The 56,700-nt window shown below is 68.4% G+C and carries 51 protein-coding genes (1 of these 51 only partly in view); 31 read left to right on the forward strand and 20 right to left on the reverse strand.

Going from position 1 to position 56,700, the window contains the following annotated elements:
* A partial coding sequence (locus tag ACT6QK_RS01200) for a hypothetical protein (RefSeq protein ID WP_444596001.1) occupies positions 1–219 on the forward strand: 219 nt, incomplete at its 5' end.
* On the opposite strand, the gene ACT6QK_RS01205 is transcribed toward ACT6QK_RS01200, so the two are convergent.
* Both ACT6QK_RS01205 and ACT6QK_RS01210 read right to left on the reverse strand, forming a co-directional pair.
* The gene (locus tag ACT6QK_RS01205; protein ID WP_444596002.1) at positions 216–1,130 is read right to left on the reverse strand and encodes a hydroxymethylglutaryl-CoA lyase; all 915 of its coding nucleotides are present in this window, start codon (positions 1,128–1,130) and stop codon (positions 216–218) included. The two genes, ACT6QK_RS01200 and ACT6QK_RS01205, sit on opposite strands and share 4 nt — an antisense overlap.
* The gene (locus tag ACT6QK_RS01210; protein ID WP_444596003.1) at positions 1,127–2,839 is read right to left on the reverse strand and encodes an ArnT family glycosyltransferase; all 1,713 of its coding nucleotides are present in this window, start codon (positions 2,837–2,839) and stop codon (positions 1,127–1,129) included. Before ACT6QK_RS01210 ends, ACT6QK_RS01205 begins: the two co-directional genes overlap by 4 nt.
* 101 nt (positions 2,840–2,940) lie before the next feature.
* Between ACT6QK_RS01210 and ACT6QK_RS01215 the strand changes: the two genes are divergently transcribed.
* Entirely contained in the window at positions 2,941–3,672 is a 732-nt protein-coding gene (locus tag ACT6QK_RS01215) for a glycosyltransferase family 2 protein (RefSeq protein ID WP_444596004.1), read from the forward strand.
* An 85-nt stretch (positions 3,673–3,757) separates the two neighbouring features.
* Positions 3,758–4,189, forward strand: a complete 432-nt coding sequence (locus tag ACT6QK_RS01220) for a hypothetical protein (protein ID WP_444596005.1) — start codon at positions 3,758–3,760, stop codon at positions 4,187–4,189.
* Positions 4,190–4,251: 62 nt separating this feature from the next.
* Here ACT6QK_RS01220 and hslV read toward each other — a convergent pair whose 3' ends face one another.
* The gene (gene hslV, locus ACT6QK_RS01225) at positions 4,252–4,827 is read right to left on the reverse strand and encodes an ATP-dependent protease subunit HslV (RefSeq protein ID WP_444596006.1); all 576 of its coding nucleotides are present in this window, start codon (positions 4,825–4,827) and stop codon (positions 4,252–4,254) included.
* Between the two features lie 146 nt (positions 4,828–4,973).
* On the opposite strand from hslV, the gene ACT6QK_RS01230 reads away from it, so the two are divergent.
* Positions 4,974–5,378: a BLUF domain-containing protein gene (locus ACT6QK_RS01230; RefSeq protein WP_444596007.1), complete on the forward strand. Its 405-nt coding sequence runs from the start codon at positions 4,974–4,976 to the stop codon at positions 5,376–5,378.
* Between the two features lie 58 nt (positions 5,379–5,436).
* Positions 5,437–6,177 carry a HesA/MoeB/ThiF family protein gene (locus ACT6QK_RS01235; protein ID WP_444596008.1) on the forward strand — a complete coding sequence of 247 codons (741 nt, stop codon included), beginning with the start codon at positions 5,437–5,439 and terminating at the stop codon, positions 6,175–6,177.
* A gap of 19 nt (positions 6,178–6,196) precedes the next feature.
* Here the strand turns inward: ACT6QK_RS01235 and ACT6QK_RS01240 are convergent, their stop codons facing one another.
* Together ACT6QK_RS01240 and ACT6QK_RS01245 are read right to left on the reverse strand one after the other, a co-directional pair.
* Positions 6,197–7,006 (reverse strand): hypothetical protein, encoded by an 810-nt coding sequence (locus ACT6QK_RS01240; RefSeq protein ID WP_444596009.1) that lies wholly within the window; start codon positions 7,004–7,006, stop codon positions 6,197–6,199.
* 137 nt (positions 7,007–7,143) lie between these two features.
* Entirely contained in the window at positions 7,144–8,130 is a 987-nt protein-coding gene (locus tag ACT6QK_RS01245; RefSeq protein ID WP_444596010.1) for a 2-hydroxyacid dehydrogenase, read from the reverse strand.
* A 99-nt stretch (positions 8,131–8,229) separates the two neighbouring features.
* On the opposite strand from ACT6QK_RS01245, the gene ACT6QK_RS01250 reads away from it, so the two are divergent.
* From ACT6QK_RS01250 to fabB, 3 genes are all read left to right on the forward strand, one after another.
* Positions 8,230–8,790, forward strand: a complete 561-nt coding sequence (locus tag ACT6QK_RS01250; RefSeq protein ID WP_444596011.1) for an SH3 domain-containing protein — start codon at positions 8,230–8,232, stop codon at positions 8,788–8,790.
* 72 nt (positions 8,791–8,862) lie between these two features.
* Entirely contained in the window at positions 8,863–9,405 is a 543-nt protein-coding gene (fabA, locus tag ACT6QK_RS01255; RefSeq protein WP_444596012.1) for a 3-hydroxyacyl-[acyl-carrier-protein] dehydratase FabA, read from the forward strand.
* Between the two features lie 90 nt (positions 9,406–9,495).
* A complete protein-coding gene (gene fabB / locus ACT6QK_RS01260) occupies positions 9,496–10,725 on the forward strand; it encodes a beta-ketoacyl-ACP synthase I (RefSeq protein WP_444596013.1) in 1,230 nt (409 codons plus the stop codon).
* 334 nt (positions 10,726–11,059) lie between these two features.
* Here the strand turns inward: fabB and ACT6QK_RS01265 are convergent, their stop codons facing one another.
* Positions 11,060–12,649, reverse strand: coding sequence for an ATP-binding protein (locus ACT6QK_RS01265; protein WP_444596014.1), 1,590 nt, complete (start codon positions 12,647–12,649; stop codon positions 11,060–11,062).
* A 229-nt stretch (positions 12,650–12,878) separates the two neighbouring features.
* Between ACT6QK_RS01265 and ACT6QK_RS01270 the strand changes: the two genes are divergently transcribed.
* Together ACT6QK_RS01270 and ACT6QK_RS01275 are read left to right on the forward strand one after the other, a co-directional pair.
* On the forward strand, positions 12,879–13,676 hold the full coding sequence (locus tag ACT6QK_RS01270; RefSeq protein WP_444596097.1) for an enoyl-ACP reductase FabI: 798 nt from the start codon (positions 12,879–12,881) through the stop codon (positions 13,674–13,676).
* A gap of 143 nt (positions 13,677–13,819) precedes the next feature.
* The gene (locus ACT6QK_RS01275; RefSeq protein WP_444596015.1) at positions 13,820–14,995 is read left to right on the forward strand and encodes a benzoate/H(+) symporter BenE family transporter; all 1,176 of its coding nucleotides are present in this window, start codon (positions 13,820–13,822) and stop codon (positions 14,993–14,995) included.
* Here ACT6QK_RS01275 and ACT6QK_RS01280 read toward each other — a convergent pair.
* On the reverse strand, positions 14,992–15,705 hold the full coding sequence (locus ACT6QK_RS01280) for a glutathione S-transferase N-terminal domain-containing protein (protein ID WP_444596016.1): 714 nt from the start codon (positions 15,703–15,705) through the stop codon (positions 14,992–14,994). The two genes, ACT6QK_RS01275 and ACT6QK_RS01280, sit on opposite strands and share 4 nt — an antisense overlap.
* A 160-nt stretch (positions 15,706–15,865) precedes the next feature.
* On the opposite strand from ACT6QK_RS01280, the gene ACT6QK_RS01285 reads away from it, so the two are divergent.
* Positions 15,866–16,039, forward strand: coding sequence for a YegP family protein (locus ACT6QK_RS01285; protein ID WP_444596017.1), 174 nt, complete (start codon positions 15,866–15,868; stop codon positions 16,037–16,039).
* 33 nt (positions 16,040–16,072) lie between these two features.
* Here ACT6QK_RS01285 and rimM read toward each other — a convergent pair whose 3' ends face one another.
* From rimM to ACT6QK_RS01310, 5 genes are all read right to left on the reverse strand, one after another.
* Positions 16,073–16,603, reverse strand: coding sequence for a ribosome maturation factor RimM (gene rimM / locus ACT6QK_RS01290; RefSeq protein WP_444596018.1), 531 nt, complete (start codon positions 16,601–16,603; stop codon positions 16,073–16,075).
* Between the two features lie 100 nt (positions 16,604–16,703).
* Entirely contained in the window at positions 16,704–17,297 is a 594-nt protein-coding gene (gene rpsP / locus ACT6QK_RS01295; protein WP_444596019.1) for a 30S ribosomal protein S16, read from the reverse strand.
* 25 nt (positions 17,298–17,322) lie between these two features.
* The gene (ffh, locus tag ACT6QK_RS01300) at positions 17,323–18,858 is read right to left on the reverse strand and encodes a signal recognition particle protein (protein WP_444596020.1); all 1,536 of its coding nucleotides are present in this window, start codon (positions 18,856–18,858) and stop codon (positions 17,323–17,325) included.
* 279 nt (positions 18,859–19,137) lie between these two features.
* The gene (locus ACT6QK_RS01305) at positions 19,138–20,232 is read right to left on the reverse strand and encodes a hypothetical protein (RefSeq protein ID WP_444596021.1); all 1,095 of its coding nucleotides are present in this window, start codon (positions 20,230–20,232) and stop codon (positions 19,138–19,140) included.
* Positions 20,233–20,261: 29 nt separating this feature from the next.
* Positions 20,262–20,564, reverse strand: a complete 303-nt coding sequence (locus ACT6QK_RS01310) for a PadR family transcriptional regulator (RefSeq protein ID WP_444596022.1) — start codon at positions 20,562–20,564, stop codon at positions 20,262–20,264.
* 244 nt (positions 20,565–20,808) lie between these two features.
* Between ACT6QK_RS01310 and ppc the strand changes: the two genes are divergently transcribed.
* The 3 genes from ppc to ACT6QK_RS01325 all read left to right on the forward strand — a co-directional run bounded on the left by ppc (position 20,809) and on the right by ACT6QK_RS01325 (position 24,692).
* Positions 20,809–23,538 carry a phosphoenolpyruvate carboxylase gene (gene ppc / locus ACT6QK_RS01315; RefSeq protein ID WP_444596023.1) on the forward strand — a complete coding sequence of 910 codons (2,730 nt, stop codon included), beginning with the start codon at positions 20,809–20,811 and terminating at the stop codon, positions 23,536–23,538.
* 211 nt (positions 23,539–23,749) lie between these two features.
* The gene (locus tag ACT6QK_RS01320; protein ID WP_444596024.1) at positions 23,750–24,058 is read left to right on the forward strand and encodes a UrcA family protein; all 309 of its coding nucleotides are present in this window, start codon (positions 23,750–23,752) and stop codon (positions 24,056–24,058) included.
* 301 nt (positions 24,059–24,359) lie between these two features.
* Entirely contained in the window at positions 24,360–24,692 is a 333-nt protein-coding gene (locus ACT6QK_RS01325) for a UrcA family protein (protein WP_444596025.1), read from the forward strand.
* A gap of 63 nt (positions 24,693–24,755) precedes the next feature.
* Here ACT6QK_RS01325 and ACT6QK_RS01330 read toward each other — a convergent pair whose 3' ends face one another.
* Positions 24,756–26,948 (reverse strand): M3 family metallopeptidase, encoded by a 2,193-nt coding sequence (locus ACT6QK_RS01330; protein WP_444596026.1) that lies wholly within the window; start codon positions 26,946–26,948, stop codon positions 24,756–24,758.
* A 152-nt stretch (positions 26,949–27,100) separates the two neighbouring features.
* Here ACT6QK_RS01330 and ACT6QK_RS01335 point away from each other — a divergent pair, with 152 nt between their 5' ends.
* A complete protein-coding gene (locus tag ACT6QK_RS01335) occupies positions 27,101–27,958 on the forward strand; it encodes a glutamate racemase (protein ID WP_444596027.1) in 858 nt (285 codons plus the stop codon).
* A 6-nt stretch (positions 27,959–27,964) separates the two neighbouring features.
* Here the strand turns inward: ACT6QK_RS01335 and ACT6QK_RS01340 are convergent, their stop codons facing one another.
* The gene (locus ACT6QK_RS01340; protein ID WP_444596028.1) at positions 27,965–28,168 is read right to left on the reverse strand and encodes a hypothetical protein; all 204 of its coding nucleotides are present in this window, start codon (positions 28,166–28,168) and stop codon (positions 27,965–27,967) included.
* A gap of 121 nt (positions 28,169–28,289) precedes the next feature.
* Between ACT6QK_RS01340 and ACT6QK_RS01345 the strand changes: the two genes are divergently transcribed.
* A complete protein-coding gene (locus ACT6QK_RS01345) occupies positions 28,290–28,871 on the forward strand; it encodes a hypothetical protein (RefSeq protein WP_444596029.1) in 582 nt (193 codons plus the stop codon).
* Here ACT6QK_RS01345 and yihA read toward each other — a convergent pair.
* Genes yihA through rpmH form a run of 4 tightly spaced genes read right to left on the reverse strand, consistent with a single transcriptional unit; the run spans position 28,868 to position 31,978 of the window.
* Positions 28,868–29,533, reverse strand: a complete 666-nt coding sequence (yihA, locus tag ACT6QK_RS01350) for a ribosome biogenesis GTP-binding protein YihA/YsxC (protein WP_444596030.1) — start codon at positions 29,531–29,533, stop codon at positions 28,868–28,870. The two genes, ACT6QK_RS01345 and yihA, sit on opposite strands and share 4 nt — an antisense overlap.
* A gap of 1 nt (position 29,534) precedes the next feature.
* A complete protein-coding gene (gene yidC / locus ACT6QK_RS01355) occupies positions 29,535–31,358 on the reverse strand; it encodes a membrane protein insertase YidC (protein WP_444596031.1) in 1,824 nt (607 codons plus the stop codon).
* Positions 31,355–31,789 carry a ribonuclease P protein component gene (locus ACT6QK_RS01360; RefSeq protein WP_444596032.1) on the reverse strand — a complete coding sequence of 145 codons (435 nt, stop codon included), beginning with the start codon at positions 31,787–31,789 and terminating at the stop codon, positions 31,355–31,357. The genes yidC and ACT6QK_RS01360 overlap by 4 nt, the downstream gene beginning before the upstream one ends.
* A 54-nt stretch (positions 31,790–31,843) precedes the next feature.
* The gene (rpmH, locus tag ACT6QK_RS01365) at positions 31,844–31,978 is read right to left on the reverse strand and encodes a 50S ribosomal protein L34 (RefSeq protein WP_013268133.1); all 135 of its coding nucleotides are present in this window, start codon (positions 31,976–31,978) and stop codon (positions 31,844–31,846) included.
* Between the two features lie 104 nt (positions 31,979–32,082).
* Here rpmH and ACT6QK_RS01370 point away from each other — a divergent pair, with 104 nt between their 5' ends.
* On the forward strand, positions 32,083–32,820 hold the full coding sequence (locus ACT6QK_RS01370) for a TVP38/TMEM64 family protein (protein ID WP_444596033.1): 738 nt from the start codon (positions 32,083–32,085) through the stop codon (positions 32,818–32,820).
* A 48-nt stretch (positions 32,821–32,868) separates the two neighbouring features.
* A complete protein-coding gene (locus tag ACT6QK_RS01375) occupies positions 32,869–34,347 on the forward strand; it encodes a sensor histidine kinase (protein ID WP_444596034.1) in 1,479 nt (492 codons plus the stop codon).
* Positions 34,348–34,354: 7 nt separating this feature from the next.
* On the opposite strand, the gene ACT6QK_RS01380 is transcribed toward ACT6QK_RS01375, so the two are convergent.
* Complete coding sequence (locus tag ACT6QK_RS01380) at positions 34,355–36,103, reverse strand: gamma-glutamyltransferase family protein (protein WP_444596098.1); 1,749 nt, start codon at positions 36,101–36,103, stop codon at positions 34,355–34,357.
* 187 nt (positions 36,104–36,290) lie between these two features.
* Between ACT6QK_RS01380 and ACT6QK_RS01385 the strand changes: the two genes are divergently transcribed.
* The 3 genes from ACT6QK_RS01385 (at position 36,291) to ACT6QK_RS01395 (ending at position 39,357) form a co-directional block, all read left to right on the forward strand.
* The gene (locus tag ACT6QK_RS01385) at positions 36,291–37,451 is read left to right on the forward strand and encodes a polysaccharide biosynthesis/export family protein (protein WP_444596035.1); all 1,161 of its coding nucleotides are present in this window, start codon (positions 36,291–36,293) and stop codon (positions 37,449–37,451) included.
* A gap of 125 nt (positions 37,452–37,576) precedes the next feature.
* A complete protein-coding gene (locus tag ACT6QK_RS01390) occupies positions 37,577–38,047 on the forward strand; it encodes a hypothetical protein (RefSeq protein WP_444596036.1) in 471 nt (156 codons plus the stop codon).
* Positions 38,044–39,357, forward strand: a complete 1,314-nt coding sequence (locus ACT6QK_RS01395) for a glycosyltransferase family 4 protein (protein WP_444596037.1) — start codon at positions 38,044–38,046, stop codon at positions 39,355–39,357. The genes ACT6QK_RS01390 and ACT6QK_RS01395 overlap by 4 nt, the downstream gene beginning before the upstream one ends.
* Here the strand turns inward: ACT6QK_RS01395 and ACT6QK_RS01400 are convergent.
* Positions 39,327–41,069, reverse strand: a complete 1,743-nt coding sequence (locus tag ACT6QK_RS01400; RefSeq protein ID WP_444596038.1) for a glycosyltransferase — start codon at positions 41,067–41,069, stop codon at positions 39,327–39,329. The genes ACT6QK_RS01395 and ACT6QK_RS01400 overlap by 31 nt on opposite strands.
* 103 nt (positions 41,070–41,172) lie before the next feature.
* Here ACT6QK_RS01400 and rfbC point away from each other — a divergent pair, with 103 nt between their 5' ends.
* The 10 genes from rfbC to ACT6QK_RS01450 all read left to right on the forward strand — a co-directional run.
* A complete protein-coding gene (gene rfbC / locus ACT6QK_RS01405; protein WP_444596039.1) occupies positions 41,173–41,754 on the forward strand; it encodes a dTDP-4-dehydrorhamnose 3,5-epimerase in 582 nt (193 codons plus the stop codon).
* A 9-nt stretch (positions 41,755–41,763) separates the two neighbouring features.
* Positions 41,764–42,822, forward strand: coding sequence for a dTDP-glucose 4,6-dehydratase (gene rfbB / locus ACT6QK_RS01410; protein WP_444596040.1), 1,059 nt, complete (start codon positions 41,764–41,766; stop codon positions 42,820–42,822).
* Complete coding sequence (gene rfbD, locus ACT6QK_RS01415; protein ID WP_444596041.1) at positions 42,815–43,717, forward strand: dTDP-4-dehydrorhamnose reductase; 903 nt, start codon at positions 42,815–42,817, stop codon at positions 43,715–43,717. The genes rfbB and rfbD overlap by 8 nt, the downstream gene beginning before the upstream one ends.
* A complete protein-coding gene (gene rfbA / locus ACT6QK_RS01420) occupies positions 43,714–44,583 on the forward strand; it encodes a glucose-1-phosphate thymidylyltransferase RfbA (protein ID WP_444596042.1) in 870 nt (289 codons plus the stop codon). The genes rfbD and rfbA overlap by 4 nt, the downstream gene beginning before the upstream one ends.
* A 128-nt stretch (positions 44,584–44,711) precedes the next feature.
* Complete coding sequence (locus tag ACT6QK_RS01425) at positions 44,712–49,961, forward strand: glycosyltransferase (RefSeq protein ID WP_444596043.1); 5,250 nt, start codon at positions 44,712–44,714, stop codon at positions 49,959–49,961.
* A gap of 12 nt (positions 49,962–49,973) precedes the next feature.
* Positions 49,974–50,942, forward strand: a complete 969-nt coding sequence (locus ACT6QK_RS01430) for a GDP-mannose 4,6-dehydratase (RefSeq protein WP_444596099.1) — start codon at positions 49,974–49,976, stop codon at positions 50,940–50,942.
* Complete coding sequence (locus ACT6QK_RS01435) at positions 50,939–51,970, forward strand: GHMP family kinase ATP-binding protein (protein WP_444596044.1); 1,032 nt, start codon at positions 50,939–50,941, stop codon at positions 51,968–51,970. Before ACT6QK_RS01430 ends, ACT6QK_RS01435 begins: the two co-directional genes overlap by 4 nt.
* A gap of 7 nt (positions 51,971–51,977) precedes the next feature.
* On the forward strand, positions 51,978–53,213 hold the full coding sequence (locus ACT6QK_RS01440) for an HAD-IIIA family hydrolase (protein ID WP_444596045.1): 1,236 nt from the start codon (positions 51,978–51,980) through the stop codon (positions 53,211–53,213).
* Positions 53,210–54,376 carry an AGE family epimerase/isomerase gene (locus ACT6QK_RS01445; RefSeq protein ID WP_444596046.1) on the forward strand — a complete coding sequence of 389 codons (1,167 nt, stop codon included), beginning with the start codon at positions 53,210–53,212 and terminating at the stop codon, positions 54,374–54,376. Before ACT6QK_RS01440 ends, ACT6QK_RS01445 begins: the two co-directional genes overlap by 4 nt.
* 123 nt (positions 54,377–54,499) lie before the next feature.
* Positions 54,500–56,700: the 5' portion of a glycosyltransferase gene (locus tag ACT6QK_RS01450; protein ID WP_444596047.1), read on the forward strand. Its footprint extends 1,003 nt past the window's final position; 2,201 of the gene's 3,204 nt are visible here — the first part of the coding sequence; it begins with the start codon at positions 54,500–54,502; its stop codon lies off the right edge, out of view.

Genomic DNA, 56,700 nt, shown 5'->3' on the forward strand with positions numbered 1-56,700 from the left:
GTCCTGATGGGCGGACGGCTGATGGCCGGCAGCCTCGACCAGCTGGCCGCCCGTTTCCCGAACTCTCGGCTTGAGATGGACGCCTTCGGCGCCCTGTTCGGCGAGCCCGGCTTCGGCCCCGTCACCCGCATGGTCAGCGCCGGCCTGGAAGGCCTCCTCTTCGCCGCCTGCGTGGTCGGCGCCATGATCCTGGCGGGGCGGGGGCTGGAGAAGGGCTAGGCCTTGGGCCAGCCGCCCGAACGGCTGAGGGCGCTCGGCGCCGGACGGCCGATCCGCTCGCCGATCCAGCGCGCCGTCTCGATCAGGACGTCCAGAACATAGCCGGTCTCGAACCCGGCCCGTTCGAGCATATAGACCAGATCCTCCGTCGCGACATTGCCCGTGGCGCCGGGCGCGAAGGGGCAGCCGCCGATGCCGCCGACCGAGGCGTCCAGCACGTCGATCCCGGCCTGGACCCCCGCATAGGCGTTGGCCAGGCCCGTGTTGCGGGTGTCGTGGAAATGCAGGCGCAGGGTCGAGTCGGGCGCGGCCTTGCGCGCCGCCTCGACCTTTTTCGTCACGGCCCAGGGGTCGGCGACGCCGATGGTGTCGGCCAGGGCGATCTCCTCGACGCCGAGGGCCGCGATCCGGCCGACGAGACCCGCAACCTGGTCCACCGACACCTCGCCGTCGAACGGGCAGCCCCAGACGCAGCTGATCGTCACCGACAGTTTCGGCGCAGCCTCTCCGGCCTGCGCGTTGTGACGCCGGGCGACGATCTCCTCCAGCATGGCCTGCTGGCCGGCGAGGTCGAGGCCCTGGTTCTTCAGGCCGAAGCCGTCGGTGGCCGCGACCGAGACATTGACCTCGTCCACCGCCGTGGTCAGGGCCCGGTCATAACCTTTGGCGTTCAGCACCAGACCGATCCGGCTTCTGCCCGCCTGATGCGAGAGTTCGGCCATGACCGCTTCGGCGCCGGCCATCTGGGGCACATACTTCGGATGGACGAAGCTGACGGCTTCGATCCGTCTTGCCCCGGCCGCCTCCAGCCGCCGCACAAGCTCGACGCGGACGGCGGGGTCGAGGACGGCTTTTTCGTTCTGCAGCCCGTCGCGCGGCCCGACCTCGACGATCTGGATGGGACGGGTCATTCAGCCGACCCGGTGGTTGCAGGCGATGCCGCCCGGACCTCGGGGCCAGCACCGGGCCGGGCGGGCGGCGCATAGATCGTCAGGGCCACGTCGTCGCCGGTGGAGTAGTTATGGCCGCGCACGGTCTGGACCGCCCGCGCCTCGACCCCGGCCCGGGCGATCAGGGCGGCGAAGGCGTCGGCGTCGGCCCTTTCGACGATGGCGGGTCGCCCCTCGGACAGGGCCTTTACGGCCCCGGCCGCATCGGTCAGCTCGGTGTCCCGCCCCGTCAGGAAGACGAAGCTGGGTTCGTGGAAGCCGGTGATGGCGACAGGCCCGGGCGTCAGCCCCTGACGCGGCGACAGACCCGCACGATCCAGGGCCTTGGTCAGCTGCGGCGCGATCGACAGGGGTCTGAGTTGCCGGATCGTCCCGGCCAGGGCGCCGTGGGCCAGGACGCCGCAGACGATGGCGACCAGCAGCCCCGACACCGCGGCCCGGTTCAGCAGCAGGAAGGCCCCGCCCGCTCCGGCCACGGCGGCGAACACCACCGTCAGGGTCGCCCAGGTCTGGGCCGTCGAGCCGCCATAGGCCGTCAGCCCATAGACCGCGATGCCGCAGATCAGCACCGCCGCGAAGACCGACAGGGCCGACCCGGTCAGGCGCGAGATCTTGCCGATCGGCCGCACCACGGCGGCGGCGGCCAGGATGGCCAGCCCCCCGAAGGTCGGCAGGGTGTAGTGGGCCAGCTTGGTCGGGGCCAGTTCGAAGATCAGCCAGGCCGGAACCACCCAGCAGATCATGAAGCGGATCGCAGGCTCGGCCCGCCGGGTCCAGGCCGCCGCCACCGCCGCCGGCAGCAGCAGGGTCGACGGGAAGAAGAGCAGGGGCGAGATGACGGTGTAGAGCCCGATGAAGCCGCCGTGGCTTTCGTGGGCGCCGACGATCTTGTTGCCCAGATCCCCCATCACGGCCTCCTTCCAGAAGCCGCCGTCGGTGGCGATGGTGATGGCGATGGCCCAGGGGCCGACGATCAGGGCCGTCAGAGGCAGACCCCAGCCCCAGCCCAGCCGCTTCAGCCAGCGCACGTCCCGGTCCCAGACCGACAGGGCCAGCATGGCCGGGGCGACCACGATCAGGCCGATCGGCCCCTTGATGAGAATGGAGACGCCCAGCCCCAGCCAGAACATCAGCTTGTGCGGCCTGAGCGGCCGCTCGCCCGCCTTCGTCGCCATATAGATCCGCGCCAGCCCGGCCATGGCCAGGGTCACGGCGCCGCACAGCATGGCGTCCGTCTTGGCGATGCCTGCCTCGGTCGACAGCAGGAAGGTCGTCCCCAGGATGGCCCCGGCCAGAAAGCCCGCGCGATGGCCGAACAGGGCCGCCCCCGCCCAGGCCGCGCAGGCCGCCGCCAGCATGGCCCCGAGCAGGGAGGGCAGGCGGTAGGGGGCGATGTCGCGATTCTCGACCTGACTGGTCACGGACACCGCCGCCGCCTGCAGCCAGTAGATGCCGACGGGCTTCTTCCAGCGCGGCACGTCCTGGAACCGGATATCGACATAGTCGCCGCTCTCCAGCATCTGGGAGGTGGCCTGGGCGTAGCGGCTCTCGTCCCGATCCAGCGGCGGCAGCAGCAGCAGCCCGGGCAGGCCCGCGAACAGGGCCAGCAGGGCCGCCAAGGCCGGACCGCGCCAGCCGACGATATAGCGATCCAGATCAGGACGGTTCATGGGCGAGTGGTAGCACGGCTTTCACCGCCCCTGTCAGCCCCTTCGCATCGCCGTCCCACCCCCGTCTCGCACCCGGGCTGCGGCTGGGCTAGAAGTCGGGGATGAACGCTTCCGCTTCGCCCGAAATCTCCGTCGTCGTTCCCGTCCATGACGAGGCGGGCGCCGCCGTGCCCCTGGCGCGCGAGATCGCCCAGGCCTTCGCCGGCCGGTCCTACGAGATGATCTTCGTCGACGACGCCAGCCGCGATGCGACCCTGGCCGAACTGCGCGCCGCCATGGCCGACCTGCCGGCCCTGCGCGTCCTGGCCCACACGTCCAATGCGGGCCAGAGCCGGGCGGTGCGCACCGGCGTGATGGCGGCGCGCGGGTCTCTGGTGGTCACCCTGGACGGCGACGGCCAGAACCCGCCACACGAAGCGCCGCGCCTGATCGACGCCCTGGTCGCGGCCCCGGCCAATGTCGCCCTGGTCGGCGGGGTCCGGGCCAAACGTCAGGACACGGGCGCGAAGAAACAGGCGTCGCTCTGGGCCAACCGCATCCGCAAGCGCCTGCTGGGCGACGACGCCGACGACACGGGCTGCGGCCTCAAGGCCTTCCGCCGCGACGCCTTTCTGGCCCTGCCCTACTTCGATCACATCCACCGCTACCTGCCGGCCCTGATGATCCGCGAGGGGTATGAAAACCGCTACCTCGACGTAGACCACCGCCACCGCGAGACGGGCCGCTCGAAATACACCAACTGGGGACGGCTGATGGCGTCGTTTTCCGACCTGCTGGGCGTCATGTGGCTGAAGACCCGCTCACGCCGCCCGGGCGCGGTGAGCGAGTTTTAGGATGTTGTCGCCAGCGTAGCGGTCGCGCGGGAAGCGGGTTATCGTCAACGCGCTTCCGCCGGAAGCCGCCTGAAGGACCGCGCCCATGCTGATCGCCCTGCCGCTGCTGCTCATCCCGGTGGTGCTCTACAACATCGTCGTGCTGTGGGGCGCGTCGGGTCAGGGCGGACTGGCGGCGGCTGACGAAATTCTGCGCGATCCGGTCTTTTCCATGCCCATGACCTCGGGCGCGACCTGGAGCGTGGGGGTCGGCGACCTGATCCTGTTCCTGGCCCTGATCCTGCTCTTCTTCGAACTGCTGAAGTCGACCTCGAGCCAGAAGGTGGCGATCGTCAATCACGCCCTGTCGCTGGTGGTCTTCGTGGTCTGTCTGGTTGAGTTCCTGCTGATCCGGGGCTTCGCCACCTCGACCTTCTTCCTGATCCTGACCATGGTCATGCTGGACGTCCTGGCCGGTTTCATTGTGACGATCATCGCCGCGCGACGGGACATGGATTTCGGCGCGGGCGGGCACTGAGTGAACAGTGAGCAAGGGGTGCTAGTGAGCGCTTTCGCTCACGGCTCGCTCACTAGCACTTTTCACGGCTCAAGCGTCTCAACGGTCAGATTGCCGTTCGTATAAACGCAGATGCTGGCCGCGATCGCCATCGACTTCCGCGCGATGGCCTCGGCGTCGAGATCGGAATGCTCGATCAGGGCGAGCGCCGCCGACAAGGCGTAGTTGCCGCCTGAGCCCACGGCCGCCACGCCATGCTCCGGCTCGAGCACGTCGCCCACGCCCGTGACCGTGAAGATCGAGCTCGCGTCGGCCACCAGCAGCATGGCCTCCAGCCGACGCAAGTAGCGATCCGTCCGCCAGTCCTTGGCCAGATCGACGCAGGCCCTCGCCAGCTGGTCCGGATACTGCTCCAGCTTGGCCTCCAGTCGTTCGATCAGGGTGAAGGCGTCGGCCGTGGCGCCCGCGAAGCCGGCCAGCACCTTGCCGCCCGCCAGCACCCGCACCTTGCGCGCGGCGCCCTTGACGATGGTCGGGCCCATCGAGACCTGGCCGTCGCCGGCGATGACGGTGCGGCCGTTCTTTCGCACCGCCAGAATCGTCGTGCCGTGCCAGCCGGGAGAGGCCGCCGCATCGGCGGAAAGTCGGGAGTTGTCCATGGCTTGCAGATGGCGTCGGGAGCGCCGCGCATCAAGCTTTGCATTATGATTCCCTCAATTGGGGAGCTTTGCCATATTTTTACCCCATGTAACCGCTACCATTCACAATTGAATTCCCCGAAAACCGATGTGATTGGAGATTCGCTGTGCTTCAGCGCGCGATCTACGTCAGCGACGCGACCGGCGAGGCAGGCTCCAACCTCCTGTCCCTGGTCCAGATTCTGGGCGTGTCCGACGCCAACAACCGGCGGGACCACCTGACCGGCGTCCTGCTGTTTCATGGCGGCCAGTTCCTGCAGGCGATCGAGGGCAAGCGGACCGATCTGGATCGGCTGATCCGTCGCCTGAAGGCCGACCCGCGCCACTCCAACCTGCGCTTTCTCGTCGATGGCCCGGCCGAGGGCCGCAATCACGGCGAGGCGCCGATGGTGCGACTCCAGCTCAACACCGGGGCCCACGAAATCCTCGGCGACGACGCCCTGTCCGATCTGGACCTGCCGCGCGCGGAGGCCCTGTTGCGCGCCGCCGCAACCCACACCGCTGCGGCCTGATCCTCCCGGCCCGACCTTCACCGCCTGACTTCCGGCCGCCGACCGCCTAGATAGGCGGATGGCCCACTTCTCCGACGCCGAAGTCGAACGCTACGCCCGCCACCTGGTCCTGTCCGAGATCGGCGGCCCGGGCCAGCAGAGGCTGGGCGCCGCTCGCGTCCTGATCGTCGGCGCCGGCGGCGTCGGCGGACCCGCCGCCCTCTATCTGGCCGCCGCCGGGGTCGGGACGATCGGACTGGTCGACGATGACACGGTCGCCCTGTCCAATCTCCAGCGCCAGATCCTGTTCTCCGACGCCGACATCGGCGCACCCAAGGTCCAAGCCGCCGCCGCCCGCCTGACCCGGACCAACCCCCATGTCGCCGTCGAGCCGCACGCGGTCCGCCTGACCCCTGACAACGCCGCCGATCTGGTCGCCGCCCATGACGTGGTGATCGACGGCACGGACGACTTCGACACCCGGTTTGCGGTCAACGCCGCCTGCGTCGCCGCCGGCAAACCCCTCGTCTCCGGCGCCCTTGGCCGCTGGACGGGTCAGGTGGCGGTGTTCCAGGGCCGCCCCTGCTACCGGTGCCTGGTCCCGGAAAGCCCGCCCGACGCCGAGACCTGCGCCCGCGTCGGCGTCGTCGGCGCCCTGACCGGCGTCATGGGCTCCATGGCGGCGCTCGAAGCGATCAAGCTCGTCACCGGCGCAGGTCAGCCCCTGACCGGCCGGTTGATGCTCTACGACGGTCTTGCAGGGACGAGCAGGACAGTGAGGGTGGCGGCCGATCCAGAGTGCTCGGTGTGCGGAACCTGAAGCCGCCCCTGGACCTGGATCAGATCGGCTTCAGTCGGCCTGTTTCGATCCAGGCGTTCAGTCGGGCGGGCGCCAGACGGGCCACGCAGCTTTCCTTGCCGCAGGCGGACCTGGCGATCAGGAAGGTGTCCCCGTCCAACGGAACGATGCCCGTGCTCGCGTCGAAGTGGAGCCTCTGGAGGCTTGCGAAGGTGCGATCCGCCCGGATCAGCACCTCCGTGAAGTCCGGCTTGCCGTAGCATCCAAACCACCAGTGGTCGCCGTCGAAGGCGGCGGTCTGGATGCCCTTGAAGGTCTGGCCCGTCTTCAGAGCGATCCTTCGGCCGGAAGTGAAATCCATGTCGAACGCGTAGACGGCGTTCTCAACGGCGCCCTCGGGCAGGCCGCCGACGACGATGAAGCGACCGTCGCCGAACGCGACGCCCCCCGCGCCATAGACCAGGTCGGGAAGGGCGTGCCGGGCGAGCAGTGACAGGTCTTCGGCATCGTAGACGTAGATCCAGGAGTCCGCGCGCCGCTCCGCGTCGTTGAACAGGCCCAGGTTGACCGCGACATAGAGCCTGCCCCCGACGTGGCACAGGTCACCGTGATGCGTGGGCACGGCGACCTGACGGACGATGTTCCCGGCCGCGTCGGTCTTCACGAGATGGGTCGTCATCGACCAGTAGATGGCGTCCCGATCATTGGTGCAGACGCCCTGGAGGTGGCCGGGATAGGTTCCGCTCAGCGCCACGCCGGAGGCGGCGACGATCTGCAACGGGGTCAATCCGATCGACGGGCCGGCCGACAGGCTTGGAAAGCCGGCCAGGGCCAGAGGGAGAGCGCCCATCAGACCGCGACGCGAAAGCCTGTCGGCTGCCCGGTTCGATCCCTGCGGCCGATCTGAACGCGACGCCATCGATTCATCCTCCGATCCGGTCACCGGACGTAGGCGGAGAATGTGACAGCCGATCCGCCGCGCGCTCCCTACAACATCGCCGGGATCACCCGGTCCGGCGGGCGGTGCTGGTTCTGGAAGGTCATGACGTTGAGGATCACCCGGTCGCCCATGTCCTGACGCGCCTCAAGCGTCGCCGAGCCGAGGTGGGGCAGCAGAACCACATTCGGATGGCCGATCAGACCGGGATGGATGGCCGGCTCGTTCTCGAACACGTCCAGTCCGACGCCGGCCAGACCGCGCCGCGCCACCACCTCCGACAGGGCCGCCTCGTCAATCAGTTCGCCGCGCGCGGTGTTGATCAGGACGGCGTGGGGCTGAAGCCGGGCCAGACGGTCGGCGTTGAGCAGGTGGTGGGTGTCCTTCGTCGCCGGGCAGTTCAGCGACACCACGTCCATCCGCGCCAGCATCTCGTCCAGATCGTCCCACCAGGTCGCGCCCAGCTCCTCGGCGATCCGCTCGGAGACGGGTTTTCTGTTGTGATAGTGGACCTGCATGCCGAACGCCTTGGCGCGTCTGGCGAGGGCCTGGCCGATCCGGCCCATGCCGACGATGCCCAGCCGCTTGCCCCACAGCTTGCGCCCGCACATCCAGGTCGGGGTCCAGCCCTGGAACCGGCCCTCGGCGACCACATTGGCCCCCTCCACGATGCGGCGGCTGACGGCCAGGATCAGGGCCATGCCCAGATCGGCCGTGTCCTCGGTCAGGACGCCCGGCGTATTGGTGACGATGATCCCGCGCGCCACCGCCGCGTCGATGTCGATGTGATCGACCCCGGCCCCGAAGTTGGCGATCATCTTCAACTGCTCGCCCGCCCCGTTGATCAGGTCGGCGTCGATCTCGTCGGTGATGGTCGGGACCAGAACCTCGGCCCGCTGCACCGCCGCCTCCAGCGCCGCCCGGTTCATCGGCTGGTCCTTGAGGTTCAGTTCGGCGTCGAACAGCTCGCGCATCCGCGTCTCGACCGCGTCGGGCAGGCGTCTGGTTAATACGACCTTAAGCTTGCGGGTGGACATCTGGGCCTCGGGATTCACGCGGGCGTCTGGGGTGACAGACGGCCCGGTTGCGACAGGTCGTTACGGGTGTCTAGCAAGACTGCGTCCGGGTTCAAAAGGGTGAAGGGCCGCAGGCGGGTCGCGCCCCTGTTCGCCGGCGCCGTCGCCCTGCTGCTGGGCGCCGCCGCCGAGCCGACGGCGGTCATGCCCGACGGCCGCCCGACCCCGACCCGACAGCCGGTGCCGCGCTGGCTGTCGCTGAAGTCGTCCGAGGTCCGCGCCCGCACCGGCCCCGGTCTCGACTACCGAATCCTGTGGGAGTATCGCGCCGCCGGCCTGCCGGTTCAGGTCATCGCCGAGACCCGCGAATGGCGAAAGATCTGCGACCCGGAGGGCTCCGTCGCCTGGGTCCATCGCAGCGTCGTCTCCAGCCGCCGCACCGTCTTCAACCCCTCGACCCAGGAACTGCCCCTGCGCTCGGGCCGCAGCGAGACGGCCGCCGTCCGCGCCCGTCTTGCCCCCCGCGCCCTGATCGCCCTGGACAAGTGCGAGGACGGCTGGTGCGATCTGGGCGGACGCAAGGTGCATGGATGGGCGCCCGAGGCAGCCCTGTTCGGGGTCCAGCCCCGCGCCCTGTGCGACGCCTCGCGCCCTGCCGGCCCGGCCGGGCGGGGCGGCTAGGCCCATTCACGACGGTTGAGCCCGGACGGGCGCTGGTGTAACCCCGCCGCAACAGTGTTTGCGGAGCCCGCATTGAGCCAGTCCCAATACCCCTCGTCGTTCGATCACGCCGCCCTTCTGGCCTCGGGCCGGGGCGAGCTGTTCGGCCCCGGCAACCCCCAGCTTCCGGCCCCGCCGATGCTGATGTTCGACCGGATCGTCGAGATCAACTCCGACGGCGGCGCGCACGGCAAGGGCTATGTCGAGGCCGAGCTCGACATCAACCCGGACCTCTGGTTCTTCCAGTGCCACTTCATCGGCGACCCGGTGATGCCGGGCTGCCTGGGCCTGGACGCCATGTGGCAGCTGGTCGGCTTCTATCTGGGCTGGATCGGCGGCCAGGGCAGAGGCCGGGCGCTGGGCGTCGGCGAGGTCAAGTTCACCGGCCAGGTCACCCCCGACATCAAGAAGGTGGTCTACAAGATCCATCTGAAGCGGGTCATCAACCGCAAGCTGGTCATGGGCATCGCCGACGGCGTGCTGGAGGCCGACGGCGAGGTCATCTACACCTGCAACGACATGCGGGTGGGCTTGTTCGGTGCGACAACCTCGGTCGCCGAAACCCCTGCCGCATAGGCGGGAAACCCACTATCTGAACATCGCGGTCAACGCGGGACCAATGCGGGCGACGGCCAGATCGTCGCCAAAGGACAGAAGGAAACAGCCATGCGGCGTGTCGTCGTCACCGGCCTGGGCATCGTCTCTTCCATCGGCACGGGCGTGCAGGAGGTCCTGACCTCCCTGCGCGAGGCCCGTTCGGGCGTCGTCGCCGCCCCGGACCACATCAAGTACGGCTTCCGCTCCCAGGTCTGGGCCCCGCCGTCCCTGGGCGTCACGGCCGAGGACTGGGCCCCGCTGGTCGATCGCCGCGCCGCCCGCTTCCTGTCCAACGGCACGGCCTGGGCCCATATCGCCTTCGAGGAGGCGCTGAAGGATTCCGGCCTGACGGCCGAAGAGATCCAGGACGAGAAGATCGGCCTGATCGTCGGCGAGGGCGGCCCCTCGACCCAGGTCATCCTGCAGGCGGCCCAGACGACCATGGAGCGCGGCTCGCCCAAGCGCGTCGGCCCCTTCGCCGTGCCCAAGGCCATGTCGTCCGGCCCCTCGGCCGTCCTGTCGACCTGGTTCCAGATGAAGGGGATCAACTATTCGATCTCCTCGGCCTGCGCGACCTCGGCTCATTGCATCGGCGCGGGCGCCGAACAGATCGCCTGGGGCAAGCAGGACGTGGTCTTCGCCGGCGGCTGCGAGGACATCGACTGGTCCATGTCCAACATGTTCGACGCCATGGGCGCCATGTCGTCCAACTTCAACGACACCCCCTCGGTCGCCAGCCGGGCCTATGACCGCGACCGCGACGGCTTCGTCATCGCCGGCGGCGCCGGCATCGTGGTGCTGGAGGAATACGAGCGGGCCAAGGCGCGCGGCGCGACCATCTACGGCGAGGTCGTGGGCTATGGCGCCAACTCGGACGGCCACGACATGGTCGCCCCCTCGGGCGAGGGCGCCGAGCGCTGCATGAAGCTGGCGATGGACATGGCCGGCAACCGCCGCATCGATTACCTGAACCCGCACGGCACCTCGACCCCCGTGGGCGACGCCAAGGAGATGGCGGCGGTCCGCAACGTCTTCGGCGCCGACATGCCCCTGATCTCCTCGACCAAGTCCATGACCGGCCACTCCCTCGGCGGCGCGGGCGTCTGGGAGGCCATCTATTCCATCCTGATGCTCAACAACGGCTTCGCCGCCGAGAGCGCCCATATCGAGAACCTCGACCCCGAGTTCGAGGGCATGCCGATCCTGCGCGAACGCAAGGACGTCGAACTGACCACCGTCATGTCCAACTCCTTCGGCTTCGGCGGCACCAACGGGACGCTGGTGATCTCGAAGGTCTGAGATGCGCTACCTCGATCGAGCGCTTACGGCTTTGGGGGGGCTCGCACTAGGTATGGCTCTGTTCCTGCGTCTGCCGACCTGGGTCGGTGTGGTGGGAATCTTGATGATCGCCGTAGCCGTGTTCTTGCCGGATCGCTTTCGGCGATAGGGGCAGGGGTCATTTTATCCCGTCATCCTCGCCCTTGTGGCGAGGATCCAGAAACACCGAAGGCCAAGTCAGGCCCAAAGCCCTCTACCCGATCCAAGATCGCGAATTCCTGGAGCTGCCGGGAGTCTGGATCCTCGCCACAAGGGCGAGGATGACGACGTTGGGGTTGGGGATTGGGTACGGTCGCTACGCGGCCGCGCGGCCTTCGCTCTCGGTCAGGACCAACCGGATCGCCGTGAGCAGGGCCGCCGGGTCGATCGGCTTGCACACCACCGCATCCATCCCCGCCGCGCGATAGCGGCGGGCGTCGCGCTCGGAGGCATTGGCGGTCAGGGCGATGATCGGCATGCCCGGAACCCGCAGGGCGCGGATGCGGCGGGTGGCCTCCAGCCCGTCCATCCCGGGCATCTGGATGTCCATCAGGATCAGGTCGAACCGCGTCCGACCGACCGCCTCAATGGCCTCCGCCCCGCCGTCTACGCTCTCAGCGGTGGCCCCGAAGGTCTCCAGCAGTTTCGAGGCCACGAAGCGGTTGGTGGCGTTGTCGTCCACGACGAGGACATGGATCGTCTCATGCGGCGTCGGTTCCGGGGCCGCGGCCTTTTCGGCCGCGCGCTCGACAGCCTCGGGCAGGGTCAAGTCGAAGACGAAGCGCGCGCCGCCGCCGGGGGCGGTGGAGACGCCGATGGCGCCGCCCATGGCCTCGACGATCTGGCGACAGATGGTCAGGCCCAGCCCCGCGCCCGCGCCGTCGCGATGGGCGCCGCCGGTGTTGAAGGGCTCGAAAATGTGGGCGGCGATGTCGGGCGGGATCCCGGGCCCCGTGTCCTCGATCGCGCCGGACACCCTCACCTGCCCGCCTTCGGCGCGGGCCGAGACCCGCATGACGACCCCGCCCTCGGTCGTGAACTTCAGGGCGTTGCCGATCAGGTTGTTGAACAGCTGCTTGATCCGCACCCGGTCGCCCATGACCCAGCCGTCCTCCGGCAGGTCGCAATCCAGGGTCAGCCAAAGCCCCTTCTCCTCGGCCCGGGCGCGCCACAGGGCCTCGACGTCCTCGACAAGGGCCGACAGGCTCAGGGGCTCGGCGTCCAGATGGGTCACCCCCGCCTCGGCCCGCGACATGTCCAGGGCGTCGGTCAGCAGGCCCAGCAGGGATTCGCCGGAATCGAGGATGGCCCCGACATAGGGCCTGAGCTCCGTCTGGGTCAGCTTGCGCTCCAGCAACCGCGCCACGCCCAGCACCCCGTTCAAGGGCGTGCGGATCTCGTGGCTCATCACGGCCAGAAACTCGGACCGGGCGCGGCTGGAGGCGCGGGCCTCTGCCTCGGCGACGGCGAGACTGCGCGCCAGCTCGGCCATCTGGTCGGCGCGCTGCAGGTTGATGGCGCTGGCGGCGCGCAGGATCTCCAGCACGCTGCCGGCCCCGACATAACGCCCCTGACGCGTGGCGATGAAGCCGCCCAGCAGGGCGCCGGCGTCGGCCGAATCCGCCAGGCGGAAGAAGGCGTCGGCGGGCTCGTCCTCGTCGGCCACGACCGGATTGTGGTTCATCAGGCCCGAGATCGGACGACCGGCGTAGAGCTCGCGCCCGAAGGCGGCGGCCATCTTCAGAAACAGGGCGTTGCGCTCGATCAGGCCGACGGGCCGCCCCTCGGCGTCCACCACGGCGATGACCATCAGGTTCGGGTCGGCCTGGAACCGGTCGAACGCCAGGCCGCCGGGCGTGTCGCCGGTGATCGGTTCGCCGGGTTGTACATAGTCGCCGATACGCATGGCCGCTCCCACAAGCAGGCCGGCACATTCACCGGAAGCCCTTAACAGCCGGTGGGTCGAGTGTGAAATTTCGTCTATGTTTTCAATACAATCTATCCGGCCACGGAGCGATCTCCGGGCCCCGAAGCGAACCGGCGCGCGGGCCATGCTTCCTTGGACGCCGCCGCCCTGCTAACCCTCGGCGCAAATCATCTGGAGACATCTCATGGCATCCGAATCCGCCTGGAACATGCCGACCGGCCAACTGATGAAGGGCAAGAAGGGCCTCATCATGGGGGTGGCCAACGCCAATTCCATCGCCTGGGGCATCGCCTCCCAGCTGGCCGCCCAGGGTGCCGAACTGGCCTTCACCTACCTCGGCGAGGGTCTTGAGCGCCGGGTGCGCCCCCTGGCCGAGAGCGTCGGCGCCAGGCTGCTGATCCAGGCCGACGTCACCGACGACGCCTCCATGGACACCGCCTTCGCCGAGTTGGAGAAGGAATTCGGCACGATCGACTTCGTCATCCACGCCATCGCCTTCGCCAACAAGGACGAGCTGAAGGGCTCCTTCGTCGACAACACCTCGCGCGACAGCTTCCTGCTGGCCATGAACATCTCGGCCTTCAGCTTCGTGGACGTGTCACGCCGCGCGGCGAAACTGATGCCCAACGGCGGGTCTCTGGTCACCCTGACCTATCTGGGGTCCGAGCGGGCCATCCCCAACTACAACACCATGGGCGTGGCCAAGGCGGCGCTGGAGGCGGCGACCCGCTACATCGCCCGCGACCTGGGGCCCAAGGGTATCCGCGTCAACGCCATCTCGGCCGGAGCCATGCGCACCCTGTCCCTGGCCGGCATCTCGGGCGGCCGGGGCATGATCGCCCAGGGCCGCGCCATGTCGGCGATGAAGGAGGACACCTCCATGGAGGGCGTCGCCGGCGCCGCCCTGTGGCTGGTCTCCGACCTCGGCTTCTCGACCACCGGCGAGGTCGTCCACGTCGACGCCGGCTTCCATATGATGGGTCTGGCCGGCGACGAGGAAGGCTGAGGTTTTAGGGAATAGGGGCAAGGGAATAGGGAATAGGGGCGAGGGGATAGTTTTCCAGCAAGAACCAGCGGTTCCACCTGATCCCGCCTTTCTCCCAGAAACCTAGAACCTCAAACCTAGCCCCTCACCCCTCTCCAGCCTCTATGAAGCACTCCCGTCTCCCGCCCCCCTCCGCCTTCACCGCCGCCGCCGTCGGGGTGATCATCGGCTTCGGCGGGACGGTGGCCCTGGTGGTGCAGGCGGGTCAGGCGCTCGGGGCCAGTCCGGTGCAGATCGTCTCCATGGTCACAGGCCTCTGCCTGGGCATCGGCCTGCCGGGCCTGCTGCTCAGTCTCAGGCTGCGCATCCCCGTCATCCTGGCCTGGTCGACGCCGGGCGCGGCGCTTCTGGCGGCCTCTACCCTCGGCCACGACTGGTCCACCGCCGTCGGCGCCTTCGTCATCTCCGGCCTGCTGATGGTGCTGACGGGCCTGATCCCGGTGCTGGGTCGGCTGGCGGCGCGCATTCCCCCGGCCATCGCCTCGGCCATGCTGGCGGGGGTGCTGGCGCCCTTCGTCATCCGGCTGTTTCTGGTCTTCCCGACCGACATGGCGCTGGCCGCCGGACTGGTCGCGGTTTTCCTGATCGGGCGCAGACTGGCCCCGACCTGGGCCATGCCGATGGTGCTGGCCGGCGCTTTCGCCGCCCTCGCTCTCCGGGGCCAGATCGCCCTGCCGCCCGGGACCGGCCTGTTCGGGACCCTGGCGCCCGTGGTTCCCCATTTCGACCTGAAGGCGGCGATCAGTCTGGCCCTGCCGCTTTTCCTCGTCACCCTGGTGTCCCAGAACCTGCCCGGCCTCGTGGTGCTGAAGACTTCGGGCTATGAGCCCCGGCCCGGCCCCCTGCTGCTGGCCACGGGCGCGGCCACGACCGTGCTGGCGCCGTTCGGGGTGTTCGGCGTTAATCTGGCGGCCATCGTCGCGGCCATCTGCACCGGACCGGACGCCCATCCCGACAAGGACCGCCGCTGGGTGGTCGGGGTGATCTACGGCGGCCTCTATCTGGTCGTGGCCGTCTTCGCCGCCCCCGTCGCCGGCCTGTTCGCCGCCATGCCGGCGGGGGCCCTGGCCCTGATCACCGGCCTCGCCCTGATCGGCCCCCTGACCGGCGCCCTGACGACCATGCTGGCCCAGCCCGAGGACCGCGAGGCGGCGGTGCTGACCTTTGCCGCCACCGCCTCGGGTCTGGCCTTGCTCGGCATCGGCTCGGCCTTCTGGGGCCTGACCGTCGGCTTCCTGGCCCTGGCGGCCCGACGCCTGCCGGGGTTGCGTCGCGCCTAGCCCCGCGCCGGGATCTCCAGCCCGCGCTGCACCGCCGGCCGCGCCAGTCCGCGCTGCAGCCAGGCGTCCACGGCCTTGAAGTCGGCATAGCCGACGATCTCGCCCGCCTCATAGAAGCCGACCAGATTACGCACCCAGCCCAGCAGGGCGATGTCGGCGATGGAATAGTCGCCCCCATTCGGACCCATGATCCAGTCGCGGTCCTGAAGCCGGCCGTCCAGCACGCCCAGCAGACGGCGGCTCTCGGCGACGTAGCGGTCGCGCGGCCGCTTGTCCTCGAACTCCCGGCCCGCGAACTTGTGGAAGAAGCCCAGCTGGCCGAACATCGGGCCCACGGCGCCCATCTGCCACATCACCCACTGGATGGTCTCGTACCGGGTCGCCGGGTCGCTCGACAGCAGCTTGCCCGTCTTGTCGGCCAGATAGATCAGGATCGCGCCGGATTCCCACAGGGCCAGAGGCTTCCCGCCCGGACCGTCGGGATCGAGGATGGCCGGGATCTTGCCGTTCGGGTTCAGCGACAGATAGTCGGGCGTCCAGGTCTGGTTCTGCATGATGTCGACCAGATGCGGCTCATAGGCCAGGCCGATCTCCTCCAGCATGATGGAGGCCTTCACCCCGTTGGGCGTGTTCAGCGAATAGAGCTGCAGCCGGTCGGGATGCTGCGCCGGATACTGGCGGGTGATCGGAAAAGCGGACAGGTCGGTCATGGAACGGGCTCCGTTGAGGCCCGGATGTCGGAAGCCGCGCCGTTCCGCGCAAGGTCACGCGCCTTTGCGCGACGCCGGGCATTTCGCGGTTGACGCGAACGCCCGATGTGCCAGCTTCACCATTGTCCGATCCCCCCGGACCCAAATCTGGAGAGCCGTCATGGCGCACAAGTTCGAAGTCTATCAGGACAAGGCCGGCGAGTTCCGCGTCCGCTTCAAATACAACTCCGAAGTCATCTTCTCGACCGAGGGCTATTCCGACAAGTCGGGCGCCAAGCGCGCCATCGAGTCGATCAAAAAGCACGTCGGCGACGCCCCGGTCGAAGAGGTTTGAATACCTGTTCCTTCTCCCCTTGTGGGAGAAGGATCAGCCTTCCGGCTCCCGCTCGCCGACCTCCTCGGGCCGCACCACGCGCAGCCAGCCCTCGGCGACATGCAGCTCCGGCGCGGCCTCGCGCGTGAACGGCAGGTACCAGGTCCGGCCCCCCGCCGCCGGGGCGATTTCCAGCATGTCGTCGGCGCCGAAGTTCTGCACCGACTTGACGGTCCCCAGCACGACATCGGCCGGGTCGCGGGCCTCCAGACCGACCAGATCGGTCAGATAGAATTCGTCCTCCTCCGGCTCGGGCAGGGCGTCGCGCGGCACGAACAGCTTCAGCCCGCGCAGGGCGTCGGCCTCCTCCTTGGTCGCGATCTCCTTCGCCCGGCCGACGATCCCTTTCTTGTCCGGCCGTCCGGAGGTCAGGGTCAGACCGACCGACCCGTCGGCCCGCATCAGGACGCCATAGTCCAGCAGGCTCATCGGCTCGGCCGTATAGGCCGTCACCTTGACCTCGCCGCGCACCCCAAAGGCGCCGCCGATCTGGGCCACGAGAACGAGTCTGGCGTCTGTCGTCATTCGGCGATCCTCTTCATCCCGCCCCATAACAGAAAAGCAGCGCCCGTGAGGACGCTGCTTTCCCGTATCATTCCGGCCAAAGCCGGCGATGTCGAAAGCCTCAGCCCTCGGTCTTCTCTTCTTCGGCGGCGCCTTCGGCCGGAGCCTCTTCGACGCTGACCTCGGCCGAACCTTCGGCTTCAGCGGCGGGAGCTTCCTCAGCGGCCGGAGCCTCTTCAGCGGCCGGCTCTTCAGCCGGAGCGTTCTTGGCGGCTTCGGCGGCGGCGGCGGCTTCTTCCTTGGCGCGGGCGGCGGCTTCGGCGGCCTCGGCCTTGGCGGCGGCTTCAGCCTCGGCGCGGTCGGCTTCGCGCTGGGCGCGCTCAGCCAGACGTTCCTGGGCCTTCTTGCCCGGGGCGCCCTTGTTCGGGTTGTTGCCTTGCGTCCACTGGACCTTGCCGGCCAGGGCTTCGTCGGTGCTCTGCGAGATGAAACGGGCGACGCGGTCGGTCGGCTGGGCGCCCTTGCCGAGCCATTCGGCGATGCGATCGGCCTTCAGCTTGATGCGGGGTTCGGCGGCGTCCTTGGGCAGCATCGGGTTGTAGGAGCCGACCTTCTCGATGAACTTGCCGTCGCGCGGGGCGTGCGAGTCGGCGACGACGATGTGGTAGTCGGGGCGCTTCTTGGCACCGCCGCGGGACAGACGAATCTTCAGCATTTTCAGTCTCTTTCTTTAAGTCGGATCATTTCTTGGGAGGGAAGCCCGGCAGGCCGGGCAGGCCTCCCGGAAGTTGTCCGCCGCCCAGTCCCGCAAGACGGTCCTGGATGGCTTTCAGTTCGTCGGCCGAGGGTTCCGGCATCTTGCCGCCACCCATGGCCTGAAGGCGTTTCATGTCGGCGCCGCCGCCGCCCATTCCGGGCATGCCGCCACCCAGGCCGCCGAGCATGGCGGCCATCTGCTGCATCTTGCGCGGACCGCCCTTGGCCATCGACTTGACCATATCGGCCATCTGACGGTGCTGTTTCAGCAGGCGGTTGATCTCCTGGACCTCGACCCCGGCGCCGACGGCGACCCGCTTCTTGCGTGACGCATTCAACAGGTCGGGCTTCTTGCGCTCGGCCTTGGTCATGGAGGAGATGATGGCTTCCTGTCGCAGGATCATGCGGTCGTCGACGCCGCTCTCGGCCATCTGGTTCTTCATCTTGGCCACGCCGGGCAGCATGCCCATGATGCCCTGAAGACCGCCCATCTTCTTCATCTGCTGCAACTGGGCCATCAGGTCGTTCAGGTCGAACTGGCCCTTGGCCAGCTTCCTGGCCATGGCCTCGGCCTTGGACTGGTCCAGCTCCTGCGACGCCTTCTCGACCAGGGCGACGATGTCCCCCTGACCCAGGATGCGGCCGGCGACGCGGCGGGCGTCGAACACGTCCAGGGCGTCGACCTTCTCGCCCGCGCCCAGATATTTGATCGGCAGGCCGGTGACGGCCCGCATCGACAGCATGGCGCCGCCGCGCCCGTCGCCGTCGGCGCGGGTCAGGATCAGGCCGGTCAGGGGCAGACGCTCGTGGAAGGCCTTGGCGGTGCGCACCGCGTCCTGACCGGTCAGGCTGTCAGCGACCAGCAGGGTCTCGACGGGTTTGGCGATCTCGGCGACCTCGGCCACCTCGTTCATCAGGCCCTCGTCCAGGGTGATGCGGCCGGCGGTGTCGAGGATCAGGACGTCGAAGCCCTGGAGTTTCGCGGACGTGAGGGCCCGCTTGGCGATCTGCACCGCGCTCTCGCCCGCCACGATGGGCAGGGTCGCTACCTCGATCTGCTTGCCGAGAGTGGCCAGCTGCTCCATGGCGGCCGGACGACGGGTGTCCAGCGAGGCCATCATGACCTTCTTGCGATCGAACTTCGTCAGCCGCAGCGCCAGCTTGGCGGAGGTCGTCGTCTTGCCCGACCCCTGCAGACCGGCCATCAGCACCACGGCCGGCGGGGTCGCATTGGTGTTGAGCGGGACCGGCTCCTCGCCGCCCAGCATCTCGATCAGGCCGTCATAGACGATCTTGACCACCTGATCGGCCGGCTTGACCGAGCGAATGACTTCCTCGCCCGTGGCGCGCTCGGTGGCGAAGGCGATGAAGTCCTTGACCACCGGCAGGGCGACGTCGGCCTCCAGCAGGGCCACGCGCACCTCGCGCATCGCCTCCGCCACGTCCTTCTCGGACAGGGCGCCGCGGCCGGTGATCCGGTCGAAGACGCCTGTCAGCCGCTCGTTCAGAGCCTCGAACATTCACTACCTCGTCAGCCAGCAGGCCGTTCAACCCCGCCGCCTGAACCGATCTCCATAGCGAAACGGCCTCTGGCGACGCTCACGTCGGCAGAGGGTTCTCGCCTGCCTCGTTCATTCTCGTGGGCTATCGGCCGGTCGGCCTACTTGAGCCCGTGCTCAAGTAGCGCTCAGCGCGGTAGCACAACGAAAAATGCTGTCGTGCAGGTGGAGACGCAGGTTCAATTGCGTCGGAAGCGGCGGCTTATGAGGCAAAGACGGCCGTTTGTCGACTCCCGCCCGTCAGGCCGCGACGACACGCAGATCGCCGGCAGGCGCGTCCAGGGCCCGGGCGCCGTCCTGTTCACGCCCCTCGATCACGGGGTCGGTCCGGCGCGGTAGTCCGAGCACGGCCAGAAGGTAGCCGACGATGGCGCTGCCGCCATAGGCGACCAGCGGGGTCGGGTAGTCGGCAACGACCGCCGCGATGATGATCGCCAGCCAGGTTGCGCCGAACGCGGCATGGATCGCGCCGCCGCTTCTGTCACGCACCAGCCCCATGAGGGCCGGCACAAGCAGGATCATCGCGCCGCCCCACACCGCGATGGCGGACAGGAGGCCGCCGGAAAGGGCGGTGCGGAAGACGCGGTCGACGAATGGGGTGGGTGGAACCTCGTCCGGTTGCAGGGCGGTAAGAACCAAGGCCACAAGGGCGGCGGCCAGCACGACGACCGCCATGCGATCGCGTTTCATCAGGGCGACCGCGCCGACGCCCGCGACCACGGCGCCCGCCATCGCCCGGTCCGGCTGCCACGCCATGGCGACGGCCGCGAGCACCAAACCTGAGGCCGTCAGGATATTGCGCGACCGAGCGAAGCTGGTGATCAGCAGCGGCACAAGGATCAGGCTGGGCTGAAACACGACACCGCCCAGGGACACCCAGCGACGGACGCCCGACGCCGCGTCTCCGAATCCCGCCGTCGCCAACAGGGCCAGTCCCGCCACCAGGGCCAGGACGCCCGCGCCAGGTCGCGCCAGCGGATCCTTCCCCAGGAACGGCAGGATCACGATCAGGCCCGCAACGAGAGCCGACGCATTCATCACCAGCATCCGGGCGGGTGCGCCCGCCATGACCAGATAGGCCAGCCCCATCGACGTCGCCGCAACGGCGCAGGCGATCGCCACGCCGCGTCCCGGCCATTCGGTCATCATTGTCATCGCCCGTCCTTCTTCTGAATTTGTCAGCGCCTCATGCACGGCCTCGGCCGTCGCGGCCTTGAGCGCCCAGGTCGCGCAGCCAAAAGCGAAGATGAGGGCCTGATCCGGCCGTTCGATCTCGCCGGCCTCGCGCGCCATGGCCTCGGCCCAGCCGGACAGGCGCTCAGGCGCCAGCCTCATGCAGCACCGGACGATCCTCTCCGCCATCCTCATGCCGGTCTGGCCCTGGGTTGCGGATCGGGCGCAGGAATCGGCGGATTCGCTCGGGTGAGGGCGCGGCCCGGAGATGTCAGTCGGTAGGCGTGGCGCGGCGGTCGTCCCGACACGGCCTCCAGCCATGTAGCCTCGAGGAAGCCCTGGGCCTCCAGCCGGATCAGCAGGGGATAGAGGGTGCCCGACCTGACGCCGGTTCGGCGACAGAGATCGTAGCCGTGCGACCAGTCGCCCCCGGCCTCATCAAGGACGGCAAGCACCGATCGGGCGATGGGGGACAGGGCTCTGGCGCGGGTCACTTCCAATAAATCTACCTAGATAGATTTAATGTCAACCGCTGGGGTCGCGGGCTCGAATCATGGACCAGCCTCGGGCGCGATGGGACATGCGCCCCGCCCGCCATGACGGACGCCGCGCCCCCATCCCGGTTGTCACGCAAATTCATTCCCTGTTTCTGGCGTCCGGGGTCGCCTTGAAGGTCGTTTTGACCTCAAGATGAATCAGCTCCCCGACCGCCTCCTTGCACCAGAAGCGAGATGAACCATGTCGCCCGCCGCTACCGACGACCGCCTGCGCGAAGAGGTCCGCCTGCTCGGCGCCCAACTGGGGGAGGTCATTCGCGACGAGGGGGGTCAGGCCCTCTACGACAAGATCGAGGCGGTGCGTCAGGCCTCGGTCGCCTATCACCGCGACCCGGCCTCACATCCGGCGAAGCGGCTGGAGCGGCTGCTGACCGAACTGGATCTGGATGAGGCGGTCGGCCTGGCCCACGGCTTCGCGGTCTTTTCCCTGCTGGCCAATATCGCCGAGGACCGGGCGGGCAAGCGTCGGGCGCAGACGCAGACGCTCGCGGCCCTCAGCCCCGAACGCGCCCGGCCCGACACCATGGAGGGGGCGCTGGCCCGGCTGGCGGCGGCGGGCAAGACTCCGGCGGACGCCCGCGCCCTGCTGGCCGAGGCCCTGATCTCGCCGGTTCTGACGGCCCACCCGTCCGAGGTAAGGCGCAAGAGCGTCATCGACCGGATCGCCGCCGTCTCCGACCTGCTGGACGCCTGCGACGCGCCCGGGGCCGAAAGCTCGGTCCCCGCCTGTTCGCCCGAGGCCTTCCGCCGGGGCTTGCGTCGCCAGACGGTGATCCTCTGGTCCACGCGACTGGTGCGCGGCGCCGGTCTGGTGGTGCAGGACGAGATCGACACCGTCGTCTCCTTCCTCGAACGCATCTTCCTCAAGGTGGCGCCGGAACAGCTGGCCGACTGGCGCCGGCGGCTGGACGCGCCGGACCTCCAGCCCTTCATCCGCATCGGCGCCTGGGTCGGCGGCGACCGCGACGGCAATCCCAACGTCAATGGCGAGACCCTGTCGGCGGCTATGGCCACGGCGGCGCGGGCGGTATTGCGGTTCTATCTGGACGAGGTCAACGCCCTGGGCTCCGAGCTCAGCCTGTCGGCGAGCCTCGCCCAGGTGACGCCCGAACTGGCGGCCCTGGCCGGCGCCTCGGACGACGACAGCCCGCACCGCTCGGACGAGCCCTATCGCCGCGCCCTGACCGAGATCTACGCCCGTCTGGCCGAGACCCATCAGGCCCTGACCGGCATGCCGGCGCCCCGCCCGGCCCGGTTCGCCGCGACGCCCTATCCCGGCCCCGCCGAGTTCCGCGCTGAACTGGCCATCCTCCAGTCCAGCCTGATCGCCAGCCATGGCGAGGCCTTCGCCGACGACCGGCTGGCGCATCTGATCACCGCCGTGGACATCTTCGGCTTCCATATGGCGACCCTCGACCTGCGCCAGAACTCGGACGTCCATGAACGGGTCGTGGCCGACCTGTTCCGGGTGGCGGGGGTCGAGGCCGACTATTCGGCGCTGGACGAGGAGGCCCGCATCGCCCTGCTGTCCGGGGAGCTGGCCTCCGGACGGCTGCTGTTCAATCCGTATGGGACCTACGCGGAGGAGACGCTGAAGGAGCGGGCCATCCTTCAGGCCGCGGCCGTCGCCCTCGAACGCTTCGGCCCCCAGGCCATCCGCACCCATATCGTCTCCAAGACCGATGCGGCCTCGGACCTGCTGGAGGTCTATCTGCTGCTCAAGGAGGTCGGCCTCTACCGACCCGACGCCCCCGGCGAATGCCCGATCCAGGCCGCGCCCCTGTTCGAGACCATCGACGACCTCCGCGCCGCCAAGCCGACCTTGGAACGCCTGCTCCGGGAGCCCGCCGCCATGGCCGTGGCCCGGGCGCGCGGCGTGCAGGAGGTAATGATCGGCTATTCCGACTCCAACAAGGACGGCTCCTACCTGACCTCGACCTGGGAACTGCACGAGGCCTCCCGCGCCCTGCTGGACGTCACCGAGGCGGCCGGTCTGCGGCTCCAGCTGTTCCACGGCCGGGGCGGCGCCGTCGGACGCGGCGGGGGCTCCAGCTTCGCCGGCGTGGTGTCCCAGCCCACCGGCACCGTGGCTGGCCGCATCCGCATCACCGAACAGGGGGAGGTCATCGCCAACAAGTACGGCGAGCCCGACGTGGCCCGCCGCAACCTCGACGCCCTGACCGCCGGAACCCTGATCGCCTCCCTCGCGCCGCCGCCCGACGACGAGCTGACGGTCCGCCACGGCGCGACCGCGTCCGCCCTCAGCCAGGCCTCGATGAACGCCTATCGCAGGCTGGTCTATGAGACCGACGGCTTCGTCGACTATTTCCGCGCCGCCACCCCCATCGCCGAACTGTCGGAGCTGAAGATCGGTTCTCGCCCGGCGTCGCGCACCGCCTCCACCGCCATCGAGGACCTGCGCGCCATCCCCTGGGTGTTCAGCTGGTCCCAGAGCCGGGTCATGCTGCCCGGCTGGTTCGGTTTCGGCTCGGCGGTTCAGGGCGCCGACCTGGAGGAGCTGAGGGTCATGGCCCGCGACTGGCCCTTCTTCCGCACCCTGATCCAGAACATGGAGATGATCATGGCCAAGGCCGACATGACCATCGCCCGCCGCTACGCGACCCTGGTTCCCGATCCGGCCCTGGCCGTGCGCATCCACGGCGAGATCAAGGCCGAGTTCGAGCGCACCCGCGACGCCGTCTTGGCCATCACCGGTCAGGACCGGCTGCTGGGCGGCCAGCCCGAACTGGATCGGCTGATCCGGCTGCGCATGCCCTATGTCGAGCCGCTGAACCACGTCCAGATCGAGCTGATCCGCCGCCGCCGCGCCGGCGACGACGACCCCCGCGTGCGCGAGGGCATACTGCTGGCCGTCAACGGCGTGGCGGCGGGGCTGAGGAACAGCGGATAGAGCAGCGGCGGTCGATGACGAATCCGCGTCGCCTCTTCAGGGGACGGACGGGTTTGGCGGCTGAAGAAAATGTCATGACTTCAATGTCATGACCTCGAATTAAAGCTTGGCCATACCTTCGCCGCCGAAGGGTCGGCGTGCCGCTTCAGAGAGGGCCCAGAGATCTGTCCGTCGCCGACAAGAGCGACGCACTTCTCAGGAGACGCCCGCCATGAAACTGATCCTCGCCACCGCCCTCGCCCTTACCGCGCTTGCCGGCGCGGCCTCCGCCCAAACGTCCAATGGGTCGACCCGCATCCCGTTTGGTGATCTGAATCTGTCCACCCCCGCCGGCGCCGCCGCACTCGACACCCGCATCGACAAGGCGGCCCAGACGATGTGCCGCAACGCCACCCGCCCGGCCAGCCGCCTGAACGACACCGCCCATTGCGTCGCCGCCGTCCGCGCCGAAGCCGTGTCGAAACTCCCGACCCCGACCCGCGCCCGATACGTCGCCCATCGCCAATCGCTGACCCTGTAACGCCAACGCTTCCCGACCGCGGAAGGCCCCGCCGGACCGATCCGGCGGGCCTTTTCGCATGTCCGCGCCGGCCGCATCGAACTGTACAGCGGCCTCAAGGAGACGGTGCTATCGCCGGACCGGTCGCTGTCGCGCAAGAAGCAATCACCAGACCGCGTCTTCGGCGGTACAGATTTGCTGAGTATTGCCGGGCGTCAGCAAAGCTTGATCCAACCATCACAGGATGGCGGCGAGAGCGTCACCAACGCCGCCTAGTCACCGGCCGTCGCACCTCCCCGCGACGATCATCTGGAAGCCGGTCATGAAAACGATCGCCCTCGCCGCCTCTCTTTCCCTCGCCACCTGCCTCTCCCTCCTGGCCTGCGGTTCCGCGACCGCCCAGGACAGCCGCCACCGCGTCCGCATCAATGATCTGGACCTGGCCACGGCCGAGGGCGCCGACGCCTTCGACGCCCGTGTTCAGCGCGCCGCCCGCAGCGCCTGCCAGGGCCTGTCGCCCGTCGCCGGGCTACAGTGCCGCGCCGCCGTCGCCCGTGAGTTCGAGAACGCCCTGCCCGAGGCCCGTCGCGACAACTATGCCCGCGCCCGCTCGGGCGGCCGCATCCTGGCCTGGGTCCCGAACTTCCAGGCGTAAGCTGAAACGCAGGACGCCCGGGACCAGTGGTCCCGGGCGTCCTTTTCGCGTCTTCCCGCTGGGTCAGTTGACCGGGAAGCCCCGCACCCGCAGCAGCGCCGCCACGTCCGGGTCGCGGCCGCGGAAGGCGCGATAGGCCTCGCCGCGATCGGTAGTGTTGCCCGGCGCCAGAATCTGGCTCTTGAACCGGCCCGCGATGTCCGGATTGAAGACGTCGCCCGACTGCTCGAAATAGGCCCAGGTGTCGGCGTCCATCACCTCGGACCACAGGTAGCTGTAGTAGCCGGCCGAATAGGCGTCGGACGTGAACAGGTGATTGAACTGCGGCAGGCGGTGCCGCATCACGATCTCCTTGGGCATGCCGATCCGCGCCAGCGACGCCTTCTCGAAGGCGTCGATGTCGGTCGGCGGCACAGCCTGGGTGTGAAGGTCCATGTCGACGATGGCCGAGGACAGGTAGCTGACCGTCGCATAGCCCTGGTTGAAGGTGTTCGAGGCCTGGATCTTGTCGACCAGGGCCTGGGGCATGGCGGCGCCGGTCTGGTAGTGCTTCAGATAGCCGTCAAGGATCGGCCGGCTCAGCACCCAGTGCTCATGCACCTGCGACGGGTACTCCACGAAGTCGCGCGGCGTATTGCCGAACGACGGATAGGTCACCACCGACGACAGATAGTGCAGGGCGTGGCCGAACTCGTGGAACAGGGTCTCGGCGTCATCCAGCGAGATCAGCACCGGCTCGCCCGGCTCAGGCTTGGTGAAGTTGTTGTTGTTCGAGACCAGGATCGCCTTGGAGCCGTCCAGTTGCGAGAAGGACCTGTAGCTGGTCATCCAGGCGCCGGAGCGCTTGCCCGGGCGGGCGTAGTCGTCGGTGTAGTAGAGGCCGATCAGGCGGTTGGTCGCCTTGTCATGAACCTCATAGACCTCGACGTTGGGTTCGAAGACCGCGACGGCGCCCTTGGGCAGCTTCTTGAAGGTGAAGCCATACAGGCGCTCGGCCATGGCGAAGGAGCCGGCGCGGACGGCGTTGAGCTCGAAATAGGGCTTCAGCTCGTTCTGATCGAGGTCGTACTTCGCCTTCCTGACCTTCTCGGCGAAATAGAGATAGTCCCAGGGCTCGATGTCGAACCCGGCGATCGCCTTCATGTCGGCGACCTCCTCGGCGACGCGCGCCTTGGCCGGGGCCCAGACGCGGTCCATCAGGGCCTGGGCCGCCGCCGGGGTCTTAGCCATGGTGTCCTGCATGCGCAGTTCGGCATGGTTGCGATAGCCGAGCAGTTTGGCCCGCTGGTCACGCAGCTTCACGATCTCAGCGATCGTCGCATTGGTGTCGTTGGCGTCGCCGTTGTCGCCGCGGTTGACGAACTTCTTCCAGACCTGCTCGCGCAGGGCCCGGTCGTCGGCGAAGGTCAGGAAGGGATCGACCGCCGAACGGGTGTTCAGGATGGCCCAACCGGTCAGGTTGCGGCTGCGCGCGGCCGAGGCGGCGGCGGCCTTGTTCGACGCCGGCAGGCCGGCCGTCCCGGCCTCGTTGGCGATCAGGGTCCAGCTGTTCTCGTCGGCGACCACCTTTTGGCCGAAGAGGGTGAAGGCGTTGGAGAGGGCGGTGTTGATCCGGCCCAGCTCGGCCTTGCCGGCCGCGTCCAGATTGGCGCCCGAACGGATGAAGGCGTCGCGCGCCCGTTCCGCCAGACGCTTCTGCTGGGCGTTCAGACCCATGGCGTCGGCGTTGTCGGCGACCGTCTTGACCCGCTGGAACAGCTTCTCGTTGAAGCTGATCTCGTCGAAGAAGGCCGAGGTCAGGGGCGACAGTTCGGTGTCGAGCGCATCATATTCGTCGCCGCCGATATTGCCGGTCATGACGCTGTAGATGTTGAAGGCGCGGTCCAGCGGCTGGCCCCACAGTTCCTGGGCCGCCATGGTGTTGGCGAAGGTCGGCGCCTCGGGATTGTCAGCCACGGCGGCGACGTCGGCGCGCGCCAGCTGCATGGCCTCCAGCATGGCCTCGCGCAGCTTGGCGGGCGTCACCTTGTCCCACGGCGGGGTGCCGTCATAGGGGCCGGTCCAGGGCTGAAGCAGCTCGGCCTTCGGCGTCTGGGCCGGCAGCACGGCCAGGGCCAGACGGGCCTCCTCGGCCAGGGAGATGGGGCCGGTGGAGGCGGCGCCCGGCAGGCCCGGCGCGCCGGTCGCGCCCGTGGTCGAGCAGGCGGTGAGGGCCATCAGGCTGCCGCCCGCGATGAGAAGCTGGCGTCTGTGCATCGATTTCTCCCGATGAAGATCATGTTGGTCTATCCCCTAGGCCGATGTCGCGAGCCCGTCACATGAACGGACGGTAATATTTCACACAATCCCGGCGCCCGTCGCACGATTTCCGGCTCCAGCCGTCGCGTGAAATGCGCTAAGGCCCGCGCATGGCTATTGGCGTTTTCGACTCCGGCGTCGGCGGACTGACGGTCCACCGCGAACTCGTGGCCCGGTTCTCCGACCGGGACTTCGTCTATTTCGCCGATCAGGCCAATGCGCCGATCGGGGGCAAGACCGGCGAACAGATCGTCGATCTGACCCGCAAGGGCTGCGAGACCCTGTTCCAGGCCGGCGCCAGCATCGCGGTCCTCGCCTGCAACACCGCCTCGGCCGTCGCCCTGCGCCGGCTGCAGCAGACCTGGATCCCTTCGCAGCAGGCCCGCTACGGCCGACCGGTCAATGTGCTGGGCATCATCGTCCCGACCATCGAGGCGGCCACCGGCCTGCCCTGGACCTATGAGTCCGACATGACGGCCCGCGACGACAAGAAGCAGGCCATCGACATCCTCGGCGTCTTCTCGACCGCCGCCACGGCGCTCAGCCGCGTCTACGAGATCGAGATCGACAAGCGGCGCGAGGATCTGGCCGTCTTCTCCGAGCCCTGCCCCGGTCTGGCCGGACTGATCGAATTGGGCGCGACGCCCGAGGAGCTCAAGGTGGTGGTCGACGAGCATGTCGATTCCCTGCGCCGCCGGATCGGCCGCCACCCCGACACGGCCATCCTGGGCTGCACCCACTACGAGATCATCGCCGACCTGTTCGCCTCGGCCCTGCCGGACAAGACGCGGTTGATCCATCAGCCCACGGCGGTGGCCGATGCGCTTGAGCGGTATTTCGCGCGCCACCCCGAATACGATCTGGGCTCCAGCGGTCGCCGCACCTTCCTGACCTCGGGCAAGGCCGGCGCCCAGTCCGACATGGTGAGCCAGTTCTGGGGCGCGCCCCTGACCTTCGACGCGGCCTGATCGCGATCAGCCGTCGCCCAGAGCCTCGAACATCGCCTCGGCCTCGTCGAAGGTGTCGTATGTCAGGGTCTCGGGCGGATTGACGATCAGGAAGCGGCTGATCTCGCGGCCGGACGCATCCGTCTCGTCCTGCTGCCACATGGCGCGGTCGATGCGCTGCTGCAGCAGGGTCCAGACGCCGGGGCCCGGCGGGTGTGTCGGCTTGTCCATGAAATGCATCCCCTCGCGCCTTCACCATAGGCCAGACGCCCCCGTCGGCAAGCAGGCGTCGATCACAGGCCGTTGACCTACCGGAAGTTCCGGCGTTCCAATCAGACCGGAGGAGGCGCCGATGACACGATTTGCGACGATGCTGGCCGCGTTGGCGGTCCTGGCCCCTGTCGGCATCGGCGGCTCGGCCGCCGCAGAGGTGATCGAGCGGAGCGAGGACCATTTCGTTCTGCGCTACGCCTCGGCCATGGAGGCGCCGGCCGAGGATGTCTGGGGCGCCGTGGGCGACCTGCCCCTGTGGTGGAACCCGGACCACACCTATACCGGCGACATCGCCAACCTGACGCTCTCGCTCACGCCGGGCGGCTGTTTTTGCGAGAAACTGGCGGACGGGACGATCTTCGAGCACGGGATCGTCCGCGAGGCCGACCCCGAGTTGGGCGTCCTGTTCGAGGCCGCGCTCGGGCCGCTGAAGGGCAAGACCACCCTGGCCCGCTGGGAGTTCGGCTGGACCGGCAGCGGCGGCGAGGTCGTCATGTCCTATGTGGTTCGCGGTCCGGGCCTGGGCGCCTTCGCCGACGCCGTCGACGGCGTCATGCAGGACCAGTACAGCCGTCTGATCCACTTCATCCACTATGGCGAGCCGCCGTCGGACGAACCCTTCGCCTGGCCCTCGACGGAGGGACTGAAGCCGGGCGGCTAGAGCCCGACCCCGGTCGTGCGCATGATCTCGGCGCGCAGCTCGGCCATGCCGTCGCCCTTCTCGGCCGAGGTCAGGGCCACGGCGGGGAAGGCGGCAGGGCGTTTGGCGATGGCCTTGAGCGTCCTGTCGCGCATCTTCTCGCCTTCGCCCTTCTTGAGCTTGTCGGCCTTGGTCAGGACGATCTGATAAGAGACAGCGGCCAGATCCAGGGCGTCCAAGGCTTCGTCATCGACCTTCTTCAGCCCATGACGGCTGTCGATCAGCAAATAGACGCGCTTCAGCGTCACCCGCCCGCGCAGATAGTCGCGGCCCAGATCCTGGAACTTCTTGACCGTGGTCTTGGACGCCTTGGCCCAGCCGTAGCCGGGCAGATCGACCAGCCGCATCTTGCCGTCCAGGTCGAAGAAGTTGACCTCGCGCGTCCGGCCCGGCTCGTTGGAGGCGCGGGCCAGCTTGTTCATGCCGACCAGGCCGTTGATCAGGCTGGACTTGCCGACATTGGACCGCCCGGCGAAGGCGATCTCCGGCAGGTCCGGTTCGGGCAGCTGGTCGAGCTTGGCCGCCCCCATGACGAAGGTCGCCTGACGCTGAAACAGGACGCGCGCAGCCTCGATCGCCTCGTCGGTGAAGCCGAGTTCGGTTTCCGGGGCCGCGTCCGTCACCTCAGGCCTTCTTGCCGAAGCGGGCGAGGAAGTCGTCGATGGGGTTCTCGGCCTTGAAGCGGTGCATGATCACATACTGCTGGGCGATCGAGAGGATGTTGTTCCAGGCCCAGTAGACCAGAAGGCCGGCCGGGAAGGCGGCCATGATGAAGGTGAACAGGATCGGCATCAGCTGGAAGATCTGGCGTTGGACCGGATCGGGCGCCGGCGGGTTCATCGCCGTCTGCAGCCACATGGTGAAGCCGTAGACGATGGCGAGGACGCTGAGGCCCAGGGTGAAGCCGGTTCCATGTCCGCCGATCAGACCGCCGATCAGGGGCGCCGAGGCGGGATCCCAGGGGATCAGGCCGAACAGGTTCCAGATATTGGTCGGGTCGCGATCGGACAGGTCGCGGATCCACCCGAAGAAGGGTGCATGCCGCATCTCGATGGTGACGTAGAGTACCTTGTAGAGGGCGTAGAAGACCGGAATCTGGACCAGGATGGGCAGGCAGCCGGCCAGGGGATTGATCTTCTCCCGCTGGTAGAGCGCCATCGTCTCCTGCTGCTGCTTGGCCGGATCGTCCTTATGCGCCTTCTTGATCTCCTCCATCTTGGGCTGGAGCTTGCGCATCTTCGACAGGCTCTCGTAGCTCTTGTTCGCCAAGGGGAACATGACGAGCTTGATCGTCAGGGTCAGCAGCAGGATGGCCACGCCGAAGTTGCCGACCAGGCCATAGAAGAACTCGACCAGCAGGAAGATCGGCCGCGTCAGGAAGAACAGCATCCCCCAGTCGATGGCGTATATGAAGCGCGGCAGGTTCAGCGACTTCTCGTAGCCGGCCAGGATTTCGTTGCGCTTGGCGCCGGCGAACAGGCGCTGGGTCTCGGTCGCCGTGGCGCCGGGCTGGATCGTGTGGGTCTGGCCCATCAGCTGGGCAGAATGGATGTCGTAGCGGGCGGCGTCATCGACGCGGAACTCGGCCTGGACCTTTTCCGACTGGGTCGGGATCAGGGCGGCCATCCAGTATTTGTCGGTGATGCCCAGCCAGCCCCCGGTGGATTCGAACTTCTCCAGCGGCTTCTTGGCCCAGTCCTTGTATTTCAGCTGGGTGGTGGAGAAGCCGTCGCCCTTGGAGAAGGTGCCGATGCCGCCCTCATGCAGGATCTGGTTCTTGCCCAGGACCGTCGGCACGCCCTGACGCTCGACCCGGCCGTAAGGCGCCAGGGTGATGGCCTGGGTTCCCAGGTTGGCCACCGTGTCCTTGACCGTGAACAGATACTGGTCGTCGATGGAGACCACCCGCGTGAAGCGCAGGCCCTGACCGTTGTCCCAGGTCAGGGTCACGGGCGTCGCGGGGGTCAGGGTCGAGCCAGAGGTCAGGCTCCACACCGTATTGGGGCCAGGCACGCCGCCCGGGACGTTCTGGCCGATCCAGCCGAACTGGGCGAAGTAGGCGTGCTCCATGCCTTGAGGCCGGAACAGCTCGACGAAGGGCGAGTTCGGCTTGATCGTCTCGCGGTAGGTGGTCAGGTAGAGGTCGTCGATCCGTCCGCCCTGAAGCGACAGAGAGCCCTTCACCTTGGGGTTCTGGATCGGCACGCGGGCCGCCGAGCCCAAGGCGCGGGTGCGGTCGGTGACGAAGACGGCGGCGGGCGATCCGCCCGGGGCGATGGCGCCCGGGCCCTGAAGCTGACCGGACTGTTCGGCCAAGGCCTTCTGCGCGGCCAGTTCGGCCTTCCGCTTCTCGGCCTGCGGGCCCATGACGAAGAACTGGTAGGCGATCAGTAGCACCGCCATGCACACGACGAAGATGATCGTGTTGCGGGTGTTTTCGGTTTTCATGCGGGTCCGTCGTCCTGGGCAGGCGTTTCGCGGGCGGCCTTGATTTCGGCTTGGGGCTCGCTCCGAGGGTCGGAGGCCGCGCCCGGCGGGGTCGCGAGCCTTGTAAGGGCCGATTTGACATCGTCAAGCAGACGATCCCATTCGCGCCCCGCCGTGCCCATGCGGGCGATCAGCACATAGTCGCTGCCGGGCTGACCATGAAGGGGGATCAGGGCCCGCGCCGTCTCGCGCAGGCGGCGCTTGGCGCGGTTGCGGACCACCGCCCCCCCGACCTTGCGGGTGGCGGTGAAGCCGACGCCGATGTGCGGCAGGCCGTCGCGCCGGTCCAGCCGCTGGACGACCACCGCGCCGCGGGCCTGTGAAACGCCTTTCGCGGCCGCCAGAAACTGGGGCCGCGAAGTCAGACGTTCGATTTTTGGAAGGTCCGTCATGCGCCCGGCTCCGGACGCATCAGGCGACAAGAAGGACAGCGAAAGCCCGGGGGCTCAGGCCGTCAGCTTCTTGCGGCCCTTGGCGCGGCGGCGCGCAACGATCTTCTGACCGTTCTTGGTGGCCATCCGCGAACGGAAGCCGTGACGGCGCTTGCGCACTAAACGCGACGGCTGATAGGTCCGCTTCACGGTCGGCTCCTGAGATTGGTGGGTGCGCCAGACAAAAACACGTCCGTCGCAGGAAGGGCGGGCGTATAAGGGCGGCGGCCCGACCTGTCAACGCTGGAGCGCACATGAACCGCATCAGGCGCTTCGGCCCCCTGATCCTCCTCGCCGCCGTGATCGCCCTGATCTTCGGCATGGGCTGGACCCGTTATCTGTCGCTCGACGCCCTGCGCGAGCACGGGGGGGCGCTGCGGGCCTTCACGGCCGAGCACTATATAGTCTGCCTGCTCCTGCTGATGGCCGCCTTCGCCATCCTGACCGCCAGCGTGGTGCCGGGCGTCTTCTTCGTGACCATCACCGCCGGCTATCTGTTCGGTCCATGGGTCGGCGGGGTCTCGACCTCCGTCGCCGCCACGCTCGGCGCCCTGATCGTCTATGGGGTGGCGCGCTCGGCGCTCGGACGGTCCATGCGCGACGCGGCCGATCGCAAGGGGGGCATGATGGCCCGGGTCTGCGCCGCCATCGACCGGGACACCTTCTGGTATGTGCTGGCCTCGCGCCTGGCGGTCGTGGTGCCCTTCCACATGATCAACATCGCCGCCGGGGTCATGGGCGTGCGGCTCCTGCCCTATTCCGTCGCCACCGTGATCGGCCTCTTGCCCGCCCACATCATCTACTGCTGGATCGGGGCGCGGCTGAACGCCCTTCTGGTCACGGACCCCGATCCCGACATCCAGTCCCTGTTCAACCAGTTCTGGGCGCCCATGGCCGGGGTCTTCGTCCTGGCCGTCCTCCTGCCCTTCGCCCTGAAGTCGGGTCAGGCGGCCTGGGCGCGGCGCAAGTCCGCCCCCGCGACAGGTGATTGATAAGCGGATGTCATTGATCCCGGCTCCGAACCTTGCGATGCGAAGGGCATGACGTCCGCCCCGGCCCGTATCGATGCGATCCGCCGCCGCCTGCCGCGCCTCGTGGGCGAGACGCTCCGCTTTCGCCCCCATGCGCCGGATGGGCTGTCGTCGCGCCTGCTGATCCTGACGGTGGTCTTCACCGTGGCGGTCTGGGCCCTCATCATGGCCCCCAGCGCCGCTTCGTTCCATGAGCGCTGGCTGTCTGACCGGCTGCAGGCGGCGGAGCTGGCCTCGGTCGGGGTCGAGGCCCTGCCCTACAACGCCGTCGACGACGACACGGCCGAACAGCTGCTGCGCATCGGCGGGGTGTCGGCCGTGGCCATCAGCGACCAGGGGGTGCTGCGCCAGCTGCTGCGCGCGCCGGTCCTGCCCCGCGCGCCCGACTTCATCGACCTTAGGCGTTCCAGCCTCGCCGCCCGGCTGTGGGATCCGGTGCGGACCCTGACGGGGGCCCCGGACCGATCGATCCGGGTCCGGGCCAAGCCCCGCTATCGCTCCGGCGACTTCATCGACGTGGTGGCGCCCGCCCAGCCGCTGAAGCTGGAGTTGCGCGCCTTCCTGCTGAACGGCCTGCTGGTCTCGGCCCTGATCTCGATGGCGGCGGGGGCCCTGCTCTACGCCGGCCTGTCCTTCCTGGTGCTGCAGCCGCTGCGGCGGGTGACCCGTTCCATCGAGGGCTTCGCCGCCGACCCGGAGACCGTCGCCCCGACCCCCTCGGACCGCCACGACGAGATCGGCCGGGTCGAGCGCGAACTCGCCCGGATGCAGGACGAGGTGCGTCAGTCCCTGCGCGCCCGCGCCCGTCTGGTGGCCCTGGGCGAGGCCGTGGCCAAGATCAACCACGACCTCAGGAACATGCTGACCTCGGCCCAGATGGCGTCCGAACGCCTGGCCGATTCCGCCGACCCCCAGGTCGCCAAGGCCATGCCCCGGCTGGAGCGGGCCCTGGGTCGCGCCGCCGCCCTGACCCGAAACGTCCTCGACTACGGCAAGTCCGAGGAGCCCGCGCCGGTCCTGACCCGCATCCCCCTGTCCACCGCCGCGGCCAACGCCGCCGAGGATGCGGGGCTGGACGCGGGCGGGGTCCGGCTGATCCGGTCCATCCCGCCCCGCTTCACCGTCACGGCCGACAGCGACCAGTTGCACCGCATCCTGGTCAACCTGATGCGCAACGCCCGCCAGGCCATCGAGGCCGACGCCACTCGCGGCGACCGCACGGGCAAGGGAACGGTCCGCATCACGGCGGCGGCCGACGGCGCCCATGTCGCCATCCAGATCGCCGACGACGGCCCGGGCATCCCGTCCCGCCTGTCCGAGCGCCTGTTCGAACCCTTCGTCAGCGGCAAGGCTTCCGACGGCACGGGCCTGGGCCTCACCATCTCCCGCGAGCTGGCGGCCAATCATGGCGGCGAACTGCGGCTGGTCGAGACCGGGCCGGGCGGAACCACGTTCGAGCTGAAACTGCCGGCCGCGGCTTCGGAGTGACGCCGGGTCAGCGCGTGCGCGCCTGGCCCTCGCGCCGGTCGTCGGCCCCGCCGTCCCAGCCCCAGCGACCGTCCGCGCCCCGCCGCCACAGGGCGCCGTGCAGGCCGGAGTTCTCCGACGCATTGGGCTGGATGACGATGCCCGCCGCCGCCATGCCGTCGCGCAGGGCCGGGCTGAACCGCTCCGTATCGGCGCCGAAGCCCGGACCCTTGGCCACCAGATTGGGCAGATCGAACGCCGCCTGGACCGGCAGGCCCCAGATCAGGGTCCCGATCAGCCCCTTGGCGTTGTAGGCCAAGATCGAGGATCCGCCGGGGGATCCCATGGCCCCGACCAGCCGCTCATCGGTCGCATCGAGGATGATGAGCGGCGACATGGAACTGCGCGGCCGCTTGCCCGCCGCCACCGCATTGGCCGCCGGGCCGCCGTCAGGCCGGGTCGGGGTGAAGGAGAAATCCGTCAGTTGGTTGTTGAGGAAGAAGCCCCCCGCCATCCGGCCGGAGCCGAAAAGGCTTTCGACCGTCGTGGTCATGGAGACGGCGTTGCCCTCGGCGTCGACGATGACGAAATGGCTGGTTCCCGCCGGCTCCCGCGTGGCGTCGGGCCCCATGAAGACCCCGCCCGGAGGCGAGCCCGCTGTCGCGGCCCCGGTCAGACCCGGCGCCAGGGCCGCCCGCTCGGCCGTATAGGTCTCGTCCAGCAGACCCTGGACCGGAACGCCGACGAAGGCCGGGTCGCCGACATAGCGGTCGCGGTCGGCGTACATCAGCCGCTGAAGCTGGGCGAAGGCGACCCACGCGGCGGCGCTGTTCGGCCCCTCGGCCAGGTCCGGCGCATGCTCGGCCATCTCCATCAGCTGCAGCACGGCCACCCCGCTGGACGGCGGCGGGGGCACGCACAGGACATAGACCCGGAAGGGCCGACACAGGGCGCCCCGCTCGATGGGTTTGTAGGCCGCCAGATCGGCGAGGGTCAGGGCGCCCGGGCGAGGGCCTTCATGCACGGCCTCGACGATGGCCTCGGCGATCGGGCCGGAATAGAGGGCGCCGGCGCCGTCCCGCGCCAAGGTGGCGACCGTGTCGGCATAGGCCGGGTTCTTCAACACGTCGCCGGCGACATAGCGGCTGCCGTCGGCCTTGGTGAAGTATCGCGTCGCCGCCGTCGTCCGGGCCTGGGGCGCGTTCGAGGCGATCATCCCGGCCAGACGCGGGCTGACCACGAAGCCGTCGCGGGCCAGACGCTCGGCCTCTCCAAACAGATCGCTCCAGGCCAACTTGCCATGAGCCTTCTGCGCCACGCCCAGCATGGCGACCGCGCCCGGTACGCCGGTCGAGCGTCCGCTGAGCACCGCATCGACGAAGGGCAAGGGTTTGCCGTTTTCGTAGAAGAGTTCGGGAGTCGCGGCCACCGGCGCCGTCTCGCGCCCGTCATAGGCGGTGATTTCGCGCGTCCGGGCCTCATAGACCATCATGAAGGCGCCGCCGCCGAGGCCGGAGGACTGGGGCTCGACCAGCCCCAGAACCGCCTGAACCGCCACCGCCGCATCCACGGCCGACCCGCCCCGGTTCAGCACATCAAGCCCGGCCTGGACCGCCAGGGGGTTAGCGGCGGCGACGAAGGGGCCTGTCGCCTGGGGTCGGGGCGCCGCGCCCTGGCCTGCCGACGGTCTGTGGTTCGCACCTGGGTCGGCGCTCGCACAGGCGGACGCGACCATAAGGACCGCAAGGGCGAAGGGCCGCAACCGCTTGATCTGCATATTCATGTCCGCTCGACGCCCGCAGGGATTTCCGGACCAAGGCCTAACCGTCGCCGACGACTAGGCCAAGAGGACAGCCGCAGTCCCGCGATCAACTTGCGGCGCCGGTCACGCCAACAAACCCATGTCGCGAGGCTGAAAAACCCGCTAATCAGCACCCTGATCTAAGGTCCGGATACTGCCCCCCATGCGTTGCATCGCCATTGTCGCCCTCGCCGCCCTCGTCTCGGCCTGCGCCAATCTGCCCGCCGACGGCCCCTCGGGTCGTTCCGTGGTGCGCAATGCCGGTGTCGAGACCAGCGGCTTGACCTACGGCATCGTCGATCTGGACTTCACCCTCAGCGAGCGCATCAAGCAGGCGGCCCCCGTGGCGGATACCAGCCTGGCGGCCCTGGCCAACTCGGTGACGGCCGACACGATCAATGTCGGGGACGTCCTGCAGGTCTCGATCTACGACCCCAGCGGAACCCTGTTCGGCAGCCGCGCAGCCTCGACCTCGGCCGCCGCCGCATCGGTGTCCGGCGGCAACCAGACCCTGCCCTCTCTCGTCGTCGATCGCGACGGCACCATTGCGATTCCATTCGGCGGCGCGGTCCGCGTCCAGGGCCTGACGGCCCGCGAGGCCTCGGCTGCGGTCCTGCGCAGCCTGCGCGGCAAGGTCGCCAACCCCCAGGCCATCGTCACCGTTGCCGACAGTCCCGCCAACGGCATCGTGGTTCTGGGCGAGGTCCGCACGCCGGGGCGCGCGCGCGTGCAGCCGGGCGCCGAAAATCTGCTCGACGCCATCGCGGCCGCCGGCGGCCCCAACCGCAACATCGACGACATCGTCGTCACCGTGAACCGAAACGGGACCACCTACGAGGCGCCGCTGCGCAAGGTGCTGTCCAGCTTCGACCAGAACATCCGCCTGCGCCGGGGCGACCAGGTGAACCTGGTCTATCAGCCGCGCCGCTACACGTCCTTCGGCGCCCTGGGTCGCGTCAGCCAGCTGGAGATGCCCAGCGGAACCCTGACCCTGACCGGGGCTCTGGGACAGCTTGGCGGCCTCAACGGCACGGTCGCCGATGCGAAATCAGTGCTGGTCTTCCGTTATGAACGTCCCGAGGTCGCCGCCCTGGCCGGAGCCACAGCCCCTGCCACGTCCAGAGGCGTTCCGGTCGTCTATCGCCTGAACCTGGCCGAGCCGGCCGGCTTCTTCGTCGCCAACAACTTCGTCGTCCAGCCTGACGACGTCCTGTTCGTGCCGCCCTCGAACGTGGCCGAGATGCGCAAATTCTTCGAGTTCGTCCGGTCGATCACGGGGATCGTCTATGACATCAGCGTCACAAGCACGCTGACCCGGGACTGATCTTGGCTTCGCTCGGCGAACTTCTGCGGCGATTGCCCGCACTGGGGCGTGGGCAGGACGATGTGGATCCGCGGGGCGAAACCCCCGTTGTGGATCCTGCCGGCGCCACCGCGCCGGGTTCGGCCGTGAGACGGCTCCTGGCCTCGGCCCAGGCCGAGGCCCTGGACGCCTATCGCCGAGCCGGTCTGCCCGACACCCCCGGTGTGCTCGGCTTCAACCCGGAGACCTCCACCTGGGACCTCCTCGGCGCCGGGGTCTCTCCGGCCGCCAAGTGGAACTATGTGCTGGAGCATCCGCCCGAGGCCGGGTGGCGCTACGCCAGCCTGTCGCAGATCGGACGCCGCGAACGCCCCGACGATCCTGTGATCGCCCTGGCCTCCGACCTTCTCGATCAGATCGCCTTCAGCCTCGCGCGACTGGATGGCGAGGACGGCGGCGCGAGCGGGCGGCATGATCTCGAGGTCGCGTTCGAACTGACCATGACCTGGATGCGGCTGGTGGAAGCGGTCTCCGCGCCTGCGACACCGCCCAAGGTCCGCACTCGGTCAACCGCGACGAAGAGCGCACGCAAGCCGCGCAAGCCCGCCGCCTCATGACCGGCGCGGTCTGCATCGACGGTCATAACCTGGCCCTGCCCAAGGGATCGGGCATCGCCACCTATTCCCGAACCCTGCTCCAGGCCGTGGCGGCCTTGGGGCTGAGGCGTGAGATCCTGCACGCGCCCCTCACCGAGGTGACCAACGATCCCCTGCTGCGCGAGACCCTGGTCGGCGATGCGCGGTGGCGGCTGCGCGCCCTGACCGAGCCCCAGTCGAACCGGCGGGTCCAGGCCGCCCTGGCCCGGTTCGGCCGAACGGCGCACCGGGTCGAGCCGACCGGCCGCGTCCTCTGGCCCGAAGGGCCGGGCGCGCCGGAGGCCGACGCCTTCTGGCTGTCCCCGGACCTTTTCCGCATCGCCAACCGCGCGTTCACCAATGACCGGGTCATGACCCCGGTCCGGTTCGATCCGGCGGAGCGGGCGCCGGGCGTGATGCACTGGACCCATCCGACCCCGATGAAGGCCCGGGGCGTCCCCAACATTTACACCCTGCATGATTTGATCCCGCTGCGACTGCCTCACGCCACCCTGGACGACAAGCGCCGGTTTCTGGACCTGTGCCGAAAGGTCGTGGCCACGGCCGATCATCTGGTGGCGGTGTCGGAGACGACGCGGCGCGACGCCATTGAACTGCTGGGCGTCGACGAAGACCGGATCACCACCACTTGGCAGGCCGCGGACCTCCCGCCCTCCGCCCTTGACCGCACGGACGCCGAGGTCGCCGCCGAAATCGACGACGTCTTCAGCCTGGACTGGGGCGGCTACTTCCTTTTCTTCGGCGCCGTGGAGCCCAAGAAGAACCTGGGTCGGCTGGTCGAGGCCTACCTCCGCAGCGGGGTGAAATCGCCCCTCGTCGTCGTCGGCGCCCGGGCCTGGATGGCCGATCAGGAGGTCGGCTTTCTGGAGGAGCTCATCACCAACGACGCCGGGGCCGCTCGCCGCCTGCGGCGCTACGACCATCTGCCCCGGGCCGCACTCATGAGCCTGGTTCGCGCCGCGCGCGGAGTAGTGTTCCCCTCCCTCTACGAAGGCTTCGGCCTGCCAGCGTTGGAGGCGATGGCCCTCGGCGCGCCGGTCCTCGCCTCCTCGGGCGGCGCCCTTCCGGAAATCGTCGGCGACGCGGCCCTCCTCGCCGATCCCCACGACATCGACGCCATGGCCGGGGCCATCCGGACCCTGGACGGCGACGAGGACCTGCGCCGCCATCTCGCCCAGGCGGGCGTGGCCCGGGCGGAGACCTTCTCCGCCGAGGCCTACAAGGCGCGGCTGGGGAATCTCTACGGACGGTTCGGCCTGACGGGCGCCTGACGTCGGTTTGTCCGCCACACATCCGCGCCCCGCGCGATTTCGGCCATCACCGCGTCCTTCGAAGGGGCGCGAAGACCGTGGAAGATCGAGACCTGATGGGCGACCCACCAAGGGCTGCGACTGGGATCGCGCTGGGCGTCGTCGCCCCAGATCTCGATCAGCGCAGCCTTTTCCGCATCGGCACGCGCCTGCCGGACCGGATCGTCGTCATGACCGCGCGTATGGGACTCGTCGTGGACCAGTTCGATGTCCGCTGCATAGAGGACCGTCAGCCCCAGCGCCCTGACCCTCAGGCAGAAATCCACGTCGTTGCAGGAGACCGGGAAGGTCGTCGCGTCGAACCCGCCCGCCCGCTCAAAGACGGCTCTGCGAACGGCCATAAAGGCTCCGGTCACGGCGGCCGCCGGGCGAGAGCGGACCCAGCGGTCGATCGGACCCCGATCAGCGCCCGAGGCGCCCAGTCCTTCATGGAGCGGACCCAGCGGACGACCGGCGGCGTCGAGGACGCCCAGAGCCATCCCCGCATGCTGGATGTTGCCCGCCGGATAGATCAGGCGCGCCCCGACCACGCCGGCGTCCGGTCGCGAAAGATGCGCACGCAGGCGCGCGTCCCAATCCTGAGACAGCATCACCATGTCGTTGTTTATGAAGAGAAAAAGGTCTTGGGTTCGCCCCGCCGCAGCCCGGTTATTGAGGTGGGACCAGTTGAAGGGTTCGTCGATCCGCAGCACTTCGGCAAGGCCCTGGGCCTGCCAGGCGTTCAGCAGGCTCAGGGTTTCAGGATCACGACTGCCGTTATCGACCACCACGATGTCGATCAGATTTGGATGTCTCGCCGTCGCGCGAAGGCTGTCGATCATGGCTTTCAACACCTCGCCTTCGTCGCGGGTCGGGACGATGGCGAGGATACGGGAGGTCGACTCCGCCGTTTGGCTCGTCGGCATCCCGGGCAGGCCGCACGGCCGGCTCCACGGCGCGTCCGCCAGGATCAGCGGAAGGTGCAGGACCGGCCCCGCCTCGAAGGCGTCGATCAGAGCCTGCCGTATATCCCCTTCATTCACAGGAACGGCCTCTGCGGAGAACAAGGCCATCGCCGGCGGCGTGGGGGTCGTGGCCAGGTCGTCGATGTGAGCGGCGCCGAAAAGGACCGGGCCGCCCTCCCGTCCTTCCTGCCCCGACTGCATCCAGTGATCGGCATAGACGGCCACGGCGCCGGTGGTCGCCAGCGCATAGTCGAGCCAGGCCCCGGCTCCGGCCCTGACCGTCACGCCGGGCGCCGTCCGCAGGACCGACGCCGGCGATCCAGCCAAGGCGACCGGCGGCTCCGGCGTCGCGGCTCCGGCATCGAAAGCTGGAACAGACCCCCGCACCTCGGCCTGAGCCAACTCGATCCCGGCGCGCGCCAGGGCGGGGCTCAGCGGCGCGGCGTCCAGACCGGTCTGCAGCGCCTCCCGGGCCTCGGCCAGTTCGCCCGCGGAGACCAGGGTCTGGATCAGCCGCACCACGATCCCGGCGTCGGCCGGATGGGAGGCCAGATAGGTGCGATAGCCGGTCGCGGCCTCCGCCCAGCGGAACTGGCGACGGGCGCGATCCGCCCCGCCCACACCGAGGCGCGCCCGGTCGCGCTCACGCCGGGCGGCCCTTGCGTCCGACCAGACCTGTCGCAGGGCATCGATCCAGTTGCGCGCCAAGGGCGGTCGATCCTTCGTCATCCGATCTTCATCCTACCCGGATGGTGCGGGCTATGCATCTGTAGACGCGCCGTTTATTCAGGGGCGCCGGCGCGTGCGACCGGATCGCCGTCTGACCGAGTCCATGCCCGCCTCCTCACCGACCCCCATTCTGCTGAAACCCCGCCGCTTCGGGGACGCGAGAGGTTGGTTCATGGAGACCTATTCGGAAACGGCGCTGGCGGCCGTGGGCGTCCACGACCGCTTCGTGCAGGACAACCAGTCCTTCTCCGCCTTCCAGGGCACCATCCGGGGCCTGCATTTCCAGCGTCCGCCGCATGCCCAGGCCAAGCTGGTGCGCTGCGTGCGCGGCGCCATCCTCGACTATGCGGTCGATTTGCGGCGCGGCTCGCCCACCTACGGGCGGTTTGTCTCGGCCACCCTGACGGCCGAGGGCGGGGAACAGCTCTACGTCCCGGTCGGTTACGGGCACGCCTTCGTCACCCTGGAGCCCGATGTGGAGGTGGCCTACAAGGTCACCGACGTCTACGCCCCCGACTGCGACGGCGGGATCGTGTGGAACGACCCGACCCTAGGCATCGACTGGCCCCTGCCCGCATCGGGCCCGGTCCTGTCGGACAAGGATCAGAGGCTGCCGACCCTCGCGGCGTTCGACAGCCCATTCGAGTATGACGGGACGCCCATGGCGCCCTTGGCGGAAGGCTGAGCGTTTTTCATGCGTATCCTGATCACCGGCGGCGCCGGCTTCATCGGTTCGGCCCTCGTGCGTCGCCTGATCGAACACACCGAACATGAGGTTCTGGTCTATGACGCCCTGACCTATGCTGGCGTCGAGAGCTCTTTGGCGCCGGCCGCGGGCTCGAACCGCTACGGTTTCGTCCGGGCCGACATCTGCGACGCCGAGGCCGTGGGGAGAGCCCTGACCGAGTTCCGACCTCAGGTCGTGGCCCACCTGGCCGCCGAGAGCCACGTCGATCGCTCGATCGATGGGCCGGGCGCCTTCGTCCAGACCAATCTTGTCGGCACCTTCGTCATGTTGAACCAGACGCTGGGCTACTGGCGCGGACTGCCCGAGGCCGAGAAGGCCGCCTTCCGCTTCCACCACATCTCCACCGACGAGGTGTTCGGATCCTTGGGCGACGAGGGCTTCTTCACCGAGACCACCCCCTATGACCCCCGCTCGCCCTATTCGGCGTCCAAGGCGGGCTCGGACCATCTGGTGCGGGCCTGGGGTCACACCTATGGCCTGCCCGTTCTGGTGACCAACTGCTCCAACAACTACGGCCCCTATCACTTCCCCGAGAAGCTGATCCCCCTGATCATCATCCGTGCCCTGAACGGCGAGGCCCTGCCGGTTTACGGCGACGGGTCGAACGTGCGCGACTGGCTGTTCGTGGACGACCACGCCCGCGCCCTGCAGGCCGTGTTCGAGCGGGGCGCGCCTGGCGAAACCTATAATGTCGGCGGCAACGCCGAGCGCCGCAACATCGAGGTGGTGCAAACCATCTGCGCCATTCTGGACCGGCTAAGCCCCCGCGCCGACGGCAAGCCCTACGCCGACCAGATCACCTTCGTCACCGATCGCCCCGGCCACGACCAGCGCTACGCCATCGACGCCTCGAAGATCCGTGACGATTTGGGCTGGACCCCCTCGGTGACCTTCGAACAGGGCATAGAGCGGACCGTCGCCTGGTATCTGGACAACACCGACTGGTGGGGCGACATCCTGGGCGACCGATATCAGACCCAGAGGCTGGGCGTCTCCAATGGCTGAAGCCGTCCACATCTTGGTCACCGGCGGCGGCGGCCAGCTGGGACTGGAACTGGTCGCGGCGGACTGGCCCGAGGGCGTCGTCATCCATGCGCCGGGACGCGATGCGCTCGATCTGTCGGACCCGGTGTCGATCCGGGCGGTCTTCGCGTCGCAGCCCTTCGCCGCCGTGATCAACTCCGGCGCCTGGACCGCCGTGGACAAGGCCGAGACCGAGGTCGCGGCCGCCTTCGCCGCCAACGCCCTGGGCCCCGCCGTCCTGGCCGAACTGGCCCATGCGGCGGACATTCCCCTGGTCCAGGTCTCGACCGACTACGTCTTCGACGGATCCGCGGCCGGAGCCTATCAGGAGGGCGACCCTGTCGCCCCCCTGGGCGTCTATGGCGCGTCCAAGCTGGCGGGTGAGCTGGCCGTGCGGACCGGCGCGCCGCGCTCGGTCGTGCTGCGCACCGCCTGGGTGCTGAGCCCGCACCGCGCCAACTTCCTGAAGACCATGCTGCGGCTGGCGGCCGACCGGCCGACGCTCAGGGTCGTGGACGACCAGTACGGCTGTCCCACCTCGGCGCGGGACATCGCCCGGGCGATCCGCACCGTCGTCCTGCGCATGATCGCCGAGCCTGACTCCCCGACCGGCATCTATCATTTCGTCAACGAAGGCCGGACCAGCTGGGCCGGTCTGGCGCGCGAGATCCTGCGCTTCAGCGGCGAGGGCGGCGGTCCCACGGCTGCGGTCGAAGGCATCACGACGGCCGACTATCCGACCCCGGCGAGGCGGCCCGCCAACTCGACCCTCTCGACCGCGAAGCTCGCACGCGACTACGGCGTCGTTCCCCGTCCCTGGCAGGAGGCCGTGGCCGAGATCGTCGCCGAATTGCATCCTGAAAGGAGCTCCGCATGAAGGGCATCATCCTGGCCGGCGGGTCCGGCACGCGACTGCATCCGATGACGACGGTGACGTCGAAACAGCTGATGCCGGTCTATGACAAGCCGATGATCTACTATCCCCTGTCCACCCTGATGCAGGCGGGGATACGCGATGTCTTGATCATCTCGACTCCCCGCGATCTGCCGTCGTTCCGGGCCCTGCTGGGCGACGGGTCGCAATGGGGCATGGATATACAGTTCGCCGAACAGCCCAGCCCGGACGGTCTGGCCCAGGCCTATATCATCGGCGCGGATTTCGTCGGCAGTTCGCCCTCGGCCCTGATCCTGGGCGACAACGTCTTCTACGGCGCAGGCTTCAACGACCTGTTCAGAAGCGCCTTGGGTCGCCGCGACGGGGCCACCGTCTTCGCCTATCGCGTCGCGGATCCGGACCGCTACGGCGTCGTCGAATTCGACGATAAGATGCGCGCCCTGTCGATCGAGGAGAAGCCCGAGGTTCCCAAGTCCAACTGGGCGGTGACGGGGCTTTACTTCTACGACTCCGACGTGGTGGACATCGCCGCCGACCTGAAGCCTTCGGCGCGCGGCGAGTTGGAGATCACCGACGTCAACCGCATCTATCTGGAGCGCGGAAAGCTCTCGGTCGAGATCATGGGTCGCGGCTACGCTTGGCTGGACACCGGCACGCCCGACAGCCTGATCGAGGCGGCGGAGTTCGTGCGCACGCTCGAGAAACGTCAGGGCTTCAAGATCGCCTGCCCCGAAGAGATCGCCTTTGAGAACGGCTTCATCGACGCCGTCCAGCTGGGGCGGCTGGCGGACGCCCTCGGCAAGAGCACCTATGGCCAGTATCTGCGCAAGACCGTTCTCGGCGGATGACTCGCGCCAAGGGAGCAGGCCATGGACTTGGATCGCTGATCTCACTAGAGATCGCCGTCTGAACGGTACTCGGGGCGTTAAGGTCGCGCACCGGGCTCCGGATAGGAAAACACAGCATCAGGGGCCGAATGTCTGAGCTTGAACACGGCGACCTCGCGTCGTCGCGCGCCCTTCGGCAGCTTCATCTGCATCGCCATGCACTGGCCTGCGAACAGGTCGTGGGTCTGGATGTCCTGACCCTCGGCGTGGGCGATGGATCGGGCCCGGCCCTGCTCGCCACCCGCGCCGCGACGGTGGCGTCGATCGATCCCGACGCCGGCCGATCGACCGCCGCCGAGGCTCGACTGGGCGGGTCCCCGCGCCTGACCTTCGGCTCGGCTTCGCTCGAAGACCTGCCCTTCGAGGCGGACAGATTCGGGGCGGTGATCGCCTTCGATATCGACTGGCCCGTGGATCCCGAGGCCGCCCTCCTGGAGATCCGGCGCGTGCTCAAGGCCGACGGCTTTGCGCTTCTGCTGGGGCCGGCCCCCGCCTCCGATGGAAGCGATCCCTTCGGCATGATCGTGAAGCGGACTTTCAAGCACCGCTTCGCCATGGCCCAGAGAATCGTGGCGGCCTCCGCCATCGGTCCGGCCGGACGCGCCGTTCAGCCCAATGCCGCGGACTATCGCGGCTACACCACCGCGCCCGGCGCGGGCCTGACAGCCGGCGTCGTGCGCATGGACAACCCCGCCCACTTTGTCTGGGTGGTCGGCGAACGCGCCCTTCCCCGTGCGGACGGAACGGATTCGGTGTTCCTGGACCCCGCCGAGGATCTGTGGACCGCCGCGCGGCCGATGGAGGCCCCGTCGGCTCGCAACCGCGCCGGAGGGGACGCCGACATGTCCATCGTCGCGGCCCTTGTCGAGCCTCTGCTGGGCGCTCCCGTCGGATCTGACCTAGCCTCTCTCGCGCGCGCGCTCGGCCAAGCCAATGTCCGGCTGGCTGTTCAGGACGTGAAACTGGCGGACACCGCCCGCATCCATGCGGCGCTCGATGCGGCCGAACACGAGTATAGACGCCTGGCCGAGCGGCTGGAGGAAAGCCGCAGCGACGCGGCCTCCGCACGAACCCTGGCTCTGGAAAACCGCACCCGGGCCGAGCAACTGGCCGAACGTCTGGCCCAGGCGACGCGGGAAGCGGACGCGCGGCGCCAGGTCATCGACGAAAGCCACGAACAGATCCAGACCCTGGCCTTGGGTCTGGAGCAATCTCGCCGGGAAACCGAAGCCGCCTCGGCATTGGCCGGGCGTCTGGCCGAAGACCTGGAGCGGGCCGGGCGCGACCTGGAGGCCGCCCAGGGTGTTGCGGAAGAGCTGGGCCGTGATCTCGAGCGATCGCGGGCGGACGGCGACGCCTCGCGGGACGCCCTGGCGCGGCTTGAGCCCGAACTGGAGGCCGCTCGACGGGAGGCCCTAGACGCCCGCACCCTGGCCGATCGCCTGAACGAGGCCCTGAACGAGGCTCAGGGAGAGGCCGACGCCGCCCGCCGTCTGGCCGAGGCCGTTCACGCCGAGCGCGACGCCGCCTCGAGCGAGGCCGCAGCGGCTTCAGCCCTGGCGCAGGCGACAAAGGATCGGCTGGAGGCGCTGCAAGGCGAGCTGGACGCGGCGAACGACCTCGCCGCCGCCGCCGAGGCCCTGGCGCTAAAGAAGGCCGAGGACGCTGCCCAGACCCTGGCCCGTTACACGGAAACCCAGTCTCGGAATGCGGACCTACAGGCCGGTCTCGACGCCGCCCTGAGCGCGGCGGCCGAGGCCCAGGACGCCTGGACCGAACAGAACCTCAGGCTGGAGGCGGCCACCGCCGAGATCGAGCGAATCACGGCGCAAGCCGAGACGTCGAGAGTGGAGCGCGACGCTGTCCTTGCGGAGTTGGAAAAGGTGCACCGCGCCGTGGAGACCGGGCTGGCGGAGCGGCAGGCCGTTCTGTCCGAGCTCGAACGGGTCCGACGCGAGACACAGTCAGCCCTGGCTGAACGTGAGGCCGTCTCGTCCGAACTCGAGCGTGTTCGAGACCTGCATCAATCCGAACAAACGAACGTCGCTCGCATCATGCTGGAGGCCGAGACGGTCCAGGCGGAACGCGACGCCCTGGCCGCCGAACTCGACCGTGTGCGGGCCGAGGCGGACGCGGCGCGCACGAATGCAGCGGCGGCCGCTCGAAAGGCGCTGACCCAGGCCCGGCAGGGCGACCCCGGCTTCGCCGTTGGACTGAGGAGCCGCATCCAGCAGGCCGCCGTGGACGAGGTGTCCGCCTATCGCGCCGGGTTCGCCGCCGCAGCGACCATCCGCAGCGCGCGCAAGGAGTTGGCGGACCAGCTGGCCCAGACGGCCGGAACCGCCGGGATCCTCCCTCCCGCCCCCTTGCCGACGCAGGTTCGCGCCGGCGCCGCGCGACCGGCCTCTCGCAAGGCCCGGCTCAAGGCGACCTTCCGAGGCGACCGGAAACCGTCCGCGCCCGCCGCCCCTCTGGAGGCCGTGGCCGTCCTGTTCGATCCGGACCACTATGTCTTGGTCAACGCTGTCAAGCTGAGGCCCGGCGAGACGCCGTTCGACCACTATGTCCGTCGCGGCCGTCAGCAGGGGCTATCGACCCACCCCATGATCGATGCCGACTGGATCCGGGGCGTCTGGCCGGACGCGGCCGAACGGCCCTTCGATCTGTTCGCCTACATCAACGACGCGCGGCTTCATGACCTGTGGCCGAACCCGCTGTTCGAGGCCGACCACTATCGCCGGATGAACCGGGACGTCGCCGACCTGGGCGTCAATCCCCTGGCCCACTACCTGCTGCACGGCTGGCGCGAGGGCCGGCAGCCGAACCAGATGTTCGACAACGACTGGTACCTGGCCACCCACACCGACGTGCTGGCGGCGGGCGCCAACCCTCTGCAGCATTATCTGGTCCACGGGGCGATGGAGTTGCGAAAGCCCCACCCCCTGTTCGATCACGGCTTCTATCTGGATCGCTATCCCGACGTGGCCTCCAGCGGCATGGACGCCTACGCCCACTTCATCGCCTATGGTCGCGGCGAGGGCCGCCTGTCCTGCGCCAGGATGCTGGACATGCAGCGGCTCGAACGCTTCTTCAGCGGCGCGACCATCAACGACCTGATGACGATGGAGGAGCCGGAGACCCGGCTGCGCCGTCTGGACGACGAATTCTGGCCCCCGCGTCCGGCCGGCGAATACTGGCTGCCGCAGCGGTTGCGCGACTTCATCATCGACCGCTTCGGCGAGGACCAGCTCCAGATCAACGCATGGCTCTTCTCCCTGATTGATCGCTTTGGCGATACGCCCGAGGCGTTCGACGCCAGCCCGGAATGCGAGAGACTGATCGCTCGCGCCCGGCTCTTGGCCTCGACGCCGATCACCGGGCGCCCGGTCGCGTCCATTATCATCCCCGTCTACAACAACCTGCTCTACACCCTGACCTGCATCGTCTCGGTGCTGGAGAGCGCGCCGAGCCACTCTTTCGAGATCCTGGTGGGCGACGACCGGTCCTCGGATCGGACGCCCGAAGCGATCGCGGCGATCGGGGGCCTCGTCCGCAACGTGCGCCACCCGAAGAACCTGGGCTTCCTCGGAAACTGCAACGCCGTAGCGAGGCGCGCGGCTGGCGAATACCTGGTGTTCCTGAACAACGACACCATCGTCTTCCCCGGCTGGCTTGACAGTCTGGTGGAAACCCTCGCGGCGGACAGGACCATCGGCTTCATCGGATCCAAGCTGCTGAACGGCGACGGAACACTCCAGGAAGCGGGCGGTATCTTCTGGAGCGACGGGTCTGCCTGGAACTTCGGCCGCAACGCCGACCCCATGGCGCCGGAGTACAACTATCTCAAGGACGTCGACTATGTGTCGGGCGCGTCCATCGCCCTGCCAGCTGAACTCTGGGAAAACCTGGAAGGCTTCGACGCCCTCTATTCCCCGGCCTATTGTGAAGATTCCGACCTGGCGTTCAGGGTGCGCCAGGCCGGCTATCGCAGTGTCTATCATCCGCATTCGGTTCTGGTGCACCATGAGGGTCGCAGCCATGGTCGCGACGTCACCTCGGGCATCAAGGCCTATCAGGTCATCAACCAGGAGAAGTTCCTGGATCGCTGGCGCGAGACCCTGAAGCGCGAGAATTTCGAGAACGCCCAGAACGTCTTCGTGGCTCGGGACCGCTCCGCCAGGAAGCCGCACATCCTGATCGTCGATCACTACGTGCCCCAGTGGGATCGGGATGCGGGGTCTCGGACGCTGTATCTCTACATCAAGATGTTCCTCGACCACGGCTTCGCCGTGACCTTCTGGGCCGACAATTTGAATGAAGACCGGATTTACACGCCGCCGCTTCAGGCCATGGGCGTCGAGGTCATCTATTCCGCAGCCTACCGGAACGCCTTCGACCGTTGGTACGCGGAGAACGCGCAGTATTTCGACTACGCCTTCCTCAGCCGCCCCCATATATCCGAGAACTACATCCGGACGATCGCCACCCTCGGCCACGCAAAGATCATCTATTACGGCCACGATCTCCATTTCAAACGTCTTCGCGCCGCCTTTGAGGTCACCAAGGATCGCGCGCTTCTGGCCGAGGCGGCCAAGTGGGAAGCGGTGGAAATCGACGTCTGCCGTCTCAGCAACGTTGTGCTGTACCCCGGCCACGAAGAGGTCGAGGAAGTTCGTGCCCGTGTGCCGGACAGCGTGTCCGTGCTCGCCTTCCCGATCACCATCTTCAACGAGGAAGAACAGGCGGCCGGTCTGGAGGCGGTCGAGACTGGGCTGAGCCGCGACCCCTATGCGATGATGTTCGTGGGCGGCTTCTCTCATGACCCGAATGTCGGCGGCATCATCTGGTTCGTGCGCGAGGTCATGCCGCATCTTCGCCGCGCCGACCCCCGTTTCCATATCCGGATCGCCGGCTCCAACGCACCGGGTGAAGTCACGGCGCTCGAGGGCGAGCATGTCACCGTGATGGGACGGATCACCGACGACCAACTGGCGGCTCTCTACGACCGTTCAGGCCTCGCCGTCGTGCCTCTGCTCTATGGCGGCGGTGTCAAGGGCAAGGTGATCGAGGCGATGGCGCGCGGCGTCCCGGTGGTTATGACCTCGGTCGGCGCCCAGGGCATCCCCGATGCCGAGACCTTGAGCTATGTCGAGGACGACCCGGAGCGCATGGCCGCCGCCATCATCGCCTCCGTCGCCGATCGCCAGGACGCTCTCCAACGAGCGCGTCGAGCGCTCGATTTCATCGACGCCCACTATTCGACACGAGCAGTCAAAACCCTGCTCGCCCCAGAAATTCCCGAGCTGGGCGACCCGTTCGCCGAGGAAGACAGGCCCTGATCCATGCTCACGATGATTACCGGCGCCGCCGGAATGATGGGGTCACATCTGGCCGAGCGTCTGATGGCGCGAGGCGAGGATCTGGTTACGACCTATTTCGAGCCGACGATCGACATGCGCGGCGTCGAAGGGGTGATCCCCATGATCGAACTGGACGTACGCGACTACGGCGCAGTTCACGCTCTCATCGACGAGCATCGTCCGGACGTGATCCATCATCTGGCGGCCCAAAGCCTGCCCACCGTGTCCTGGGTCGATCCGTGGACCACGCTCGACACCAACTCCATGGGCACCATCAATATCTTCGAAGCCATCAAGAAGGTCCGGGCGGTTGATCCTTCCTATGATCCGATGGTCGTGGTCGCCTGCTCATCCGCCGCCTACGGCGCCAGCATGACACCGGACCGGGTGCCGATTGACGAGGAGGCCCCTCTCCTGCCGATGCACCCCTATGGCGTATCGAAAGTCGCGCAGGACCTTCTGGCGTTCCAATATCACCTGAACGCCGGGGTGCGCTGCATCCGCGCCCGCATCTTCAACTGCACCGGTCCGCGCAAGCGCAACGACGTGGTGTCGGACTTCGGCCGGGGCGTCGTGCGGGCGGCCCGCACCGGGGAACCGCTTAAGGTCGGCAATCTGGAAACGCGGCGGGCCATCATCGACGTCCGCGATATGATCGACGCCCTGATCGTCCTCGGAGAAAAGGGCCGTCCGGGCGAGGCCTACAACATCTGCGCGGAGACGGCCGTGCAGATCAAAGAGCTTCTTCCCCTCTACTTCGCCGCGCTCGGCCGAGATGTTCCTTGGGTGGTGGCTCCCGAACTGATCCGTCCTTCCGACGAGGCGATCATCTTCGGCAGCACCGCCAAATTGCGCGCCGACACCGGCTGGAAGCCGAAAATTCCGCTCGCTCAGACCTTGGCGGATGTCCTGGCCTATGAAATGGCTCTGGCCGAAGCGGATGAGGCGGCGCGCCAATGACGTTCACCCGAAAGATCCGCGCCCGCGCGCCCTTGCGTCTCGGCCTGGCCGGGGGCGGCACCGATCTGTCGCCCTATTGCGACGACTTCGGCGGGGCTGTGCTCAACGCCACCATCGACCGCTACGCCTTCGCCTCCTTCCTGCCGCGCGATGACGACCGGGTGGTGTTCGAGGCCGACGACATCGGCGTGTCGGAGGCTTTCGAGCCTAACGCGCCCCTGCACGCCGAACTGGTCCTGCATCGCGGCGTCTACGAGCGGATGATCCGCGACTACAATGGCGGCCGTCGCATCGGCATGACGATCAAGACGACGGTCGATGCTCCAGCCGGCTCGGGGCTCGGCTCATCCTCAGCCCTGGTCGTCGCCCTGGTCAACGGAATGCGGTCAGTCCTGGGCGCGCCCCTCGGCGACTATGACATCGCCCATCTCGCCTATGAGATCGAACGCATCGACCTCGGCCTGTCCGGAGGCCGCCAGGACCAGTACGCCGCCGCCTTCGGCGGGATCAACTACATCGAGTTCCTCCAGAACGACCGGGTCATCGTCAATCCGCTGCGGGTGTCGGACGCCATCTGCAATGAACTGGAGAGCTCTCTGGTCGTCTGCTTCTCCGGTCGTTCGCGCAGTTCGGCGGCCATTATCGACCAGCAGACCGCCGGGATGAAGACCGCCAACCACGACACCATGGCGGCCATGCACAAGCTGAAGGCCGACGCCGCGGAGATGAAGCGCGCGCTTCTGGTCGGCGACATCGACGCCATGGCCGAAATCCTGAACGCCTCCTGGAAGGCCAAGAAGGCCACGGCCCAGGGCGTGTCGACCGGCGCCCTGGACCAGTTGTTCGATATCGCCATGGCCAACGGCGCCCTTGCCGGAAAGGTGTCCGGAGCCGGCGGCGGCGGCTTCATGTTCTTCCTCGTCCACCCCGAAAACCGGCATCGGCTGATCCAGTCCCTGGACCAGGCCGGAGGCCAGGCGTCCCCGGCCAAGCTGACCCATCGGGGCTGCGAAACCTGGCGCTATTGAGCCGCCCATGCAGATCGAACAAGCCGTCATCCTGTGCGGCGGACTGGGCAGCCGCCTCGGCGACCTGACCGCCGACACCCCCAAGCCGCTGCTGCCCGTCGCCGGCGAGCCCTTCCTGCAGGCCCTGGTGCGCGAAATCACCCGCTATGGCGTGAGGCGTTTCCTGCTGCTGGCCGCCTATCGCTCGGAGCAGATCGAGCGCTTCGCCCGCGAGGTTCCCGCCGCCCTCGGCCAGGACATAACGGTCGAGGTCGCCATCGAGCCGGACCGGGCGGGCACAGGCGGCGCCCTGTTCCATGCGCGCGAGGCGCTGGACGAGGTCTTCTATCTGTTCAACGGCGACACCCTGCTGGATACGCCCCTGCACGAGTTGGCCCGACTCCTCGACGATCCCGAGGCGATCGGCGCCCTGGCCCTGCGTCGCCTGCCCGAAGCCGGACGTTACGGGGTCACCACGCTGGACGGCGACCGGGTGACTCGGTTCGGCGCCAAGGGCAGCGGCCCCGGCCCGGTCTTGATCAACGGGGGGGTCGCGGCCTTCCGCAAGACCTTCGTCGATCATCTGACGGCCAACGGCTCGTTCGAGGCGGACGCCCTGCCCGGGCTGGCCGAGGCCGGCCGGCTGCGCGGCCTGGCCGTGGACGGCTATTTCCTCGACATCGGCGTGCCCGAGGATTTCGCGCGCGCCCAGACCGAGATACCGGCGTTCCAGCGCCGTCCCGCCCTGTTTCTCGACCGCGACGGGGTGATGAATCTCGACCACGGCCATGTCGGGTCGATCGACCGCTTCGACTGGGTGGAGGGCGCGCGCGAGGCCGTGGCCCTGGCCAACGCGCGCGGCTTTTACGTCTTCATCGTCACCAACCAGGCCGGCATCGGCAAGGGCCTCTATACGGTCGAGGACTATCAGTCGGTCATGGACCATCTACAGGCGGGGGTCATGCAGGCCGGGGGCTGGATCGACGACATCCGCTTCTGCCCGGACCACCCGGAGGCCGTGATCGAGGCCCATCGCAAGGTCAGCGACTGGCGCAAGCCCGCGCCGGGAATGCTGCTGGACCTGATCGACAAGTGGCCGGTCGACGTTGCTGACAGTCTGATCATCGGAGACAACGCCTCAGACATCGAGGCGGCCCGGGCCGCCGGTGTGCGAGGCGTGCTTTTCACAGGCGGTCGCCTGGACGATCTGGTGCGCGAGCAGCTCGGCGCCGGGCATGAACAGAATGAGGGCTCCGAGCCATGACCACGCCCGTCTACACCCGCCTTCGCGACTGGCTGTTTCAGGACGCCTTCCCCCTCTGGGCCGAGGTCGGTCTGGATCGGGCGAACGGCGGCTTTATCGAACGGCTGAACCCGGACGGAACCGTCATCGACGACCCGCGCCGCGCCCGTCTGGTCGCCCGTCAGATCTACGTCTTCGCCATGGCCGAGACGCTCGGCTGGAACGGCCCGGCGCGCCCGATCGTGCGACACGGTCTGGATTTCCTGCTCGACAGGATCCTGATCGGCGACGCGGTGGTTCCGCTGTGGACGCCGTCCGACCACACGCCGCGCACCGGTTTCGATCTCTACGACCAGGCCTTCGTCTTGTTCGGCCTGGCCGCCGCCGCCGGCGTCGGCGAACGCACCGAGGAACTGGCCGAGCGCGCGCGGGGCGTTCGCCGCCGCATGATCGAGGGCTGGAAGCATCCGGTCGCAGGCTTCGAGGAGGCCTCGCCGCGCACACTGCCGCTCAAGGCCAACCCGCATATGCACATGCTGGAGGCCGCCCTGGCCTGGAGCGCGGTCTCCGATCCGGACGGCGGGTGGGCGGCCCTGGCCGACGAGATCGTGGAGCTGTGCCTGTCACGATTCCTGTCGCCCGAAACCGGAGCCCTCAGCGAATTCTTCGACGGCGACTGGAATCGGATCGACGGCGAGGGCCTGGGTGTGGTGGAGCCGGGTCACCAGTCCGAATGGGCCTGGCTGCTGATCCGCTGGGGCCTGTCGCGCGGTCGTCCCGACGCGATCGCCGCCGCCCGCCGCCTGATCGAGGTGGCGGAAGGTCCAGGCGTCTCGGACCAGAACCTCGCCGTCAACGCACTGTCCCCCGCGCTGGAAGTTCGCGACGCTCGCCACCGCCTCTGGCCCCAGACCGAGCGGACCAAGGCGGCCGTGGCCCTGGGCTGGCTGGCGCAGACGCCTGAAGAGGCGGCCCGGGCCGAACAGGCGGTCGAGACGGCCGCATCCGGCCTGATGCGCTTCTTCGATCACCCGGTGCGCGGGGCGTGGTGGGAGCATCTGGGACCCGACGGAGCCCCAGCGCCTGAACCCACGCGCGCCAGCTCGCTTTACCACATCACCTGTGCGGCGGTTGAAATGAGCGGGTTGGACGGCGCGTCTCGAGCGGCTAGAAGCCCGGTCTAGTCAGACGCTTCGGCCGGACCCGACGCGCCTTGCGCTTTTCGGGTCCAATGGCCGTCGTCGAGGAATATGATGAAGACACGCCGGCCTTTGACACCTCTCGTTGAGCCCGGCTCCGGCGCGCCCGTGTCCGCCCAGGCGAGCCGGCCGGCGCCCTCGCCGCTGGACGGGCTGGCGCGTCAGGTCGAAAATCTGGCGGCGCGTCTGGAGGCCACCGAGACCGCCCTGACCCAGCTTCACCGCCGGGAGGACGAACGCCTCGCCCGCGAGACGCGCGTTGGCAAACAGCCGCCCCGGCCTGTGCGGGTGCTGCGCAAGCGGCTGCGCGCCCTCGGTCTTTGGCCTACGGATCGGGCCTCCGGCGACACGGACGGCGCGGCCGTTCTCGCCGAGGCGCGCCGTCGCGTTCCCCCGCCGCTGCAGACCCGGTTCGACCCGCGCACGCCCTATGAGGCCTGGATCGAGGCGAACGTCCTGACCCCTGCGGCGCGCGCCGACCTCGAGGCTGCTCTGGAGGCGGCTCCGGGGCCCCTTCCGCGTATTTCCGTCATCACCCCGGTTCACGACACGCCGCCAGCCTATCTGCGCGCCATGGTCGTCTCGGTCCGCGACCAGATCTATGCGGACTGGGAGTTGTGCATCGCCGATGATGCGTCCACCGGCGCCGCGACCCTGGCCCTGCTGGACGAACTGGACGGTTCGGACGATCGTGTCCGCATCACGCGACGCTCGCAAAACGGCGGTATCAGCGCCGCGACCAACGCCGCCGCCGCCCTGGCCACGGGCGAGATCCTGTTGTTCCTCGACCACGACGACCTGCTGACGCCGGACTGCCTGGCCCATTTCGCCCTGCTATACGCCGCCGAACCCGAGACCGACCTCGCCTACAGCGACGACGACAAGATCTGCGAGGACGGCCACCGCTATGCCCCCCAGTTCAAGCCGGACTGGTCGCCGACCCTGCTGCTCAGCTTCATGTACATGAGCCACGCCCTGACCGTGCGGCGCGCGCTGTTCGAAGCCCTGGGCGGCTTCCGCTCGCCGTTCGACGGCTCCCAGGACTATGATTTCGCCCTGCGCGCCACCGAGCGAGCCCGCAGCGTCGGCCACATTCCGCGCATTCTCTACCACTGGCGCGCCTCCAGCGGATCGACGGCGCGATCGGGCGACGCCAAGCCGCACAGTTTCGAAGCCGGCCGCAAGGCTGTGCAGGAGGCCCTGGACCGGCGCGGCGTCGTGGGCCACGCGGTTCACCCCGATTGGGCCATGGCCGCGCGGGTGGGCATGTTCAACGTGCGGTTCCCCGACACCGGCCCCCAGGTCACGATCATCGTTCCGACCTGGAACAAGGCCGACCTGCTGCGGCGCTGCATCGCCTCCCTGTCCGCCACCACCTACCAGAACTACGACCTGCTGGTCATCGACAACGGCAGCGACGAGCCCGACGCCCTGGCGCTTCTGGCCGAGATCGACGCGCGCGAGGACTGCCGCGTGGTGCGGATCGAACGCCGTCCGGAGGGCTTCAGCTTCGCGGCCCTGATGAACCAGGCGGCCGCCATGGCGACCGGCGAACACCTGCTGTTCCTGAACAACGACACCGAGGTTATTTCTCCCGAATGGCTGTCGCAGATGGTCGGCCACGCCCGGACCGAAGGCGTCGGCTGCGTCGGGGCCCTGTTGCGGTTCGAGGACGGCAGTGTCCAGCACGCGGGCATCGTTCACGGCTTCAACGACGGCCTGGTCGGGCACGCCTTCCGTCACGCCCCGCCCCATGACTGGGGCTACATGGGGTTCATCCGCGCCTCGCGAGAATATTCCGCCGTCACGGCCGCCTGCATGCTGACCCCCCGCGCCCTGTTCCAGGAGATGGACGGGTTCGACGAAGTCAACTTCGCCGTCGCCTACAATGACGTGGACTACGGTTTCCGCGTCGCCGAACGGGGTCTGCGATCCGTCTACTGCGCCGAGGCAGAACTCTTCCACTACGAAGGCAAGTCCCGCGGCTATACCGACAACCCCCAGGAGGCGTCGAACCTGCGCCGTCTGTACGGCGACTGGCACGACCCCTGGTTCAACCCCAACCTGTCGCTGGATATCGAAAACTTCGAGCCCGCGGCCCGTCGCCTGCCTCGGATGGACAGTCGGCCTGTGCGGGTCGTGGCCGTGACCCACAACCTGAGCCCCGAGGGCGCGCCCAACACCCTGTTCGACCTGATCAGCGGACTGGCGGCGGCGGGCGTGGTCGATCCGGTGATCCTGTCGCCCCGTGACGGGCCCCTGCGCGCCCAGTATGAGGCCTTGGGCCTTGAGGTGCGGCTGTTCGCGGC

Source organism: Brevundimonas sp., assembly GCF_052436175.1.
Taxonomy (GTDB): Bacteria; Pseudomonadota; Alphaproteobacteria; order Caulobacterales; family Caulobacteraceae; genus Brevundimonas.

Coding starts and splice junctions, on each gene's coding strand:
- ACT6QK_RS01285 (WP_444596017.1), top strand. CDS start 15,866: ATGGCGCACAAGTTCGAAGTCTATCAGGACAAGGCCGGCGAGTTCCGC.
- ACT6QK_RS01215 (WP_444596004.1), top strand. CDS start 2,941: ATGAACGCTTCCGCTTCGCCCGAAATCTCCGTCGTCGTTCCCGTCCAT.
- ACT6QK_RS01380 (WP_444596098.1), bottom strand. CDS start 36,103: ATGCAGATCAAGCGGTTGCGGCCCTTCGCCCTTGCGGTCCTTATGGTC.
- rimM (WP_444596018.1), bottom strand. CDS start 16,603: ATGACGACAGACGCCAGACTCGTTCTCGTGGCCCAGATCGGCGGCGCC.
- fabB (WP_444596013.1), top strand. CDS start 9,496: ATGCGGCGTGTCGTCGTCACCGGCCTGGGCATCGTCTCTTCCATCGGC.
- ACT6QK_RS01245 (WP_444596010.1), bottom strand. CDS start 8,130: ATGTCCACCCGCAAGCTTAAGGTCGTATTAACCAGACGCCTGCCCGAC.
- ACT6QK_RS01400 (WP_444596038.1), bottom strand. CDS start 41,069: ATGACGAAGGATCGACCGCCCTTGGCGCGCAACTGGATCGATGCCCTG.
- ACT6QK_RS01440 (WP_444596045.1), top strand. CDS start 51,978: ATGCAGATCGAACAAGCCGTCATCCTGTGCGGCGGACTGGGCAGCCGC.
- ACT6QK_RS01360 (WP_444596032.1), bottom strand. CDS start 31,789: ATGACGGACCTTCCAAAAATCGAACGTCTGACTTCGCGGCCCCAGTTT.
- ACT6QK_RS01325 (WP_444596025.1), top strand. CDS start 24,360: ATGAAAACGATCGCCCTCGCCGCCTCTCTTTCCCTCGCCACCTGCCTC.
- rfbD (WP_444596041.1), top strand. CDS start 42,815: ATGGCTGAAGCCGTCCACATCTTGGTCACCGGCGGCGGCGGCCAGCTG.
- ACT6QK_RS01445 (WP_444596046.1), top strand. CDS start 53,210: ATGACCACGCCCGTCTACACCCGCCTTCGCGACTGGCTGTTTCAGGAC.
- ACT6QK_RS01205 (WP_444596002.1), bottom strand. CDS start 1,130: ATGACCCGTCCCATCCAGATCGTCGAGGTCGGGCCGCGCGACGGGCTG.
- ACT6QK_RS01370 (WP_444596033.1), top strand. CDS start 32,083: ATGAACCGCATCAGGCGCTTCGGCCCCCTGATCCTCCTCGCCGCCGTG.
- ACT6QK_RS01395 (WP_444596037.1), top strand. CDS start 38,044: ATGACCGGCGCGGTCTGCATCGACGGTCATAACCTGGCCCTGCCCAAG.
- rfbC (WP_444596039.1), top strand. CDS start 41,173: ATGCCCGCCTCCTCACCGACCCCCATTCTGCTGAAACCCCGCCGCTTC.
- ffh (WP_444596020.1), bottom strand. CDS start 18,858: ATGTTCGAGGCTCTGAACGAGCGGCTGACAGGCGTCTTCGACCGGATC.
- ACT6QK_RS01275 (WP_444596015.1), top strand. CDS start 13,820: ATGAAGCACTCCCGTCTCCCGCCCCCCTCCGCCTTCACCGCCGCCGCC.
- ACT6QK_RS01430 (WP_444596099.1), top strand. CDS start 49,974: ATGATTACCGGCGCCGCCGGAATGATGGGGTCACATCTGGCCGAGCGT.
- ACT6QK_RS01330 (WP_444596026.1), bottom strand. CDS start 26,948: ATGCACAGACGCCAGCTTCTCATCGCGGGCGGCAGCCTGATGGCCCTC.
- yidC (WP_444596031.1), bottom strand. CDS start 31,358: ATGAAAACCGAAAACACCCGCAACACGATCATCTTCGTCGTGTGCATG.
- ACT6QK_RS01220 (WP_444596005.1), top strand. CDS start 3,758: ATGCTGATCGCCCTGCCGCTGCTGCTCATCCCGGTGGTGCTCTACAAC.
- ACT6QK_RS01425 (WP_444596043.1), top strand. CDS start 44,712: ATGTCTGAGCTTGAACACGGCGACCTCGCGTCGTCGCGCGCCCTTCGG.
- ACT6QK_RS01265 (WP_444596014.1), bottom strand. CDS start 12,649: ATGCGTATCGGCGACTATGTACAACCCGGCGAACCGATCACCGGCGAC.
- hslV (WP_444596006.1), bottom strand. CDS start 4,827: ATGGACAACTCCCGACTTTCCGCCGATGCGGCGGCCTCTCCCGGCTGG.
- rfbB (WP_444596040.1), top strand. CDS start 41,764: ATGCGTATCCTGATCACCGGCGGCGCCGGCTTCATCGGTTCGGCCCTC.
- ACT6QK_RS01240 (WP_444596009.1), bottom strand. CDS start 7,006: ATGGGCGCTCTCCCTCTGGCCCTGGCCGGCTTTCCAAGCCTGTCGGCC.
- ACT6QK_RS01305 (WP_444596021.1), bottom strand. CDS start 20,232: ATGAGGCTGGCGCCTGAGCGCCTGTCCGGCTGGGCCGAGGCCATGGCG.
- ACT6QK_RS01235 (WP_444596008.1), top strand. CDS start 5,437: ATGGCCCACTTCTCCGACGCCGAAGTCGAACGCTACGCCCGCCACCTG.
- ACT6QK_RS01345 (WP_444596029.1), top strand. CDS start 28,290: ATGACACGATTTGCGACGATGCTGGCCGCGTTGGCGGTCCTGGCCCCT.
- ACT6QK_RS01280 (WP_444596016.1), bottom strand. CDS start 15,705: ATGACCGACCTGTCCGCTTTTCCGATCACCCGCCAGTATCCGGCGCAG.
- ACT6QK_RS01340 (WP_444596028.1), bottom strand. CDS start 28,168: ATGGACAAGCCGACACACCCGCCGGGCCCCGGCGTCTGGACCCTGCTG.
- ppc (WP_444596023.1), top strand. CDS start 20,809: ATGTCGCCCGCCGCTACCGACGACCGCCTGCGCGAAGAGGTCCGCCTG.
- ACT6QK_RS01210 (WP_444596003.1), bottom strand. CDS start 2,839: ATGAACCGTCCTGATCTGGATCGCTATATCGTCGGCTGGCGCGGTCCG.
- ACT6QK_RS01320 (WP_444596024.1), top strand. CDS start 23,750: ATGAAACTGATCCTCGCCACCGCCCTCGCCCTTACCGCGCTTGCCGGC.
- ACT6QK_RS01385 (WP_444596035.1), top strand. CDS start 36,291: ATGCGTTGCATCGCCATTGTCGCCCTCGCCGCCCTCGTCTCGGCCTGC.
- ACT6QK_RS01270 (WP_444596097.1), top strand. CDS start 12,879: ATGCCGACCGGCCAACTGATGAAGGGCAAGAAGGGCCTCATCATGGGG.
- ACT6QK_RS01435 (WP_444596044.1), top strand. CDS start 50,939: ATGACGTTCACCCGAAAGATCCGCGCCCGCGCGCCCTTGCGTCTCGGC.
- rfbA (WP_444596042.1), top strand. CDS start 43,714: ATGAAGGGCATCATCCTGGCCGGCGGGTCCGGCACGCGACTGCATCCG.
- rpsP (WP_444596019.1), bottom strand. CDS start 17,297: ATGCTGAAGATTCGTCTGTCCCGCGGCGGTGCCAAGAAGCGCCCCGAC.
- ACT6QK_RS01375 (WP_444596034.1), top strand. CDS start 32,869: ATGACGTCCGCCCCGGCCCGTATCGATGCGATCCGCCGCCGCCTGCCG.
- ACT6QK_RS01335 (WP_444596027.1), top strand. CDS start 27,101: ATGGCTATTGGCGTTTTCGACTCCGGCGTCGGCGGACTGACGGTCCAC.